Below are 57068 nucleotides of genomic sequence, written 5' to 3'. Positions count from 1 at the left end.
GTGATCAGAGCGGGAGGGCGTGTGGCCACCATCAGCGACGTCGCGGCGAGGGCCGGCGTCTCCACCGCGACCGTGTCGCGCGCGCTCAACGGCAAGTCCACTGTGGACCCGACGCTCGCCGCGCGGGTTCAGGAGGCCGCCGCCGAGCTGGGGTATCACCCGAACGGGCTGGCCCGGAACCTGCGCCGGCAGGAGACCGCGGTGCTCGCGCTGATCATCTCCGACGTCGAAAACCCGTTCTTCACCGCCATCGCGCGCGGCGTCGAGGACCTCGCACAGCGGTCCGGGTACTCGGTGGTGCTCTGCAACTCCGACGAAAACGAGGAGAAGGAGCGGCGCTACATCGAAGTCGCGCTGCAGGAGCGGGTCGCCGGGGTGGTGCTGTCCCCCACCGGCCGGTCGACGAACGTCGAGGGCCTGCGACGCCAGGGCACGCCGCTGGTGGCGGTCGACCGGCCGCTGCCGGCCGCGGCGGGCGACCAGGTGCTGGTCGACACGCGGCACGCCGCCGCCGAAGCCACGCGGCACCTGCTCGCCGGCGGCTACCGGCGCGTCGGCTGCCTGACCGGCCCCGCCGGCGTCCGCACGGCCGACAACCGCCTCGCCGGGTACGCCGACGTCGTCGGCGAAGCGAACGTCCTGTTCCGGCGGGCGGAATACCGCGCGGAGGGCGCGCGGCTGGCCGCGCTGGAGCTGCTGGACGAGCCGTCGCCGCCGGACGCGCTCCTGGTCGCGAACAGCACGATGGCGATCGGGGTCCTGGAGGCCCTGTCGGCGCGCGGCCTGCGCTCGGGCCGCGACGTCGGCATCGTCTCGTTCGACGACGCACCGTGGACGACGCTGATCGACCCACCCCTGACGGTGGTCGCGCAGCCGGCGTACGAGGTCGGCCGCGTGGCGGCGCAGCTCCTGCTGGCCCGCATCACGGACAGCAGCCGCGACGCCACCACGACGACGCTCGAAGCCCGCCTGATCGAGCGGAAAAGCTCCCGCCGCTGACGCCGGTGCGCCTGGAAGGCCGGCTCACGTACCTGGAAAGTCGGCGCGCGGCCGAGAACCGAGAGCCGGGGGAACGACGTACCTGGGGGGCCGGCTCGTGCCAGGCCCCCCAGGCACGCCCCACCCCCTGTGTCCCCCATGGCCGGCGCCAACCCGCCGGATCCTGTGAGCACGGAGCGGAAATCGTTTACTCACACGGAACGTAAAGCCCGGATGCCGGAGTGTCAAGCCTGGACAAGCTCGTCCGATGCGGGGAAACTTACCGAAAGTTGCCTACTCAACGTGTTGCGGAATGTGCGGTAAGTGTCGATCTCTGGTGAATTCGCCCACAGATAGGGCAAGAAACCGCACGAACCCGCACACGCGCGCTGTTTCGGGTTAACCTGAGCCAATGTCTGTAGCGCTGGAGAACATCCTCGCCAAGGCGGGCCTGAAGGTCGACGCGAACGAGTTCCTCACGCTCGTCGAAGACGCGGCGCGCAGACTGTCCCCACCGAACCCCGATCCGTCGCACTACTTCTCCGCCGATCAGCGGGCCGCGCTCACCGACGTCGGCCTGGATCTGTCACCGCGGCGCGAGGAAGAACCGGACTTCCGGGCCCGCACCGTCGCCGCCCACGCGGTGCTCGCCGAAGGCGCGATGAGCGTCAACGAGGCGGCGAAAGCGCTCGGCGTCGACGACAGCCGGATCCGTCACCGCCTCAAGGAGGGCAGGTTGACCGGCTGGAAAGACGGCGGCTGGCGGCTCCCGGCGTGGCAGTTCGCCGGCTCGGGCGTGCTGCCCGGCCTCGAAACCGTGCTCAAAGCCCTCCCCGAAGACCAGCCCGCGCTCGTCGTCGCCGCGTTCATGAGCACCCCGCAGCCCGACCTGGTGATCAACGAGCAGCCGGCGACACCCCGCCAGTGGCTCCTGTCCGGTGGTGACCCGGACCACGTCGCCCGCCTCATCGCCACGCTCGGCTCGCCGTTCTAGGCTGGACCTTCCCGAGCAAGATCACCGACAAGGACGGACCACCCCCGACCCATGGCCCGGCTCCCGCTGCCGCCCGCCCGATCCGTCCTGGTCCGGCAGCTGAACCGCGCCCAGGACGTGGTGACGGTCCAGCCCGCGACCAGGCTGGTGCGGATCTTCACCGCGCACGGCAACCACCCCCAGCAGTGGAACTCGTTCCGCTACACCGGCCCGCTCCCGCACGGCCGGTTCGACCAGCAGTCGCCCGGCCGCGGCGGCGCGCCGGTCACCGACCCCGCGAACGGGGTCCTCTACTTCGGCCTCACGGTGCGCACCTCGGTCGCCGAGGTGTTCCAGACCAGCTCGACGGTGGACCGCCGCACGCGCGGTCCGCGGCTGGTCGTCGTCCGCCCGACGCGAACGCTGCGCCTGCTCGACCTGACCGGCCTCTGGCCGACCCGCGTCGGCGCGTCGCAGGAGATCTCGAGCGGGCCGAAGAAGCTCACGCAGGCCTGGGCCCGGGCGATCCGCGGCGCGTTCAGCGACCTCGACGGGCTCTGGTACCGCTCCTCGATGGACTCCGGCGACCCGGCGATCTGCCTGTGGGACCCGCCGGCGGGCGCCGCGCTGCCGATCGCGCCGGACGTGCTGCTGCCGCTGGACCACCCGGGCCTGGACGTCCCGCTGGGCCGCGTCTGCGAAGAGCTGAACTACACGCTGCTGAACTGAGCCTCCAGCAGCGGCACGATCGCCCGCAGGTCCCCGGCGTCGACGACGTGCGTGGCGGCCGCCCGGGCCGCGGGATCGGCGTTGAAGGCGATGCTCGTCCCGACCTCGGCGAACAACGGCAGGTCCGACCGGCTGTCCCCGACCGCGACGCACCGCTCCGGCGCGACGCCGTGCTCGCGCGCCTGGGCCAGCGCGAAGTCCCGCTTGCCGTACTCGTCCAGGTGCCCGGCGACGTCGCCGGTGTAGCGCCCGCCGTCGACCCCGGGCACCGTCCCGCAGTAGGCGGTGAACCCGAACCGGGCGGCGAGCATCCGGCCGACCGGGACCCACGCGAGCGTGGACAGGACCGGACGCAGGCCCCGCGCGAGGCACCACGCGACCGTCTCGGCGATCCCCTCGACCAGCGGCAGCGCGTCGAGGTGCCGCTGGATCTCCGCCTCGGTGCGCCCGGCCCAGCCCCGGGCGTCGATGGTCGCGACCTCCTGGTTCGTGCTCCGCCCTGCGGCGTAGGAGACCTCGGCGGCGAGGAGTGCGTCCGCGCACCCGAGCCGCTCCGCCACCCACGCCGACGAGCTCGTGCCGGGCACGAGCGTGCCGTCGACGTCGAAGCAGACCAGCCCCTCAGCCAAGACTGCCCCGCGGGCAGACGAAGCCGACGATCTCCGAAGCGATCAACCCGGCCTGCACGGCCGGATCGGCGGCCAGGATCGCGCGGGTCTCCTCCTCCGACGTCCGGAAGAACGCCACCCCGGTCACCGGCAACGCGGCCGACGGCGCCGGCACCGTCCCGGCGAACACGAGCGTCCCCGCCGCCTGCTGCTGACGGGCCGCCGACAGGTGACGGGCTCGCAGCTCGCGGGCCATCTCGTCGGAGATCTCGCCGGCGCGGGGGCCCGCCCGGAACAGCACCATCCGCCAGGTCTCGAGCTCGAAATCCACCTCGGGCACCGTCATGGTCACCGACATTCGCAGGCGACGGCGGCCCGGGCAAGGGTCACAGGTGCCGCGCCCACCAGTCGAGGACCGCTTCGAAGCGCTGGACGCGGTGCCGCGGCCGGCCGGAGCGGGACAGCTCGTGGCCTTCGCCGGGGAACAGCAGGAACTCCGCGTCCGCCCCCGCGCGGCGCAGGGCCACGAACATCCGCTGCGCCTGCTCCAGCGGGCAGCGCCAGTCCTGCTCCGAATGCACCACCGCGAACGGGATCCGGATCTGCGCCGCGTAGGTGAGCGGGCTGCGGTCGCGCTGCACCTCGGGGTCGCTGCCGATGTAGTGGTCGACGAACGTGTAGCCGATGTCGGAGCTGCCGAGCATCGAGTCCCACGCGTTGACCGCGCGCTCGCTCCACGCCGCCCGGAAGCGCTCGCCGTGGTGGGCCGCCAGCCAGCTCGTCATGAACCCGCCGTAGGAACCGCCCATGATGCCGACGCGCGAGGCGTCCAGGTCGGGGCGTTCCAGCGCGGCGTCGAGCAGGGCGAGGACGTCGTCGACGTCGACCGTGCCGTAGCCGTGCGTGATCGCGCGGCCGTGTGCCCGCCCGTAGCCCGCGGAACCGCGCGGGTTGCCGAGCACGACCGCGTACCCGGCGGACGCGTACACCTGCGCCTCGTCGAACAGGGCCCAGTCCTGCTGGGTGAACGGGCCGCCGTGCACCACGCGCAGCACCGGGTGCGGCCCGTCGCCTTCGGGCAGCACCAGCCAGCCGTGCACCGGGTAGCCGTCCGGCGCGGTGGCCTCCAGCTCGATCATCGGCCGGATGCCCTTGTCCCGCACCGGCTTCGCGTAGTCGGTCAGCACCCGCGGGTCGCCGTCGCCGAGCAGCACGACCTCACCCGAGGTCGACGGCGTCGCGAGCACCGCCGCGATCACCGCGCCGTCGAGGGTGAACGACCGGAGCGTGGTGCGGTCCGCGTAGACCACCGGCAGGTCGGCCAGCGGGGCGTCCGTGGCGTCGGCCGGGACCGCGCGCAGCTCGACCGCGCCGCGGTTGCGGACGGCCACGAGCACGTCGCCGCCGCGGGGCGCCGGCGGGCCGGCCGAGGTCTCGCAGTCCACCGTTTCGACGTCGGTGAGCCGGCGGGCCTTCACCGGGCCGGCGCCGAACTCGGGCACCGCCGCGTAGACCCCGGTCGGCACGGCTTCGTGGTGACCGTCCTCGAAGGACTGTCCGAAGTAGAACAACGTGCCGTCGGGGCCGAACACCGGCCGCTCCGAGTAACCCTCGCCGCGCACGACGACCTCGGGTTCGCCGCCTTCGGCGGGGATCGCGCAGATGTCGCGGTAGTCGCTCTCGGCCGCACCCCAGTCCGGCGGCGCGGTGAAGACGACGCGGGCGCCGTCCGGCGTCCACACCGGGTGGGTCGCGTCGAACCCGTCCCCGGTCAGCGGCTCGGGCTCCGCGGGTTCGTCCTCCGCGAGCGCGTCGACGACGAACAGCCGCTGCACGCGGTCGCGCACGAAGCCGACGTCGTCGAGCCGGTAGTCCAGGCGGGTGATCCGGCGCGGGGCCTCGGCGGCCGGTTCCGGGGTCTCGCCGCCGTCGTCCTCGGTGCCGTAGCGGCCGGCCTGGGGCACGCGGGCGGTGAAGGCGATCCGCCGCGAGTCCGGCGCCCACGCCGGCTCCCCGGCGCCGAGGTGCAGGGCCGTGATCCGCCGCGCCTCACCGCCGCCGGCGGGCATGACGTGCAGCTGCGCGCTGCCGTCCGCGCCCTGGCCCTCCCCCGCGCGGAGGAACGCCACCCAGCGCCCGTCCGGGGAGATCGACGGCGCCGAGTCGCGTGGACCGTGCGTCCACGCGGCCTCGCCGCCGTCGAGCGACACGCGCCGCAACGCGCTGTGCGCGGCGTTCGTCTTCAGATCGGGCTTCTTCAGCGCGGTCAGCAGCAGGTTCCCGCGCAGCGCGGGACGGCCGGGGACGACGAGGTCTTCGATGTCGGCAGGACGCACGCCCTCGACCGTACCCGAAATCCTTAGCTGTGCGAACGACTTTCGGCGGGACTCACGCGGCGACCTGCTTCCGCTCGTCGCGCCGGGCCTTCGCCAGGCTGGTCACCGTCGTCACGGCGAGCACGACGACGATCACCCCGAGGGAGATCCAGTTGTTGATGTCCAGCCAGTCCGGCACGACGTGGTACTCGTGCAGCGCGTGCAGGAACAGCTTCGCGCCGATGAAGGCGAGGATCACGGCCAAGCCGTAGGTCAGGTAGACCAGCTTCGTCACCAGCCCGCCGAGCAGGAAGTAGAGCTGCCGCAGGCCCATCAGCGCGAACGCGTTGGCGGTGAAGACGAGGAACGCCTCCTGCGTGATGCCGAAGATCGCCGGGATCGAGTCGACCGCGAACAGCAGGTCCGCCGAGCCGATCGCCACGATCACCAGCAGCATGGGGGTGATCATCCGCTTGCCGTCGATCTTCACCGTGTACTTGTGGCCGTGGTAGTCGTCGGTCACCGGGGCGAACCTGCGGACCTGCCGGGTGACGGCGTTCTCGTGGTACTCCTCGTCCTCGCCCTTGTTGCGCAGCATGCTGACCGCGGTCCAGACGAGGATCGCGCCGAACAGGAAGAACACCCAGACGAACTGCGCGATCAGCGCGGCCCCGATGGCGATGAAGACGCTGCGCATGGCGAGCGCGAGCAGGATGCCGACCAGCAGCACGCGGTGCTGGTGGATCGCGGGCACCTTGAACGACCCCATGATGATCATGAAGATGAACAGGTTGTCGACGCTCAGCGAGTACTCGGTGATGTAGCCGGTGAAGAACTCGACGCCGGGGTCGTGCCCGGCGAAGATCCACACGCCGATCCCGAAGAGGATCGCGCACGAGACGTAGAAGATCACCCAGCGCGCGGCTTCCCCCGTGGTCACTTCGTGCGGCTTGCGATCGACGATGACCAGGTCCAGCGCGATCAGCGCGAGCAGGCCACCGATCGTGGCGATCCACAGCCACAGGGGGACAGTCATGAAACCCAAACCTCCGGATAGTGCGCAGCAGCAACTAACCGGAGGTCTCTTCCGCCGGTGAACGACCGGCCGACGGTGCCGGGGGACGCGAGGCCACCGTGCTGACGACACCGCCGCGAAGGAATACTCCCCTCACAGCGGCTCCAGTCTGCCGGTACCCCCGCCCGAACGCCAGCCGGGATTGCGCACGTCACCGGGTTGGTCCTGTAATTTCGGTCACTTCGGTCCATCAGGCGGTCGGAATCCGTGTGATCGACGTGAGCCCGTGAGGACACTCTCAGGAAACTTCACCTACGGTCACGTCGTGCCCCGACTCCCGCTCCCGCGCACCCGCGGAGCCCGCCTCACCGCGCTCGCCGCCGTCGTCGTGGTCCTGGCCGCCGGCGCGGTCTTCTGGATCACGCGGCCCGCGGCGCCCCCGCCGGTGCCCACGCAGGACGCGTTGCTCGACATGCCCGCCGCGCCCGGCTCGGCCGAGCAGGTCAAGATCGACACGACCACGTACCTCCCCACGACCGTGCCCGCGCCCGCGGTGCTGCTCGCGCACGGCTTCGGCGGGGACAAGAACAGCGTCGCCGACGACGCGCGCGAACTCGCCCGGAAGGGCTTCGTCGTGATGACGTGGTCCGCGCGCGGGTTCGGCAAGAGCACCGGCAAGATCGGGCTGAACGACCCGGACGGCGAGGTCGCCGACGCGAGCCGCCTGATCGACCGGCTCGTCGCGCAGCACCAGGTGACGCTCGACGCGAAGGGCGATCCGAAGATCGCCGTCACCGGCGCCTCCTACGGCGGGGCGCTCTCGCTGCTGCTGGCCGGCACGGACAAGCGCGTCGACGCGATCGCCCCGGTGATCACCTACAACGACCTCGCGCAGGGCCTGGTCCCGAACGCCGCCTCCCCCGCGGTCCCGGCGACGGGCACCCCGGCCGCCGGCGCGTTCGCCACCGACGGCGTGTTCAAGAAGAGCTGGGCCGGCATCTTCTTCTCGGCGGGCTCCGGTGCCGCCGCGAGCGGTTCGCCGTCGGCCGAAGCGCCCGAAGCCGGGCAGGAGACCGCCGACACGGGGTCGACCGGTGCCGCCGGGACCGCCGCCGGTGCGGCGGCCGCCGTCCCCGCCGTGCCACCGGGCGGCGGGCCGAGGAGCGGGCCGGCCGACCCGTGCGGCCGGTTCACCGCCGCGGTCTGCCGCGCCTACACCGAACTCGGCACCACCGGCCGGGCGAGCCAGGCGAGCGTCGACCTGCTGCGGCGGGTGTCCCCCGCCTCCGTGACGGACCAGATCACCGTGCCGACGCTGCTGGTGCAGGGCGAGAGCGACACCCTCTTCGGCCTCGACCAGTCCGACGCGACCGCCCGGCAGATCACCGCGGCGGGCGGCAAGGTCAAGACGATCTGGTACACCGGCGGCCACGACGGCGGCAAGCCGGGACCGCAGCTGCGCGCCAAGATCGCCGACTTCCTGCAGACGGCGGTCGACGGCGGCGACCCGGGCACCGGCTTCAGCTACGACGTCCAGGGCACCCTGCGCGCCAACGGAACGCCGTCGGTCCGCACGGTCAACGCGGACACCTACCCCGGCCTGACCGGCCCGGCCACGCAGCGCCGGCTGCTGCCGATGACCGGCCCGGCGCAGCCGGTGGTGCGCCCGGCCGGGGCGAACCCCTCGGCGGTGAGCGGGATCCCCGGGCTGAACGGGATCGCCGGCAGCACGTCCCGGCTGGGCGCGCTGTTCAGCAACGACCCGCCCGGCCAGGCCGCGCAGTTCACCACCGCCCCGGTGGACGGCCAGGTTGTCGTCAGCGGCGCGTCGACCGTGCGGCTGCAGGTCGCCGCGGACCCGGCGCACCCGCAATCCGACGCGGTGCTGTTCGCGAAGCTCTACGACGTCGGCCAGGACGGCTCCCGAGTGCTGCCGGCCAACGCGATCGCGCCGTTCCGGGTCAGCGGGCTGCCCGCCGACGGCACGCCCGTCGACGTCACCGTGACACTGCCCGGCATCGTCCGGCCGATCGAGGGCGGCCACTCGCTGCGGCTCGTCGTCGGCACCACCGACCAGGCGTTCGCCGCGCCGGCCGCGCCCGCGGTGTTCCGGATCGGGCTCGCCGGGGGCACGGCACTGGCCGTGCCGGTCGTGCCCGGCACCTCCGTCGGCTCCCCGGCCCCGGTCGGGCAGCTCGTCGGCATCGGCGTGACGCTGGCGATCGGCGTGGCCGCCGTCCTCTTCGCCGCGCTGCGCCGCCGCCGGGCCACCGACGTCGACCCGGAGCTCGCCACCACCCCGCTGGTCATCGAGGGGCTGCGCAAGGAGTACCCGGGCGGGTTCGTCGCCGTGAAGGACCTGTCCTTCCGCGTCGAGCCGGGCCAGGTGCTCGGCCTGCTCGGGCCGAACGGCGCGGGCAAGACGACGACGTTGCGGATGCTGATGGGCCTGATCACGCCGACGCAGGGCCACATCCGGGTCTTCGGGCACAAGATCACCGCGGGCGCTCCGGTGCTCTCGCGCATCGGGTCGTTCGTGGAGGGTTCCGGCTTCCTGCCGCACCTGTCCGGCCGGGCGAACCTCGAGCTGTACTGGGCTTCGACCGGGCGTCCGGCCGAGAAGGCGCACTTCGCCGAGGCGCTGGAGATCGCCGGGCTCGGCACGGCGGTCGAGCGCCGGGTGCGGACCTACAGCCAGGGCATGCGGCAGCGGCTGGCGATCGCGCAGGCGATGCTCGGCCTGCCGGAGCTGATGGTGCTCGACGAACCGACCAACGGGCTCGACCCGCCCCAGATCCACCAGATGCGCGAGGTGCTGAAGCGGTACGCCGCGACCGGCCGCACCGTGGTGGTGTCCAGCCACCTGCTGGCCGAGGTCGAGCAGACCTGCACGCACGTCGTGGTCATGCACCGCGGTTCCCTGGTCGCCTCGGGCGAGGTCGGCGAGCTGGCCGCGGCCGGCGGCGAGGCGACGTTCCGGGTCGACGACCCGGCCGCGGCCGCGGCGGCGCTGAAGGCGGTCGGCGGGGTCACCTCGGTCGACGTCGACGGCGACCTCGTGCACGCGGACCTCGACGGGCTGCCGCGCGCCGAGGCGGTCGCGGCGCTGGTCCGCGCCGGCGTCGCGGTGGAGCAGGCCGGGCCCCGGCGCCGGCTGGAAGACGCGTTCCTGCAACTGGTCGGAGAAGACTCGTGAGCACTCCGGATTCGGGCGTCCACACCGACCCGCACGCGCTGGACGAGCTGAGCGACCTCGCGTCGCAGGAGCACGCCGGCGTCGGAGCGGACGGCGCCGTCGAGGGCTACAGCGCCCGGCGGACGCTGCGGCTCGGCGTCGAGCTGCGGCGCCAGCTCAAGCGGCGGCGCACGCAGTTCCTGCTCGGCTTCGTCGCGCTCCTGCCGTTCATCCTGGTGCTCGCGTTCGAGGCCGGGCAGTCGAACCCGAACCGGCGCAGCGGCGGGTTCGTCGACCTGGCCACGGCGTCCGCGCCGAACTTCGTCGTGCTGGCGCTGTTCGTGTCCGGGACGTTCCTGCTGCCGATGATCGTCGCCCTGTTCTACGGCGACACCATCGCGAGCGAGGCGTCGTGGTCGAGCCTGAAGTACCTGCTGGCCGTCCCGGTGCCGCGGCAGCGGGTGCTGCGGCAGAAGGCGATCGTGTCCGGGCTGCTGTCGGCGGCGGCGCTGGTGCTGCTGCCGCTGGTCTCGCTCGGGGTCGGGGTGCTCTGGTACGGCGCGGGCGACGCGATCAGCCCGACCGGCGACGCGGTGTCCTTCTCCGACAGCCTGCTCGCCATCGCCCTGTCCACTGTGTACATCATCCTGCAGCTGGCCTGGGTGGCCGGGCTCGCGCTCGCGCTGAGCGTGTCGACCGACGCCCCGCTCGGCGCGGTCGGCGGCGCGGTGCTGGTGGCGATCCTGTCGCAGATCCTCGACCAGATCACGGCGCTGGAAGGCCTGCGCAACTACCTGCCGACGCACTACGCGTTCGCCTGGATGGACCTGATCTCCACCGACGTCGACTGGACGAACCTGGCCGGCGGCATGCTCTCGTCGGTGATCTACGGGACGGTGTTCTTCCTCTACGCCGGGCGGCGGTTCGCTCAAAAAGACATCACCAGCTGAGCCGGGCGACCGGCGTACGCTCCGGAAATGACCACCGTGGTGGAATGGCACCAGCCGCCCGCGCCGCTGGTGAAGACGCTCAACGTGGTGCTGCGGGCGCTGCTGCCGAGCCCGCTCGGCCGCGGGGTCCGGGAGTTCATGCTCCTGGCCTTCCGCGGCCGGCGGACCGGGCAGCCCTACCGCGTGCCGGTGACCGCGCACCGCGACGCCGACGGCCTGTTCGTGCTGACGCCGGCGGGCTGGAAGGTCAACTTCCGGGGCGGCGCGGACGTCGACGTGACGTTCGCCGGCCGGACGACGCCGATGCGCGGCGTGCTCGTCGAGGACGAAGCCGTCGTCGCCCGGACGTACCTGACCCGGATGACCGAGCTCGGGATGCGCGGCGCCGCCCGGCAGATCGGCTTGAAGTTCCCCCTCGGCCGGCTGCCGACCCTGCCGGAGGTCACCGAGCTCGCCCGGCGCGAGCGCTTCGGCGTCGTCCGGTTGAGCGGTAAAACCTGAGCGGCCCGCCCGGGCGGGGTACGGTCGGGCGCGTGCCGATCAAGCTGGACGACCACGACGACGTCGCCGTACTCCGGATCGACCACGGCAAGGGCAACACGCTCGACGTGGATTCGTGCCGCGAGCTGGTGCTCCGGCTGGAGGAGGCCGAGCAGGCCCGCGCCGTGGTGCTCACCGGCACCGGCGGCATCTTCTGCGCGGGCGTCGACCTCAAGCGGATCCACGAGGGCGGCGCGGCCTACGTGTCGGAGTTCCTGCCGCTGCTGTCCGACGCGCTGCTGGCCGTGTTCGGCTGCCCGCGTCCGGTCGTCGCGGCGCTGAACGGGCACGCCATCGCCGGCGGCGCGGTGCTCGCGGCGGCCTGCGACCACCGCGTGCTCACCACCGGGCCGGGCCGGCTCGGGGTGACCGAGCTGCTGGTCGGGCTGCCGTTCCCGCTGGCCGCGCTGGAGATCCTCCGCTTCGCGTACGGGACGACGCCGCTGCCCGCGCTCACCTACACGGGCACGACGGTGGGGGGCGAGGACGCTCTGGCCCGCGGGCTGGCCGACGAGCTGGCACCGCCGGAGGAGGTCCACGAGCGCGCGCTGGCCGTCGCGACCCGGCTCGGCGCCCTGCCCGCCGAGCCGTTCGCCCACACCAAGGCCCAGATCCGCCAGCCGTTCCACGAGCGGATCGCCGAGTACCGCCACTCCGACGACCCGAGGGTGGAGCAGCTGTGGCGGTCGCCCGAAGCGCTCGCCGCCGTCAAGTCCTACGTGGACGAGGTGCTCGGCGGCCGCGGCTAGCCCGCGTGCACACCGGTCTCGGCCAGTGCCTTGATGCCTTCGACCGTCTTGCGCATGTTGTCCTGCAGCTCGCCCAGGCGCATCGCGACGATCTCGTGCTCGTGCTCGGGCATCGAGCCGATGATCTCCGTCAGGTTGGACGGGCCGGGGCCGATCTGGGCCCACTGGCGCAGGAGCGTGCCGTCGCCGTCCGGGACGAGCTCGAACTTCCACGACGCGGCCGGGTTGGTCACGTCCATGACGACCCAGGCGAACAGCCGTCCGGGTTCGTAGCCGGTGACGGTCGAGACCGTCTCCCACTCCCCCGCGACGGGGTGGGAGTTGCGGCCGCGGAACTGGGCGCCGAGGCCGGGCTCGGCGCCCTCGACCCAGCCGCCGCCCTGGAACTCGGTGGAGAACCGGGCGGGCAGGTCGACGTCCAGCAGCCAGGTCCAGACATCGGCCGGCCGCGCGTCGATGCGGACCTCGACCTGAGTCGTGGGACAGTCGGAAACCTTCATGGCGGACCCCTCGCTCTATGACGGTGTCTACGGATTCGGACCGTAACGTGGCGCTGATCACCCGGACAACTCGCACGATGCGCGCGATCGAGCACGGCGGAGGACGCCGTCCCCGGCCCCGGGCACCCGCCGAAAGTCGGGTTCCGGCCGATTCTGTGCCCGGTCAGCCGATTGCCGACCCCGGCCGGTTCTGTGAAGGTCCCACCGAAGGTTCCGAAGCCGGGGAGGGTGCTCGATGCGCAGACTGTTCACCGCTTGTGCGGTCCTGCTCGCGATGGCGGGCCTGGCGCCCGCGGCCGCGGCCGCGCCGGACATCAAGGCCGCCCTGCAGCGGATCCCCGGGCTGACGATCGTGTCGGAGGACCCGGCGCCGGCCGGCTACCGGTTCTTCAAGCTGACCTACACGCAGCCCGCCGACCACCGGCACCCCGGCGCGGGCACGTTCGAGCAGCGGTTCACCTTGCTGCACCGCGACTTCGCCGCCCCGACGGTCGCCTTCACCAGCGGCTACAACGTCAGCGAGTCGCCGAACCGGTCGGAGCCGACCCAGATCGTCGACGGCAACCAGCTGTCGATGGAGTACCGCTACTTCGCGCCTTCGCGGCCACAGCCCGAGAACTGGGCGAAGCAGCTGACGATCTGGCAGGCCGCCGCGGACGAGCACCGCGCGGTGCAGGCGTTCAAGGCGCTCTACCCGGGCAAGTGGCTCGCCACGGGCGCCAGCAAGGGCGGCATGACCGCGACGTACTTCCGGCGCTTCTTCCCGAACGACGTCGACGCGACGATCCCGTACGTCGCGCCCAACGACGTCATCGACTCCGTCGACGTCTACAACCGGTTCCTTTCCCGCGTCGGCAACGATCCGGCGTGCCGCGATGCGCTGAAGGCAATCCAGCGTGACGCGCTGAAGCGGCGTGACGAGCTGGGCGCGATCGCCGCGGCGGACGCGGCGAAGCGCGGCCTGACGTTTTCGATCGTCGGCTCGGTCGACGAGTCCCTCGAGATCTCGGTGATCGACTCGTACTTCGCCTTCTGGCAGTACCAGACGCAGGCGGACTGCGCGACGGTGCCGAAGGCCGGCGCGCCCGCCGCCGACGTCTACGCGTGGTACGAGAAGGTGGAGAGCCTCAACACCTACTCCGACCAGGACCTCGCGCCCTACATCCCGTACTACTACCAGGCGACGGTCCAGCTCGGCTCGCCCCAGGTGTACGACAGCTACCTCCGCGACCTGCTCCGCTACCCCGGCGCCGATCAGCCGCGGACGTTCGTGCCGAAGTCGATCAGCATGCCGCGCTTCGACCACCTGGCGATGCCCGACATCGACTTCTGGGTGAAGTCCCACGGCAACCGGCTGCTGTTCGTGTACGGCGCGAACGACCCGTGGGGCGCCGAGCCGTTCGAACTCGGCTTCGGCAGCCGGGATTCGTACCGGTACTTCGTCCAGGGCGGCAACCACGGCTCGAAGATCGCGCAACTGGCCCCGGCCGAGGCCGCCGCGGCGACCGCGACGGTCCGGCGCTGGGCGGGCCTGCCCCCGGTCGCCGCTTTGACCGCGCGCAGCGCCCCGGCCGGGTTCCCGGACTTCGACACCGATCTCACGGTGGCGGCCCGTCCCCCGCTGTGACCTCCCGGAACCGGGCCGGCAGGCGTAGTCTCGCCACACCTGTCGGCCCGGCCCGAGGAGGCGAGCATGCCTCGTCCCGTCCACTTCGAGATCCACGCGGGTGACCCCGAGCGCGCGGTGGCGTTCTACACCACGGTGTTCGGCTGGAAGTTCGAACGCTGGGGTGAAGCGCCCTACTGGGTGATCACGACCGGCGACGGCGACGGCATCGACGGCGGGCTCCTCCCCCGCCAGGGCCCCGCCCCCGAGGCGTCCGCCCCGGTCCACGGCTTCGTCAACACGATCGACGTCACCGACCTCGACCACGCCCTCGGCGAGGTCAACCGCGCCGGCGGGACACTGGCGTACCCGAAGAACCCGGTGCCGGGCGTCGGGTGGCTCGCCTACTGCACCGACACCGAAGGCAACATCTTCGGCCTGCTGCAGCCGGACGAGAACGCGCCCGCCCCCGAGTGAGTCAGGGCCGCTTCGCCTTCGGCAGCCTCGCGACGACCGACTCGTAGGAAGCGTCGATCAGCTCTTCGAGCTCGGCATCCGGCACGCCAAGGCCGAGCTCGACGCGGTTCCAGCCGTAGCGGCCGAGGTAGGCCATCACCGAGACGGCACCGGGATACCGCTCGCGCGCCTCGGCCGCTTCTTCTTCGGTGGCCCCGCATTTGACGGCGACGCTGCCGGGCTTGTCCTGCCCGATGAAGGCGAAGCCCTTGCCACCGACCTTCGCGACCAGCACGTGGTCACCGAAGGGGTAGGTCTCCTGCGCACCCGGCTTGGCAAGGCAGTACGCGACGACGGCTTCGAGGTTCACGGCTTGATCGGGCCGGAGTCGTTCCCGCGGCACGGCAAGGGTTTCACCGCGACCGGGCCGGGGCTTGGGCTTGGGCCTGGGCCGCGACCGGGGCTGGGGGCCGTGGGCGCGACCAGGGCCGGGGCCGGGCCAGCAGCCGAGCCAGAGGCCGCGCCCGCGGCCGCAACCCGAGCCGGGGCCGCGCCAGCAGCCGAGCCAGAGGCCGCAACCCGAGCCGGGGCCGGGCCAGCAGCCGAGCCAGAGGCCGCGCCCGCGGCCGCAACCTGAGCCGGGGCCGTGACCACCGGGGCCGAGCCCGAGGCCGAGGCCGCGCCCGGGGCCGTAGGCGCAACCCGAGCCGGGGCCGGGGCCGGGGCACCGCGGAAACCGGCCGAGCCGTCGATGACCACACGCACTCCGATCCGAACCGATCCGGCACCCGCCGCCTACTTGATGCCCGCGGCGTCCATACCCCTCAGCTCCTTCTTCAGGTCCGAGATCTCGTCGCGCAGGCGGGCCGCCAGCTCGAACTGGAGGTCGCGCGCCGCCTGCATCATCTGGTCCGTCATCTGCTGGATGAGGTCCGCGAGCTGGGCCCGCGGCATGGCCGAGACGTTCTTGTCCACCAGCATCCCCGAACTGCGCACCCGGTCGCCCTGCTCGGGCTTCTTGCCGCGGGAGGAGTTGCGGCCCGAGCCGCCCACCGAGACCTGTTCCGTGTCCTCGGCCTCGCTGTACACGCGGTCGAGGATGTCGGCGATCTTCTTCCGCAGCGGCTGCGGATCGACGCCCCGCTCCTTGTTGTACGCGACCTGCTTCTCGCGGCGGCGGTCCGTCTCGTCGATCGCGTGCTGCATCGACTCGGTGATCTTGTCCGCGTACATGTGGACCTCGCCCGAGACGTTCCGCGCCGCGCGGCCGATCGTCTGGATCAGCGAAGTCCCGCTCCGGAGGAAGCCTTCCTTGTCCGCGTCGAGGATCGCCACCAGCGACACCTCGGGCAGGTCGAGCCCCTCCCGCAGCAGGTTGATGCCGACCAGCACGTCGAAGTCGCCCGCCCGCAGCTGCCGCAGCAGCTCCACCCGGCGCAGCGTGTCGACCTCCGAGTGCAGGTACCGCACCCGGATGCCCAGCTCCAGCAGGTAGTCCGTCAGGTCTTCGGACATCTTCTTCGTCAGCGTCGTGACCAGGACGCGCTCGTCCCGGTCCGCCCGCTCCCGGATCTCGTGCACCAGGTCGTCGATCTGGCCCTCGGTCGGCTTGACGACCACCTTCGGGTCGACCAGGCCGGTCGGGCGGATGACCTGCTCGACGAACTCGCCGCCCGCCTGGCCCATCTCGTACGGCCCCGGCGTCGCCGACAGGTACACCGTCTGCCCGATCCGGTCGGAGAACTCCTCCCAGGTCAGCGGCCGGTTGTCGACCGCGCTCGGCAGCCGGAAGCCGTACTCCACCAGGTTCCGCTTCCGCGACATGTCGCCTTCGTACATGCCGCCGATCTGCGGGACCGTCTGGTGCGACTCGTCGATCACCAGCAGGAAGTCGTCCGGGAAGTAGTCGATCAACGTCGCCGGCGCCGTGCCGGGGCCGCGGCCGTCGATGTGCCGCGAGTAGTTCTCGATGCCGGAGCAGAACCCGACCTGGCGCATCATCTCGATGTCGTAGGCCGTGCGCATCCGCAGCCGCTGGGCCTCCAGCAGCTTGCCCTGCTTCTCCAGCTCCGCGAGCCGATCCTCCAGCTCCTTCTCGATGCCCTGGATCGCCTTTTCCATCCGCTCCGGACCGGCGACGTAGTGGGTCGCCGGGAAGATCCGGACCTCGTCGACCTCCTTGACGATGTCCCCGGTCAGCGGGTGCAGGTAGTACAGCTTCTCGACCTCGTCGCCGAAGAACTCGACCCGGATCGCCAGCTCCTCGTACGCCGGGATGATCTCGACCGTGTCACCGCGCGCGCGGAACGTGCCGCGCGCGAAGGCGATGTCGTTGCGCGTGTACTGCACATCGACCAGCGCCCGCAGGAAGACGTCCCGGTCGAGCTGCATGCCGACCGCGAGCTTCGAGGACCGGTCCAGGTACGACTGCGGCGTGCCCAGGCCGTAGATGCACGACACGCTCGCGACCACGATGACGTCGCGCCGCGACAGCAGGTTCATCGTCGCGGAGTGCCGCAGCCGCTCCACGTCGTCGTTGATCGACGAGTCCTTCTCGATGTACGTGTCCGTCTGCGCGATGTACGCCTCGGGCTGGTAGTAGTCGTAGTAGCTGACGAAGTATTCGACCGCGTTGTGCGGGAACAGCTCACGCAGCTCGTTCGCCAGCTGCGCCGCCAGGGTCTTGTTCGGCGCCATCACCAGCGTCGGCCGCTGGACGCGCTCGATCAGCCACGCCGTCGTCGCCGACTTGCCGGTACCGGTGGCGCCCAGGAGCACGACGTCCTTCTCGCCCGCCCGGATCCGGCGTTCGAGCTCGTCGATGGCCGCCGGCTGGTCACCGGCGGGCTGGTAATCACTGACCACCTCGAACCGGCCGCCGGTCCGGGGGATCTCCGAGACCGGGCGGAAGTCGGACTGGGCGAGCACGGGGTGTTCGGTTGCGAAAGCCACGTCAACCAGAGTAAGCCGCCCCACCGACAGTTTTCACCGCGCGCGCTCCCCCGGCGCCGCCACCAGCGGGTGATTCAGGCCCTGACCTGCGGTTTCCCGACCGGTCCCGGTCAGCGCGGACGGTACACCGTGACCGACGTGACCTCGGCCTCCGACACCGTGCAGTGCAGGACCGCGCCGGGCTCCGGGCCGTCGGCGAAGCACGAGACCAGGACGCGGTCGGGCCCCACCGCCTGGACCTCGGTGCGCGGGAACTCGCCGAGCACTTCGGCCACCTCGGCCGCCGGCTCCGCGAGGTGCGCCAGGACCACCTCCCGCGCCGCGGGGGGCGGCGGGATCGGGAGGTCGTGGCCTTCGAAGAGGCGGTTCAGCTGGTCCGCCGCCGAAACCGCGCGCGGGAAGCCCGCGAACGCCGCCGTCTGGACCACCACTTCGCAGACCTCCGCCGGCGACAGCCCCGAAGCCAGGCCCGTCCGCAGGTGGACGCTCAACGGCGGGCCCACCATCCCCGCCGCGACGATCGCCGCGAGCGTCGCGGCTTCCCGCATCCGGTTGTCCAGCGCCGGGCGTTCGTGCAGGTGGCCGTAGACGGTGCCGACCGCCAGTTCGCCCAGCGCCGGGACGGTGGCGAACAACGCGTCGAGCCGCTTCGCGCCGCCTTCGACGAGCTCGGCGAAGTTCTCCCGGCCACGGGCGTGCAGCTGGTCCATCGGCTCGGTCACGGCGTTCCCCTCTCAGCAGCTGCAGTCGCAACAGGAGCAACAGTCGCAACAGCCTTCACAGCCGCAGTCGCAGCCGCCGGCCGTGTGCGGTTTCCCGCTCCACGGCCCGGGAAAGGGATCCCGGCAGCAGAACTGGCACGTGCAGCACATGTACGGCGCGATCGCGCAGCCGACGAAGAAGTTACGCTTCTTCGGCGGGACGGCGAACTTCGGGTACCAGAGGCCGCCGCCCTTGCCGTCGAGCGACTCCGGGTCGCCGGAATCACCCGGCCCACCAGGGCCTCCCGGACCTCCCGGTCCTCCAGGCCCCCCGGGGCCACCGGGCCCACCAGGGCCATTGGGACCATTGGGCCCGCCCGGGCCACCAGGTCCACCGGGGCCTCGGCCGCCGGGCCCACCCGGACCTCCGGGCCCACCCGGGCCACCGGGCCCGCCCGGGCCACCGGGCCCGCCCGGGCCACCGGGCCCGCCCGGACCTCGGCCCCCAGGCCCGCCCGGGCCGGGAGCACCGCGCGGCGGGACCGGCCCCGGCGGCGGAAAGCCGTGCTGCGGCGCCGGTCCCACGCCGGGACGGCCCGGCTGGTGCGGGTGCCGCTGCGGGGTCGGCCCGGGCCCGATCCAGCCCGGCGGCACCTGGTGCGGGTGCTGCTGCGGCGTCGGCCCCGGCCCGATCCACCCGGGCGGCGGCTGCTGCCCGTGCCCGAACGCGCGCCGCACCGCCTGCCGCAGCTCGTGCACGAGCAACGCGTGCACCAAAGCCGGCTCGGCGAACTCGGCTTCCCGCAGCGCGAGTTCGACGCCCAGCACGGCGTCGTCGCACAACCGGCGGGCCTCCGCCAACCCGGTTCCGGTGGCCAGCAACGGGTTCCAGGCGCCCGCCGCCGCGTCGGCCGCGTGGTCCTCGACCGCGTCCAGCAGGTGCGCGACCCGGCCGAACAACCGGCCCGCCTCGGCCAGCGGGGCCACGTTGCCCGGCCGTCCGGCCAGCTCGGCCGTCCGCGCGAACGCTGCGGCCGTCGCCAGTTCGGCGGGCTCGGTCGCGAGCAGCGCCGAGTCGCCGAGCCGCACGGCCCGCTCCAGCTCGGCCTGCCGGTCGACGGCTTCGGTGAGCACCGCCGTGTCGAACCCGACCCGGCCGCCGGTGCGGCCGCCCTGCGCGGCCCAGCGGGCCGCGACCCGGCGCGCGGCCGCGGCCACCGGACGCCGTCCGAAGGCGCCGTCGCGGTCCTCGACGTGGTCGCCGACCTTGGCCGCGGCCAGCACCAGCGACACCGCGGCGGCGAGCTGGGCGCCTTCGCCCCGCGCCACCGATGCCGTCCGCATGCCCCGCAGCGGGCACGGGCCCGCGTCCCGGCGCCGGTCCGCGCCCGGCGTCTGCGCCTCGACCAGCGCCGAGATGATCAGCCCGTCGTAGTTGGTGACGACGCGCGCCAGCTGGCCGTGCTCGTCGCGCAGGGTGAGGCAGAGCCCGCACAGGTGCGCCAGCCAATCGGCGTGCAGGCGGCCGGACAGCCGGTGCCGGCACGGCCTGATGATCCCGAACATCCCCAGTCCCCCTCGAACTCCCGGACAGTCGGCGCACCTTAGCCCGAACGTGTGGCGCGCGCGGCGGGTGTGCGGGATTCGTGACCGGCCCGGCAGGATGAGCGGCATGGCCGAACTGCATCCGCCGAAGGTGGAGATCTTCGACCCCGCCGCGCGCGCGAACACCGACCCGAAGGGCATCCTGCGGGCGGTCGACGAGTTCCGCGAAGAACCGTTCGGCCTGTACCTCGCCCGCCCGACCCCGGGCCGCGCGCAGTTCCACTACCTCGAGTCGTGGCTGGTGCCCGGGCTCGGCCTGCGGCTCACCGACTTCTGGTTCTCCCCCGGTCACGAACGCGACCAGGACTTCTACCTCGACGTCGTCCGGGTCCGCCGCGACGGCCCGCGCTGGGTCGCCACCGACCTCTACGTCGACCTGGTGCTCAAGGACAAGCTGTCGCTCCGGGTGATCGACACCGACGAGCTCCTGGCCGCCCTCGCCGCCGGGCTGGTCACCCCCGAAGACGCCGAGTACGCGCTGAAAACGACCTACGCCGCGGTGGAAGGGCTGGCCGCGCACGGCTACGACCTCGCCGCCTGGCTGTCCACGAAGGACATCGCACTCACCTGGCGCCGCCACCCCTAGCCGCTCCGTACCCCGTCTGCGTATTCCTGCGGACGTGCGCGCGGCCGGGTCGCGCGACCGTACCCGGCATGGAACAGGTGACTGTCACCGAACGACGCCGGCTCACCGCGATCCGCGCCGCCTGGCTGTTCGACGGCGTCGGCTCGCGGTTGCTCGCCGACCCGCTCGTGGTGTTCGACGGGCCGGTGATCCGCTCGGTCGAAGCCGGCGGGGAGCCGCCGGAGGGTGCGCTCGTCGTCGACCTCGGAGCCGCGACGCTGCTGCCCGGGCTGATCGACACCCACGTCCACCTGGCCTTCGACGCCGGCGCCGACCCGGTGGGCAGCCTCGGGGCGCGCTCGGCCGAGGAGGCGCTGGCGGCGATGGCGGACGCGGGCCGGGCCTCGTTGCGGGCGGGGGTCACGACCGTCCGCGACCTCGGCGACCGCGGCTACCTCTCGCTCGTGCTGCGCGGGCGGGCGGACCTGCCCGCGATCGTCGCGGCCGGCCCGCCGATCACCAGCCCGCTCGGGCACTGCCACTTCCTCGGCGGCGTGGCCGAGCCGACGGAAGCCGGCGTGCGCCGCGCGGTTCGCGAGCACGTCGACCGCGGGGTGGACGTCGTCAAGATCATGGCCAGCGGCGGGACGATGACCCCGGGCACCTTCCAGGAGCGCGCGCAGTTCGACGTGGCGGTGCTGCGGGCGGCGGTGGACGAGGCCCACCGCCACGGCCTGCCGGTCACCGCGCACGCGCACGGCACGCCAGCGATCGCCGGCGCGCTGGCCGCGGGGGTCGACGGCATGGAGCACGTGACGTTCTGGTCCGCCGACGGCGTCGACGTGCGGGAGGACCTGATGGGCGCCATCGCCGACCGGCGCGTCACCGTCGGGGCGACGGTCGGGACGGTTCCGGTGCCCGGTGTGGAGCCGCCGGAGCCGATCCGGCGCAGGCTGCCGTTGCTGCTGGGGAACCTGCGCCGGCTGCACGAGCTGGGCGCGCCGTTCGCCGCCGGCACCGATGCGGGCATCGCGCCGGTCAAGCCGCACGGCGTGCTCGCGAGCGCCCCGGCGATGCTGCGCGACATCGGTCTCGGGCCGGCCGAGACGCTGCGCACGATCACCTCGGTCGCGGCCGGGGTGTGCGGCCTCGGGCACCGCAAGGGACGTCTCGCCCCGGGGTTCGACGCGGACGTCCTCGCCGTCGACGGCGACCCGCTGGCCGACCCGGCCGCGCTGCGGCGGGTGGTCGCGGTGTTCGCGCGCGGCGTGGAGGTGGCCGGCGCGGCGGCGTGACCAGGGGCGTTCCGCCGGATCCGGACCTATCCTGCTGGTCATGAACGGTGAGTTCGTCGGACGCGTCCGCGAGTCCGCGCTGCTCACCGCCCGGCTCGAGGAAGCCCGCTCCGGGCGCGGCCAGGTCGTCCTGGTCGCCGGTGAGCCCGGGATCGGCAAAACCCGGCTCACGCAGGAGACCGCGGCACGAGCCGAGGCGCTCGGGGTCCCGGTCGCCCGGGGCCGGGCCACCGACGAAGAGGGCAGCCCGCCGTACTGGGTCTTCCGGCCGATCGCGCGGGCGCTGGGCGCGGCGCTGCCGGCCGGGGGCAGCACCGCGGGCGACTCGGCGACCGCCCGGTTCGAGGCGTTCGAAGCCTTCGCCGAACACGTGCGGGCCGCCGCCGAGCCGTCCGGGCTGCTCGTCGTGCTCGACAACCTGCAGTGGGCCGATGCCGCGTCGCTGGCCTTGCTGGTCCACACGGCACGGGGCCTGGCCCGGTCGCGGGTGCTGCTGGTGGCGACCTACCGGGACACCGAAACCGTCGGCCGTGCGGCGTTGACCGCCGCGCTGGCCGCGCTGGCCCCCGAGGCGGGGCAGACCCGCGTCCGCCTCGTCGGGCTGCCGGCCGCGGACGTGCGCCGCCGGCTGGAGCTGCTCACCGGCCAGGACGTCCCCCTCGAGGTCGCCGCCGTGGTCAGCCGCCGGACCGGCGGCAACCCGTTCTTCGTCAACGAGCTGGCCCCGTTGCTCGACAGCGGCGTGGACACCCTGCCGGACGGCGCGCTCGACACCGTCCGGGCGCGGCTGGCGCGGCTGACCGACCGCACCCGCGAGCTGGTCGCCACCGCCGCCGAGCTGGGGAGCGAGCCGGACCCGGCCGGGCTGGCCGCGGTGACCGGGCACCCGCCCGAGGCCGTGCTGTGCGCCCTCGACGAGGCCGCGGCCGCCGGCCTGGTCGTCCGCGGGACCGGCTGGTGCTTCCGCCACGACCTCATCCGGGACGCGGCGCGGGCCGACCTGCCGACGGCGGCCCGCGCCCGCGCGCACGCCCGGCTGGGCCACTGGCTGGCCGGGCGGCCCGACGCCGCCGAGCGGGCCACCGAAATCGCCCACCACCTGCTCGCCTCGTCGCCCGTCGGCGATCCGCGGCAGGCCGCCGAATGGGCCGAGCGCGCGGGTGACCAAGCGCTGGAGCGCCTGGCCTGGGAGCAGGCGGCCGGCCTCTACCGGCAGGCGCTGGACACCGGCGCCGGCGACCGGGCCCGGTTGCTGCGGCGGCACGCCACCGCGTTGCTCCGCAACGGCGACCTCCAGCCCGCCGACGCGGTCCTCGCCCAGGCAGCCGACGCCGCGCGCGACGCCGGCGACCCGGCCGCCCTCGGCGCGGTCGCCCTCACGCTGGAGGGGTTGTCCGATCCGTGGGGTGATTTCCGCGGGGACCGGCTCGCCGCCGAGGCGCTCGCCCAGCTGCCCGACGGCGACAGCCCGCTGCGCGCGCGGCTGCTGGCGTTGCGCGCGGGCGAGGCCGGGTTCGCCGGCGGCGAGGACCCCGACCGCGCTTCGGCCGAAGCGCTCGCGATGGCGGAGCGGCTCGGCGACACCCGGGTCCTCCGCTCGGCGCTGCGAGCCCGGCAGATGGCCCGTTCGGGTCCGGACGGGGTGCACGAGCGGCTCGAGCTGGCCGAGCGGATGTCCGCCCTCGGCCGGGCCGAACGGGACGACGACACGATGCTCTGGGGCCGGCTGTGGCGCTTCGACGCGTTCATGATGCTGGGCCGGCTGGACGAGGCGGAAGCGTCGCTGGCCCCGATGCGGCGGCTGGCCGACCGCCTGCGGCGGCCGCTGGCCCGGTGGCACCTCCTGCGGAGCCGGGCCGCCGTCGAAATCACCCGCGGCCGGTTCGACGAGGCGATCTCGACCGTGCGGGACTGCCTGGGGCTGGTCGAGGGACGCGCGAACGACTCGCTCGTGGGTGTCTCGGTCTTCGTGCTGCTCGCGATCGACGGGCTCACCGGCCGCGACGATCTCGTCTCCGCCGAGCAGTACGAGCTGTTCGAGCGCACCTCCCCGGGGTTCGTCCGGCCCGTGTACGGGCTTTACTGGGCCCAGCGCGGTGATCTCGAACGCGCCCGCCGGATCCTCCACCCCGCCACCGGCGAGGCACTCGCGCAGCCGGCGCTGCTGCCCACGCTGGCGACGAGGGCCGAGCTGGCCGCGTTGATGCGCGAGCCCGGCGTCGCGGCGGACGCGGCCGCCCGGCTGCGGCCCCACGCCGACCTGTTCGTCACGGGCGGGGCCGGCTCCGTCACGAACTTCGGCTCCGTGCACTCCTACCTCGCCGCCGCCGTCGCCACCGGGGGCCACCTCGACGAAGCCGTCCGCGAGTTCCGGCTCGGCATCGCCGCCAACGACGCCGCCGGCGCCCCGCCGTTCGCCGCCCTCGCCCGCTTCGAACTCGCCCGGGTGCTGGCCCGCCGCCGCCGTCCCGGCGACCTCGCCGAAGCCGCCGCCCTCTGCGCGACCGCCTCCGCGTCCGCGGCGCGCCTCGGCATGGCGCCCCTGCGGCGACGCGCCGACGAGCTCGCCGGCACGCTCCGCGGCGACACGCCCGGCGGGCTCACCCCGCGCGAGACGGAGGTCGCCGCGCACGTCGCGCAGGGCCTGACGAACAAGCAGATCGCCGCGCTGATGCACATCTCCGAACGCACCGCGGAAAGCCACGTCCAGCACATCCTCACCAAGCTCGGCCTGCCCAACCGCACCCGCATCGCCGCCTGGGCCGCACAGCGGGGCTGACCGCCGCATCCTCCGAAAGGTGGACCGGATCCGGACCGATCCGATGACGCGCCGGCCCCCGCCGGCACGCGATTCTCGATCCGTCGGAAACGGATCGAGAGGGGGACGGCGGCATGCCGGTCATCGAGGTCGAGCACCTCCACAAGCGGTACGGGGAGAAGGTCGCGGTCGAAGACGTGTCGTTCGACGTCGAGCGCGGCGAGATCTTCGGCATCCTGGGCCCGAACGGCGCGGGCAAGACCACGACCGTCGAGTGCCTGGAAGGGCTCCGGGTGCCCGACGGCGGGAGGCTGTCGGTGCTCGGGCTCGACCCGCGCCGCGACCGCGCCGAGCTGCGCCAGCGCGTCGGCGTGCAGCTCCAGGAGGGCAGGCTGCAGGACAAGCTGCGGGTCGGCGAGCTGCTCGAGCTCTACGCCGCGTTCTACCGCAGGCCGGCGAACCCGGCGCAGCTGCTGGACACGCTCGGCCTGACCGGGCACCGGAACACGACGTACAAGAAGCTCTCGGGCGGTCAGCAGCAACGGCTGTCCATCGCGCTCGCGCTGGTCGGCAGCCCGGAGGTCGCGGTGCTCGACGAGCTGACCACCGGGCTCGACCCGCAGGCCCGCCGCGACACGTGGGACCTGATCGAGGCCGTGCGCGCCCAGGGCGTGACCATCCTGCTGGTCACGCACTTCATGGCGGAGGCGGAGCGGCTCTGCGACCGGATCGCCGTGGTCGACGCCGGCCGCGTCGTCGCCGTCGACACGCCGGCCGGGCTGGTCGCCGGGGTGACCGACGAGCAGGTCGTGCGGTTCCGGCCGTCGGCGCCGCTCGACCCCGGCGCGCTGGAGGCGCTGCCCGAGGTCCGCCGCGTCGAGCGGCACGGCGGGCAGTTCGTCGTCAGCGGCCACGGCAACGTGCTCCACGCGGTGACGTCGCTGCTGGCCCGCCTGGAGGTGGTCGCCGGGGACCTGCGCGTCGAGCAGGCCGGCCTCGACGACGCGTTCGTGGCCCTGACCGGCCACCGGCCGGAATGAGGGGGAAACCATGACCGTCCTGACCAAGCTGACCACCGCCGAGGCGAAGGTGTTCCTGCGCGACCCGGGCGCCCCGGCCGTCGTCGTCGGCATCCCGCTGGCCCTGCTGCTGGTGTTCGGGCTGATGCCCGGCGCGAACGAGCCGGACCCGAAGTACGGCGGGCACAGCCCGCTGGCCACGGTGATCGCGCCGATGGCCGTGACGATCCTGCTGGCCATGCTCGCGCTGACCCAGTTCCCGAACGTCATGGGCACCTACCGCGAGAAGGGCCTGCTGAAGCGGCTTTCCGCGAGCCCGGTGCCGCCGAGCCGCCTGCTCGCCGCGCAGTTGCTGGTCAACCTGGCCGCCGCGGTCGTCGTGGTCCTGCTCATCGCGGGGGTGGGCAGGCTCGCGCTCGGGATCGCCCTGCCGGGCAACCCGGCCGGGTTCGGGGTGTCGATCGTGCTCGGCGCGCTGGCGCTGTTCTCGGTCGGCCTGCTGGTGGCGGCGCTCGCGCCGACCGGCCGCGCGGCGAGCGGCATCGGGGCCGCCCTGTTCTTCCCCATGCTGGCGCTCGGCGGCGTGTGGGTGCCCAAGGAACAGCTGCCGGTCGCCCTCCAGCACGTCGCCGACGTCCTGCCGCTCGGGGCGACGCTCAACGCGCTGCGCGCCACCTGGGCCGGGGACGCCCCGGAGGCGCTGCAGCTCGGCGCGATGGCGGCCTTCGCCGTCGTCTGCACCACGATCGCGGCGCGGGTGTTCCGATGGGAGTGACGACCGCGCCCGCGCCCGCCCGGATCCGGCCGGTCGCGCCCGTCGCCACGCGCCCGGTGGCCGTCCTGGCCGCGCTCATGGCGGTTCCCCTGCTGCTGACGGCGAACCGGTACGGCTACTTCGGCGACGAGCTCTACTTCCTGGCCGCCGGGCGGCACCTCGCCTGGGGCTACGTCGACCAGCCACCGCTGCTGCCGCTGCTCGCCAGGACGATGGACGCGCTCGGGCACTCGCCGTTCGTGCTGCGGATCCCCGCGATGCTGGCGATGCTCGGCGGCATCGCGCTGACCGCGCTGATCGCCCGCGAACTGGGCGGCGGGGCGAAGGCGCAGACCCTGGCCGCCGCGACCTTCGGCGTGTCGACGCAGTTCCTGGCGGGCGGGCACTACCTCGCGACGTCCACAGTGGACCCGTTCCTCTGGGCCGTGCTGCTGTGGCTGCTGGTCCGCTGGCTGCGCACCCGCGCCGACGGCCTGCTCGTGTGGGCGGGCGTGGTGACGGCGGTCGCGCTCTACACGAAGTTCCTCGTCGGCGGCTTCTGGCTCGCCGCCGGGGTCGCGATCCTCGTCTGCGGGCCGCGCGAGCTGCTGCGCCGGCCCGCGTTGTGGGTGGGCGCCGCGATCGCCGTGGCCGCGTTGGTGCCGACGCTCGTCTGGCAGGCCGCCCACGGCTGGCCGCAGCTCGGCATGGGCGCGGCGATTTCCCAGGAGGTCGGCGACACCTGGGGCGGACGGCTGGTGTTCGTGCCGACGGCGCTGCTCACCGCCGGGCTCCCGGTGGGCGCCGTCCTGCTGCTCTACGGCTTGGGGAGATTGCTGCGCGATCGGGAGCTCCGCTTCCTCGGCTGGACGACGCTGCTGCTGACCGTCGTGTTCGTGGCGGTGAACGGCCGGTTCTACTACCTCGCCGGGATGTACCCGGTGTGCTGGGCGATGGCCGCGGTGGCGCTCGAACGCCGGGAGCCGTCCCGGTGGTGGAGGTGGCTGGCGACCTGGCCGTGCTACGCGCTGGCCGTGCTGCTCGTGCTGCCGGTCGCGCTGCCGGTCTGGCCGCGGGCGTGGCTGACCGAGCACCCGTCGCTGCCGTCGCCGGTGTTCGCCTTCGCCGAGATCGGCTGGCCGGAGGGGACCCGTTCGGTGGCCGACGCGTTCGCGAAGCTGCCCGGCCGGGAGCGCACGGCGGTGGTGACCGAGACGTACTGGGAAGCCAGTGCGCTCGACCGCTACGGCCGCGACCTCGGCCTGCCGGAGCCGGCCAGCGGCAACCGCGGGTACGCGACACTGGTCGTGCCGTCCGAGGCGACGACGGACGTGCTGTTCGTCGGCGCCGACCCACGGCCGCTGCTCGGGCACTTCGCCGACCTGCGGCCGATCGGGCAGGTGGCCACCGGAAGCGCGAAGCCGAGCTACTTCGACGGGGTGCCGCTGTGGCTGGCGAGCGGCCGGACCGAGCCGTGGTCCGCCCTGTGGCCGAAGCTGGTGAACACCCACACGTGAGCCCCGTCCCCGGCGTCACCATCCGCACGGTGACGCCGGGGCGGGGCACGTAGGGTGCGGGAAGGACCGGGCGCCGACGAGGACAGGAGCACGATGGACGCCGTAGCCACGGCCCCCGACCAGGCGAAGGCCGAGCTCGCGCCGTTCGCCCGGCTGCCGGTCGCTCTCCTCGCGCTGGGAACGGCCGCGGCCCTGCTGCTCACCGCCGGCCGCTACGGCTACTTCGGGGACGAGCTGTACTTCCTCGCCGCCGGCAAGCACCTGGCCTGGGGGTACGCCGACCAGCCGCCGCTCGTGCCGGCCCTGGCCTGGCTGATGAACACCCTCGCCCCCGGATCGCTGGTCGTCTTCCGGCTGCCGGCGATCGCCGCGACCGCGGCCGGGGTCGTCGTCACCGCGCTGATCGCGCGGGAACTCGGCGGGCGGCGCAAGGCGCAGGCGCGCGCGGCGGCCGCGTACGCGATCTGCGGGCAGTTCGTCGGCAGCGGCCACTACCTGGCGACGTCGACGATCGACCCGCTGCTGTGGACGCTCGTGCTGTGGCTGGTGGTCCGCTGGGTCCGCAGCCGCGATGACGCCCTGCTGGTGTGGCTCGGTGTCGTGACGGCGGTGGCGCTCAACGGCAAGCTGCTCATCGCCGCGTTCTGGGCGGTGGCCGGGCTCGCGGTGCTCGTGTTCGGGCCGCGGGAGCTGCTGCGCCGCCCGAAGCTCTGGCTGGGCGCGCTGATCGCCGCCGTCTCGCTGGTGCCCACGCTCCTGTGGCAGCGCGCGAACGGCTGGCCGCAGCTCGGCATGGGCGACGCGGTCGGCGCCGAGGTCGACGCGGCGGGCGGCCGCGAGAGCTTCGTCCCGAACCTGCTCGCCGGCGCCGGCTGGGTGATCGGCGCGCTCGGCGTGCTCTACGGCGTCGCCGTGCTGCTCGGGAGCAGGCAGCTGCGGCCGTACCGGTTCCTCGGCTGGACCGCGCTGGGTGTCGTCGCGGTGTTCCTCGTCGCGAACGGCCGGTACTACTACGCGGCCGGGATGTTCGGTGTTCTGTGGGCGGCCGCGGCCGTGCACCTCGAAGACCGCGAACCGGCGTTGTGGTGGCGGTGGGTGCCGACCTGGCCGGTGTTCGTGCTGTCCGCCGTGTTCAGCCTGCCGTTCACGCTGCCGCTCTGGCCCGCGCACTGGCTCGTCGACCACCCGGGCGCGCCGCGCCCCGCCTACGCCGCCGAGGAGATCGGCTGGCCGGACCTCGCCGACGACGTCGCCGCGCTGTACCGGACCGCCCCGCCCGGGACGGCCGTCGTCACCGGGGGCTACTGGCAGGCGGGCGCGCTCGGCCGGCACGGGCCCGAGCGCGGGCTGCCCGAGGCGTACAGCCCGAGCCGGGGGTTCTGGTACTTCGGCAGGCCGGCCGACAACGCCGGCAGCGTGCTCTTCGTCGGCTACGACCCCTCGAAACTCACTAAGGACTTCCGCGACGCGCGGATCGTCGGGCAGGTCGGCAACCGGCTCGGCGTCCGCAACGCGAGCGAGCACATGCCGGTCTGGCTGCTCACCAGCCGGACCGCGAGCTGGACCGAGATCTGGCCGCGGCTCAAGGACATGAGAGCGTGAGCCTCGACATCGACTGGAACCGGTCGTTGTGGCCGCCGCTGTCCGCGCGGGCCCCGGGCGGCTGGCAGCCGTGGCTGAACCGGGTCGAGCGGTTCCTGCCCGGCGCGCTGCTCGCCGTCGCGACCGCGGCCAGCCTCGGCTTCGGCGGCCACGACGGCCGCTGGTGGGCGACCACCGGTGCCGTGGTCGGCGCGACCGCGCTCTGGCTGCTCGGCACCGTCGTGCTCCCGCCGACGCGGCTGCGCGAGCGCCCCACCTTCGCCCTGTTCACGTTCCTCGGCGTGCTCGGGCTGGGCAGCGTCCTCGAAGTCCGGGACGTCACGTTCGTGATCTTCATGATCTTCGCGTTCCTGGCCGCCATGCGGCTGCGGCCGACGTGGCTCGCCTTCGCCGCGCTGGCGGTGACCTCGCTGCTCATCAACACCCTGGGCAACGGCGGCCCCGTCCACGCCCTGCGGGAACGGCCGGGCGTCTGGATCCCGATCATCGTCGTGCAGACCGCGGCGATCGGCGGCGGCGGGCTGCTGTCGGCGGCCGTCGCCCGGCAGAACGAGGAACGCCGGCGCACGCTCGACGAACTGGCCGCGGCCCAGGCGGAGAACGAGGGCCTGCAACGGCAACTGCTCAGCCAAGCCCGCGAAGCCGGCATGCTCGACGAACGGCAGCGGCTCGCCCAGGAGATCCACGACACCCTGGCGCAGGGCTTCACCGGCATCATCACGCAACTCGAGGCGGCCGAGCTGGCCAAGGACGAGCCGGCCGAGTGGCAGCGGCACCTGGCGTCCGCGACCGCGCTCGCGCGGGAGAACCTCACCGCCGCCCGGCGGTCGGTGCGCGCCCTGCACCCCGAGCCCCTCGACGCCGCCACGCTGCCCGAGGCGCTCGCCGGCGTCGCGGCGCGGTGGAGCGAACGGACCGGCGTGCCCGCCACGGTCACCGCCACCGGCGAACCCCGGCGGCTGCACCCGGAGATCGAGGCGACACTGCTGCGGGTGACCCAGGAAGCGCTGTCCAATGTGGATCGGCACGCGGCCGCGCACCGCGCCGGCCTGACGCTGTCCTACATGGACGGCGAGGTCACGCTCGACGTCCGCGACGACGGCGCCGGGTTCACCCCCGGGCCCGGGCCCGGCTTCGGGCTCCCCGGGATGCGGCGCCGCGTCGAGCGGCTCGCCGGCACGCTGCACGTCGAGTCCGAACCCGGCGGCGGCACCGCGATCTCGGCCGTCCTGCCCGCCGTCCCGCCGCCACCGGAGGACCCCGCATGACGATCACCGTGCTCATCGCCGACGACCACCCGATCGTCCGCGACGGGCTGCGCGGCATCTTCACCGGCCGCGGCTTCGAGGTCGTCGGCGAGGCGGCGCACGGCGCTGAAGCCGTGGCGCTGGCCGAGCGGCTGCGCCCCGACGTCGTCCTGATGGACCTGCGGATGCCGGGCACCGACGGCGTCGCGGCGATCACCGAGCTGGCCCGGCTGGGCAACCCGGCGCGGGTCCTGGTGCTCACGACGTACGACACGGACTCGGACGTCCTGCCGGCCATCGAAGCCGGCGCGACCGGCTACCTGCTCAAGGACGCCCCGCGCGAAGACCTGTACCGCGCGGTGGAGGCCGCCGCCCGCGGCGAGGCCGTGCTGTCCCCCGCGGTCGCCAGCCGGCTGATGGGCCGGATGCGCGAGCCGGCGCGGGAACCGCTGTCCCAGCGGGAGCTCGAGGTGCTCACCCTGGTCGCCCGCGGATCGACGAACAAAGAAGCGGCGAAGAAGCTGTTCATCAGCGAAGCGACGGTCAAGACGCACCTGATCCACGTCTACGCGAAGCTCGGCGTGAAGGACCGCGCGGCGGCCGTCGCGGTCGCGTTCGAACGCGGCCTGCTGGGCTCCTAGGGCGTCCAGCCGGTGGCGGCCGCCCACTTCTCCGCGCGGCCGAACACGCCGTTGACCCACTCCTGCTTCTCGTCCGCGTAGGCCTCGACCGTGCCGTCGTCGGCGTGCGCTTCGGCCAGCCGCAGCTTCACGTCGCGGTAGTCGTCGCGTTCGCCGGGGTTCGCGCGCAGGTAGTCGCGGAAGAGCAGCGCGAGCCGCCACGCGGGCGTCTCCACGGACCGGACGTGCAGGTTCACCGGCCGCTTCGGGTCGGCGCCGACGTGCAGGCGCTTGGGCCACGTCCCGTCGCCGTCCAGGGCGTCGTCGACCCACTCGCCCGCCAGCCGGGGGAACCCGGCGTCGGAAAGCAGCTCCTGCAGGGTGTCCGCGTCGTCCAGAGCGGACACGGTGAGCTGGAGGTCGAGGACGTCCTTCGCGGGGAGGCCGGGGACGGCGGTCGAGCCGATGTGATCGGCGCGGCGGGCCAGCTCCCCCGCCGCGGCGCGAACCCGGGCGAGCACCCGCTCGGCCTGGGCCGGCCAGGTGAGGTCGTACCCGGCGATCCTCGGGGACATCGGCGGCCGCGGCCGGCGGAGGCGGACGTTCGCTTCGAACGGCACCAGCCGGTCGGCCCACAACGCGTCGACGTCGGCGAGCACGGCGTCTTCGGCGCCGCCGTTGTCCAGCCAGACGTCCGCGACGGCGCGGCGCTGCTCGGTGCCGGCCTGCGCCCGGATCCGCGCCCGCGCGTCCTCCTCGGCCATCCCGCGCGCGGTCACCAGCCGCCGGACCCGCACCTCGACCGGCGCGTCGACGACGACGACCAGGTGGTAGGCCGTCGCAAGGCCGTTCTCGACCAGCAGCGGGATGTCGTGGACGATCACCGCGTCCGGCGCGGCGGCGGCCATGAGCTCCCCGGTGCGGGCGCCGACCAGCGGGTGCACGATCGCGTTCAGCCGGCGCCGCGATTCGTCGTCGGCGAAGGCCTTGGCGGCGAGCACGGGCCGGTCGAGCGAGCCGTCCGCGGCCAGGATCTCTTCCCCGAACTCTTCGACGAGCCGGGCGAGGCCCTCGGTGCCGGGCTCGACGACCTCACGGGCGATCCGGTCGGAGTCCACCAGCACGGCACCGTGTTCGGCGAGCCGGTTCGCCACGGTCGATTTCCCGGCGCCGATCCCACCCGTCAACCCCACACGCAACATGCTGATCACCCTAGTCAGGCTCCTCGCGGCCACCGCGCCGGCGTCGTGGGCCATTCGTGTGACATCAACCAAGAGGCCGTAACAGCGGTAATCGTTTTCCCGAAGGCTGGTCAGGGGGGAACGATGAGGATGACAAAGCTCGGCCGGGCGGCCGTCGTGCTGCTGGGGGCAGGCACGCTCGCCGTGACGGTGCCCGAGGTGACGACGGCGAGGCCGGCCAAGCAGTGCCTGTCCGGGGTCTACCGGGTGCAGGTCCAGCAGTTCCGCGCGGCGTACGCGGTGAAGAGCACCTGGATCCCGTTCGCCACGATGTGCCCGGAGGACGAGGTGACCACCCCACCGGCCTGACGGGCACACGAACGGGTGATGCGCAAGGCGATCGTGACGCGTGACTCAACCGATATCCGGACACGCCGCGTTGATTACCCACCTTCACGGGGCCGGTTGCGTACCGTGCGCGCGACAGGGTCGCCCACACGGAGGAACGATGGCGGACAGCAAGCACGTCGGGAGGCACCGGCTCGGCACGCCGGGGCTGGTGCACTGCGTTCTCCATCGCACGGTGGCCGACGCGCTGGCGGACTACCGGCGGACGTGGCTCAGCGCCCTGCTGGTCCCGGCCAAGCACAGCTTCGCCGGGCTCCGCCGCAAGGCCCGCGCCGCCGCCCTCGAGCGCATCTGGGTCCCGGCGGTCACGTCGACCACCCGCCCGGCGACGGCTCGCGCCGCCTGACCGGCGACACCCAGCCACCGGTCCCGCGCCGCCCTGCCACCTCGGCCCAGCCCAGCGCCCGGCTCCATCGGCACCGCCCGACCGGCGACACCCAGCCACCGGTCTCGCGCCGCTCAGCGCCCGCGATCCTCGCCGAGCCGTCGGCCGGCCACCGTCGACCCCGCTCAGCGGCCCGTCTCGTGGGTCTTGATCTCGATCTCCGACGACAGCGTGCGGTGCACCGGGCACTTGTCGGCGATCAGCATGAGCCGTGCTCGCTGGTCGTCGTCGAGGTCGCCTTCGAGCTCGATCTCGCGCGTGATCCGGCTCAGCATGCCGCGCTCGGTCTCGCACTTCTCGCAGTCCTCGGCGTGGATGCGGTCGTGGCGGAGCCGGATCGTCGCCCTCGTCAGGGGGATGCCCTTGCGGTCCGCGTAGATCCGCAGCGTGATCGCCGTGCACGAACCCAGGGACGCGAGCAGCAGCTCGTACGGGTTCGGGCCGGCGTCGGCGCCCCCGACCGCGACCGGTTCGTCGACGAGCAGCTCGTGGGTCGCCGTCGTGACCTGCTGCGTGTAGGTGCCGTCGCCGCTCGCGGTGACGACGACCGTGCCGGGCTCGGGGTGATCCATCCGCGTCAGTCCTCCCAGGGTGATTCTTCGATCGTGGTGACGAAGTCCTGCCGCACGAAGCCTGGCACGAACCGGGCGAGAACATCGGCCTTGACGTTCCCGAAAGTCGTGTCGGGCCGGTCACGGATGCCCTCGGTGAACGCGGCGAGGATGCGCCGCTTGAAGTCCGGCCGCGGGTGCGCGGCCACGACCGCGGCCCGGGCCTCGGCCGGGAGGTCGTGGTAGCCGATGCCCAGCACGTCGTACTCGACGCCCGCGGTGACCAGCGCGATCTCGGGTTCCATGTGCTCGGGGATGCCCGGCGTGGTGTGCAACGCGATGGCCGTCCAGGCGATCCGGGCGCGGTCCGCGTCGACGCCGTGGCCGAGCAGGAAGCGCCGGGCCTCGTCCGCGCCGTCGAGCTCGAAGCGGCGGTCGGTGCGGTGGCCGGCGACGAGCCCCAGGTCGTGGAACAGCGCCGCCACGTAGAGCAGCTCGGCGTCGAAGTCGAGGCCGCGCCGACGGCCTTGGAGCGCGCCGAACAGGTAGACGCGCGAAGAGTGGTCGTACAGCAGCGGGCCGGCGGTGTCCCGGACGAGCTCGGCGGCTTCGCGGGCGAGCGCGGTGTCGGGGACGGTGATGTCGGCAACGGAGGTGGTCATCGGAAAACCCTTTCGTCGGGGATTCCGACGTTGCCAGGCCCCGGGGCTGCCGGACCGGTGCCCGCGGGACGGGAATGCCGCAGATCCGGACATCCGGCGCATTCCCAAGACGGAGTGGATATCGTATCTTCTGGTGCGGGTGGGTCACCCGGACGCCGCCTGCGCCCGGCTGCTGCGAAGGGGGTGCGCCGTGGCCACCAGGCACTTGTCGATGCGCCCCGCCGAGCAGGGCAACCGCGAGCGCTTCCTCGACGCGGCGTTGTCGGTACTGTTCGACCGCGGTGTCCCGGGCCTGACCGTGCGCGGGGTGGCCGAGGCCGCCGGCGCGTCGACGATCTCGGTGTACGCCCGCTTCGGCGGTCGCGCCGGCCTGCTCGACGCGCTGTACGAGCGCACGTTCGACTCGCTGCGGGAACTGCTGGAGGGACTGCCGCCCTCGAGCCCGGACGGCATCGCGGACCTGCTGCACCTCGCGCTCGAGTACCGGCTCTTCGCCCGGGAGAGCCCGATCCGCTACTCGCTGATGTTCGAGCGCCCGGTACCCGGGTTCGACCCCGACCCGGCGCTGCGCTCGGCGGTGCTGCGGACGACGTTCACCCTGTTCATCGCCAGGGTCCAGCGGGTGTGCCCGCCCGGAGCGGACGCCCGCGCGGCGGCGTTCCAGCTGTGGACGACCATGCACGGCCTGGTGGGCGCGGAGCTGATGCTGGCTTCGCGGACGCCGCTGCCGGACTGGTTCATCCCGCCGACCGAAGAGGCGAACGAACAGATGTACCGCCGCGGGGTCACCGCGATGATGGCGGGCCTCGGCCTCCGCAACCCCTGACCGCGCCCGGCGCGCACAGCCGGAGAGACACCACGAACCCCCGGTCCGATGTGGACCGGGGGTTCGTGGTTCAGCTCAGAGAGCTAGTGCTCACGCACCGCCGGAGAGCTTCTCGCGGAGCGCCGCGAGCTGCTCGTCGGAGGCGAGGGTGCCACCGCTGCTCTTCGTGTCGGCCGGGGCCGAGCCCGAGGTGTAGCTTTCCGCGCCACCCTCGATGCCGGTCGCCGCGTCGGCAGCCGCTTCCGCGTCGGCCTCGACGGCCTTCTGGACCTGCTTCATGTGGGCCTCGTAACGAGTGTGCGCCTCGGCGTACTGGCGCTCCCACTCCTCACGCTGCTTGTCGAAGCCTTCCTGCCACTCCTGCGTGTCCGGGTCGAAGCCTTCGGGGTAGATGTAGTTGCCCTCGGCGTCGTACTCGGCGGCCATGCCGTACTGGGTCGGGTCGAACTCGGTGTCCGGCGTGACACCCTCGTTCGCCTGCTTCAGCGACAGCGAGATGCGACGGCGCTCGAGGTCGATGTCGATGACCTTGACCATGACGTCGCCGTTGACCTGGACGACCTGCTCCGGGATCTCGACGTGGCGCTCGGCCAGCTCCGAGATGTGGACCAGGCCCTCGATGCCCTCTTCGACGCGCACGAACGCACCGAACGGGACGAGCTTGGTGACCTTGCCCGGCACGATCTGGCCGATCGCGTGGGTGCGGGCGAACTGGCGCCACGGGTCTTCCTGGGTCGCCTTCAGCGACAGCGAGACGCGCTCGCGGTCCATGTCGACGTCCAGAACCTCGACCGTGACCTCCTGGCCGACCTCGACGACCTCGGACGGGTGGTCGATGTGCTTCCAGGACAGCTCCGAGACGTGCACCAGGCCGTCGACGCCACCCAGGTCCACGAAGGCACCGAAGTTGACGATGGACGACACGACGCCCTTGCGGACCTGGCCCTTGGCGAGCGCGTTGAGGAACTCGCTGCGCACCTCGGACTGGGTCTGCTCCAGGTAGGCACGGCGGGACAGGACCACGTTGTTGCGGTTCTTGTCCAGCTCGATGATCTTCGCCTCGAGCTCGCGGCCCACGTACGGCTGCAGGTCGCGCACACGGCGCATCTCGACCAGGGACGCGGGGAGGAAGCCGCGCAGGCCGATGTCCAGGATGAGGCCGCCCTTGACGACCTCGATGACGGTGCCCTTGACGGGCTCGTCCTTCTCCTTGAGCTCCTCGATCGTGCCCCAGGCGCGCTCGTACTGCGCGCGCTTCTTGGACAGGATCAGACGGCCTTCCTTGTCCTCCTTCTGGAGAACGAGGGCTTCGACCTCATCGCCGACGGTGACAACCTCAGCCGGGTCGACATCGTGCTTGATGGAGAGCTCACGCGAGGGGATGACACCCTCGGTCTTGTAGCCGATGTCGAGCAGGACCTCGTCGCGGTCGACCTTGACGATCGTGCCTTCGACGATGTCGCCATCGTTGAAGTACTTGATCGTCTTGTCGATAGCCGCGAGGAAGTCTTCCTCCGACCCGATGTCGTTGATGGCGACCTGCGGGGCCCCAACGGGGGCGGTCGGGGCGGTGGCGGTGTCGGTGGTCATTAGGCGGGTTGCTCCGGTGGATGGGAATCGAGGGTTGGCAGTTGTCGGCGCGATGGGGTGTAGGAGCATGCGACGACCCTGCGAGCAAACGTCCACCAGTGAACGACCGCGGCATGACCCGCATACGGTGCGCGACCCGAGTCCCAACCAGAAGCTGAGCGGAAGGCAGCGCGAACCCACTGCGCTAACACTTATCCTACGCGGCAGCCGCTAGGCGGCACAATCAGGGTCCCCCCGCGATCGCTAAGGTCCTCGCGAAGGCAAACCGCACGCAGGAGGACGCAGGTGGAGCAGGCACCGCCCACCGGGACCGGAGACACCATCATGCCACCGGAGGAGCCGCCCGCGCCGGGGCGCCACGACGCGGCCGAGCACCGCCTGGGCACGACGGCGGTCGCCTACCGCGCGGTCGGCGGGGCGGAAGCCGCGGCCGCGAACCTCGCCTGGTGGGACGCCGACGCCGACGACTACCAGGCCGAACACGGCGGATTCCTGGGCGACGCCGACTTCGTCTGGTGCCCGGAGGGCGTCCGGGAGGCGGACGCGCGGCTGCTCGGCGACGTCCGCGGCCGGCGCGTGCTGGAGATCGGCTGCGGGCAGGCCGCCTGCTCGCGCTGGCTGGCCGCGGAGGGCGCCGACGCCGTCGCGACCGACCTGTCCGCCGGCATGCTGCGCCACGCCCGCGACGGCAACGAGCGCACCGGCGTCGCCGTGCCGCTGGTGCAGGCGAACGCCGAGCACCTGCCGCTGGCGTCCGGCAGCTTCGACGCGGCCTGCTCGGCCTTCGGCGCGATCCCGTTCGTCGCGTCGGTGGACGCGGTCTTCGCCGAGGTGCACCGGGTGCTGCGGCCGGGGGCGCCGTGGGTCTTCTCGGTGACTCACCCGATGCGGTGGATCTTCCCCGACGACCCGGGCCCGCAGGGGCTCACCGTCACCCAGCCGTACTTCGACCGCACCCCGTACGTCGAGGTCGACGACGAGGGCACTGCCACCTACGTCGAGTACCACCACACCCTCGGCGACTACGTCCGCGCGCTGGCCACCGCCGGGTTCACCCTCACCGACCTGGTCGAGCCGGAGTGGCCGGCGGGGCACACGCGGGTCTGGGGCCAGTGGAGCCCGCTGCGCGGCCGGCTCTTCCCGGGCACCGCGATCTTCCGCACGCACCGCTCGTGAACCCCCTGGAGGCGGAGCAGAACGCGCGGTTCGCCGCGCTCGACCCGCTGCTCCCGCCGATCGCGCCCCCGCCGGCGGCGAACGAACCCCTGCTGGTCACGGTCGGCGGCCGCAAGGCGGGCGGCCTGCTGACGCACGTCGTGCACGCCCCGGGCTCGTGGCCCGCGCTGTGGGGTCCGCTGGAGATCTGGGACCTGACCCCGGTGCCGGGCGACAGCGGCGCCGCGGGCCTCGCCGCGCTGCTGGACGCGTGGCGCGACCGGATGCGCGGGCGACGGCCCGACCCCGACTCGGGCTGCACGCTGGCCTGGCCGAGCCGCGACGCCGAGGCGTCGGCGGTCCTGCTGGCGCACGGGTTCGCGCCGATGACCTGCCTGGCGGTCCGGGCGCCGGACCCGCCCGGCGACCCGGGACCGGCGCGGGTGACCGTCCGCCGCGCCTCGGACGGCGACGTCGAGGCCCTCACCGGGCTGCGGATGGCGGAGTGGCGGTACACCTCGCTGGTCGGCACCGCGGTGCACCGGCCGGGCGGCCGGGCGCTGCTGCGCGCGGAGGTCGTCCGCTCGCTGCGCTTCAGCGGCCTGGTCTGGCTCGCGGAGGACGACGGCGTGCCGGCCGGGCTGGCCGCCTGCGCGCTGGCCTCCCCCGCGCCGGGCGACAGCATCCACGGCCGGCTGCTCCCCGGCCGCTGGGGCTACGTCGACACGCTGTCGGTCGCACCCGCGGCGCGCGGCGGCGGGGTGGGGCGGGCGCTGATGGCGGTGGCCCATCGCGAGCTGCTGCGGCCGGGCGTGCGCGGTACGTTCCTCTTCTACCACCCGGCGAACCCGCTCTCGCCGGTGTTCTGGCACCGGCAGGGTTATCGTCCACTGTGGACCATGTGGATCCGGCGCCCCGCCTGGTCCTGACCGCGCACCCCAGGGGGCCTCATGGACATCGCCGAGCCGCTGCTGGCCGCCCACCGGGCGCGCTTCGCCGCGGTCGACGCGCTGCTGCCGCCCGCCGCGCCGCCGGCCGACGGCGAGCGGCTGGACGCGGCGACCGCGGACGGCACCCAGGTCACCGGGGTGCTGCAGCGGCACCGGTTCGCCCCCGGCGACGTCCCGATGCTGTGGTCGGCCGCCGACACCTGGCAGCTCTTCCCGTACTTCGGCGCCACCGGCACCGAAGGCGCGGACCTGCTGCTGCGGGCCCTGAAGGGCCGCCTGGACGCCGAAGAGACCGGCGACGACTCGGCGTGCGTGGTCGTCTGGCCGAGCCGGGACGCCGAGGCGATCCGCGCCTACCTCGACCACGGCCTCGTCCCGCTCGGCGCGCTCGGGGTGCGGACCGCTCCCCCGGCCGGGGGAGGCTTCGACGGCGCCGTCGTCCGCCGCGCCGGGCCCGGCGACTTCGCCGGGGCGCTGGCGCTGGCCGCGGCGACGTTCGACTACACCGGCCTCGTCGCCGCCCCGCGCCGCGGCAACACCGCGGAGCTGCTGGCCCCGGCCCTGCGGGAGGCCCTCGCCGAGGACGAGCCTGCCGTCTGGCTGGCCGAGGAGGACGGCGAAGTCCGCGCGCTCGCGCACTGCGCGTGGGTCGAGTCGACCCCGGGCAACGCGGCGGGCGAGCTGCTCCCGCCGGGCCGCTGGGGGTACGTCAACAACGTGGTGACCGCCCCGGGAGAGCGCGGCGGCGGCTTCGGCCGGGCGCTGATGGCCCACGTGCACCGGGAGCTCCACCGCGGCGGCGCCACCCGCACCTACCTCTACTACAACCCGACCAACCCGCTGTCCTCGGTGTTCTGGCACCGGCAGGGCTACCGTCCGCTGTGGACGTCCTGGGAGGTGCGCCCCGCGTCGGCGCTCCGGTGAGTCACCCACGGGTGTGACGTGCGTCCGGTGATCTTGCCGCCGCCTCCGGCGAGGGCTAGCTTTTGAACTGACCGGTCAGTTCAAAAAGTTCCCGACGCTGGAGTAACCGTGCAGGTCCGAGCCGATCGGGTGTCCCTCGAAGGGCACCACGGCACCTTGTTACCGCCCACCTCGCTGACCGTCGGCGAGGGCGACCTGGCGATCGTGCACGGCGAGCCCGGCGTCGGCGTCACCGCGTTCGGCCTGGCGCTGGCCGGGCGCCTGAAGCCGACCACCGGCACGGTGCACGCCGAGGGCGTCGACGCCGGCCTGTCCGAGCTCGTCGCGGTCGTCGACGCACCCGGCGTCAGCGAGCCCGACGACGCACTGGCCCTGCGCGTGGTCGCCGGCGAGGAGCTCGCGCTGGCCCACCGCCCGGCGGGCAAGGAGGACGTCGCCCGCTGGCTCGCCGCGCACGACGCCGCGCCCTTCGCGGGCACGCGGTTCGAGAACCTCGCCCCCGCCCTGCGCACGCGGCTGCTCACCGAGCTCGCCGCGGAGCGCAAGGGCGTGCGCGTGCTCGTGCTCGACACCCCCGACCGGCACACCAGCGACGTCGGCAGCTGGGCCGGCCTGGCGCGGGAGCTGGCCGGGCGTGGCCTGGCCGTCGTCGTCCTGACCGCGACGACGCCGCTGTCCGCCCTGCCCTTCGAGCCCGCGCGCCTCGGCTCGGCCGAGCAGCCCGAGCCGCAGCACCTCTCCCCCGAACCCGCCCCGACCGAAGAGCTCTCCGAGAGCACTGACGGAGTCCCCGAATGAACGCCTTCCGGATCGCGCGCAACGAGCTGCGCCGCCTCTCGACCGGCACGATGCCGAAGCTCGCGCTGGTCGCGCTCGTGCTGGTGCCGCTGCTCTACGCGTCCTTCTACCTCTACGCGAACTACGACCCGTACGGCCGGCTCGACAAGCTGCCCGCCGCGGTCTTCACCAGCGACACCGGCGCGAAGGACTCCGGCGGCCAGCAGCGCAACGTCGGCCGCGAAGTGACCGACGAGCTGGTCAAGTCCGGCACGTTCCAGTGGCACGAGGTGTCCGAGCAGGAGGCGCGCGACGGCGTCCGCGACGACAAGTACTCCTTCGCGATCGGCATCCCCAGCGGCTTCTCCGCCGCGCTGCTCTCGGTCGGCAACTTCCAGCCGCAGCAGGCGACCATCACGCTGACCACCAACGACGCCAACAACTACCTCTCCGGCACCATCGCGAAGCAGGTCGCCGAGCAGGTGCGCAAGACCATCGCGGAGAAGGTCGGCAGCGAGGCCGCGGACCGGTTCCTGGTCGGCTTCTCCACGATCTACGCCAAGATCCAGGAGGCCTCGACCGGCGCTTCCCAGCTCGCCGACGGCGCTTCGCAGCTCAAGTCGGGTCAGCAGCAGCTGGCCGACGGCGCCGCCAAGCTCGCGGACGGCTCGTCGACGCTGGCGACCGGCCTGGGCACGCTGAAGAGCAGCACCGCGGACCTGCCCTCGCAGACGCAGAAGCTGGCCGACGGCGCCTCGCAGGTGGCCGCCGGGAACCAGAAGGTCGCCGACGCGGCTTCGCTGGCCGCCACGGCGTCGTCCGACATCCAGGGCAAGCTCGACGGCTACCGCACCCAGCTCGTGACGGACCTGCGTGCCGCCGGCGTGCCGGAGGCCCAGGTGCAGACGATCGTCGCCAAGGCCGACCAGCTGCGCTCCCCCGTCGACCAGGCGAACGGCAAGATCCAGCAGGCCAACGGCGACCTCGCCAAGCTGGCCGACGGCGCCCGGCAGGTCTCCGACGGCGCGGCCAAGCTCGCCGCCGCGTCGCCGCAGCTGGCGAACGGCATCGCGCAGGCGTCCGACGGCGCGAACCAGCTCCGTGACGGCGCTTCGCAGCTCAGTGACGGCGAGAAGACCGCCGTCACCGGCACGAACCAGCTCGCGGACGGCGCTGTGAAGCTGCGTGACGGGCTCGCGGCCGGGCTCAAGCAGATCCCCAACCCGGACGACCCGACCCGCTCGGCGACGGCCACCACGATCGCCGACCCGGTGGCGGTGAACGCCAACGGCGAGGCGTCGGCGGGGACGTACGGTGCCGGCCTCGCGCCGTTCTTCATCTCGCTGGCCACCTGGATCGGCGCGTTCGTGCTGTTCCTGTTGCTGCGCCCGCTCTCGACGCGCGCGCTGACCGCGGGCGCGGCACCCTTCCGCGTCGCGGTCGGCGGCTGGCTGTCATCGGCGCTGCTCGGCATCGCTCAGGTGGTCGTCCTGTTCGGCGCGGTGACGTGGCTGGTCGGCATCCACATCGCGCACCCGCTCGCCGCGATCGGGTTCGCCGTGCTGGTGTCGCTGACGTTCACCGCGGTGGTGCACGCGCTCAACGCGTTCTTCGGCGCGGTCGGCAAGTTCCTCGGCCTGGTGCTGCTGGTGCTGCAGCTGGTCAGCGCGGGCGGCACGTTCCCGTGGCAGACGATCCCGGACGCGCTGTACCCGCTGCACGTGGTGCTGCCGATGGGCTACGCGATCGACGGCTTCCGCCACCTGTTCTACAGCGGGGCGACCGTGCAGATCCTCGGCGACATCGGGGTGCTGCTGGCCTACCTGGCCGGCGGGATCCTGGTGTCGACCCTGGCCGCGCGCAAGCGTCGCGTTTGGACGGTGTCCGCGCTCAAGCCCGAGCTGAGCCTGTGAGCGGCGGGACGAAGCAGAAGCTCTTCGAGGCCACCCTGGAGCTCTCGAAGAGCCGGGGCCTCGTGGGGCTGACGGTCGACGACATCGCCGCCGCGGCGGGCGTCGCCAAGGGCACCGTCTACTACAACTTCGGGTCGAAGGACGGGCTGGTCGACGCGCTGCTGCGGTACGGCGTCGACATGCTCGCGCTTCGGCTGCGCGATGCGGTTTCGGATGCGGATCCGCTCGACGTGATCGAGGCCCAGGTCGACACGACGCTGGAGTTCATCGCGGCTTACCCGGGGTTTTCGCAGATCCTGGTGAGCGAGCTGTGGCGGACGCCCGGCCAGTGGCACGGCACCCTTTCGTTGCTGCGCGAGGAGATCATCTCGATCGTGAAGCAGCAGCTGTCGCGGCTGGAGTCGGAGGGGCGGCTCCCGGAGGGAGTGGAGATCCCGACGGCGGCGGCCGGGCTGTTCGGCACGATGCTGGTGGTGGCCCTGGACTGGCAGGTGTTCGGGCCGCAGCGGACACGGGCGGAGGTCCGGGACGCGGTGATGGTCCTGATCCGCGGTTTGGGCCGCCGCTAGCCGGGCTGCTCCCGGGGCCGCGGCTGCTCCCGGGGGCCGCGGGGGCGCCCCCGTTTTCCACGTTACCGGCAGGCACCGACAATTCCGGCGCGAAGAGCGCTCACGATGGCCGGCAGTGCCGGGACCCGCGGGGCGCCCCCCGTCTTCCACTCTACCGGCGGCCACCGACAGTTTCGGCGCCGAAAGCCGAGGTCAGGCGCGGTCTTCGATGCGGGCCCGGACCGCCGCCGCGTAGGTGTCGACCGCCGTTGCCGCCGCGGTCAGCTCGCAGGGTCCGTCGATCAGCAGGCGCTTTGCCGGGGCGTACACCTGCTCGATCTCCGGGTCGCCGGCCAGGCCGTGTTCGCGGGCCAGTTCGTGGTCGCCGGCCAGGCGGGCGCGCAGCTCCTCGCGGCGGGCGACCAGGCCGTCGAGCACCGCGCGCTGGCGGCGGCCGTCCTCGACCGCCGGGGCTACCGCGTGCTCGTGGCCGCCGATGTGGCGCTCGACCCACTCCGCGTCGCCGTCGACCTCCGCCGAGCGGAGCTGCTTGAGCGCGCCGCGGAGGCGGTGGGCCCGGGCCGGCAGCATCGCGACGCCGGTGAAGAGCGTCGCCACGCGCAGCTGGTAGGCCTCGATCTCGGCGAGCTCCTCGACGGACTGGGTGAGCACGTCGAGCCGGCCGGCGAGGTCGTCCGGCGCCGGGCGGGCGCCGACCGTGCTGGCCCGCACCGCGGCCACGCCGGGCGAGGACTCCTCCCGGAACCCGAGCAGCAGGCGGATCCCGAGCTCCGCCGCGCGGCCGGCGAGCGGGGCGAGCACTTCGCCGACGAGCCGGTCGGGCTCGGCCGAGTCGTCGATCGCGTCGACGACGAGCGTGCGGCCGGCGACGCCGGTGGTGAGCCGGTCGGCGATCCGGTGCCGGACGGCGTCGGCGGTGCGGCCGGTGGCGTCGACGGCGAGGTCGACGCTGCCCGCCGGCGGCATCTGGCCGAGCGCGGGCGGCAGGCCCGGCACGCCGAGGGACCGTTCGCGGTCGGCGAGGACGATGCCGAACCGCAGCGCCGCGGCGACCGGCGAACCGGCCTCGCCGGTGTCGACCACCCAGACCGTGCCGGGTTCCGCTTTGGCGAACCAGTCGGCGACGCGCTGCACGAAGGAGACGTCGACGGCTTCGCCCACGGGACGGGAGAAGCCGGCGTCGACGGCCGGGCTGCCCGAAGTCCAGATGCTGAGCTGGGGCAGGTGCCCGAGCATCGTCTCGACGGGGAGCATCCAGGTGCCGGTGTCCTTGCCGACGACCATGCCGACGACGTGACCGGTCGCCTCGTCGAGCACGGCCGTGCCGCCGAAGCCGGGGCCGAGCGGCTGGGCTTCGGCGGTGCGGAAGAGGCGGACCCACTCGCCGCCGGGCCCGCCGGGGTGTTCGGGGCCGCCGAGCCGCGCGTGGGTCCAGCGACCGACCGAGCCGGGCGGGAAGCCGAACGCGCGGACGAGCTGGTGCTCGCCGAGCGGCATGCGGTGCAGCGGGGCGCGGAACACGCGGGATTCGGGGCGTTCCAGGCGCAGCAGGGCGAGATCGCCGCGGCCACCGCCGTCGGAGGGAACCCAGCAGCCTTCGACGACGGACGCGGCGCCGGGCATCGCCTCGGCCAGGCCGACGAAGTCGACGCTCAGCGCGGATCGCGGACCACCGGCGGTCTCGACGACGTGCGCGCTCGTGAGCACGTGGTACTCGTCGAGCACCGTGCCCGCACCGCACACCCGGCCGAGTTCGTCGTGCAGCCGGACCCGCCAGCGTCGTCGCTCACGCTCGAACCCCATTCGGCGGACCCTACGCCGTGATCGCCGCGTCCCGCCGCCGACCTCCCTACCCAGTGGTAATCGCTCACCCGAACGGAGTCCTTCGTTCGTCGCAACGCGGGTTCAGACGCGGCCGAACACCCAGCTGCCGGGAGCCGCCGGGTCGTCGCCGGCCCAGAACTCGAACCAGTGCCCGGTGAACTCGGCGCGGGAGAGCCGGCCGTCGCCGTCGAGGTCGAGGTGCGCGAAGACTTCGTCGGTGGGGGTGTCGACGCCGTTCCAGGCTTCGATGAGCCGGCGGTATTCGCCGGCGGAGATGGCGCCGTCGCCGTTTTCGTCGACGGCTTCGAACATGGCGTCGGCGGTGCCGGTGACGGCGCCCGGCATCCGGGGCAGTGCGTCGACGACGTCGAGGACCTCGTCGAGGGTGACCTTGCCGTCGCCGTCACGGTCGGCGTCGAGGAGGGTGCCCCACCAGCCCATCATGATGGCGGCGAGGTGCTGCCCCTCGGGCGAATCGCTCTCGGTGCCGCGGAGGTCGAGCCATCTTCTCGTGAGCGCCCGGAAATCGGCTTCGGTGAGGTAGCCGTCGCGGTCGGCGTCCATGGCGCCGAAGACGCCGGAGATCTTGCACCGCTGGAACTCGCTGGCCATGTGCTGGTCCTTCCGGCCGGGCCCGGTGGGCTGTTCGGGCCACCCAGCTTCGTCCGGCCGCCCGGAACGCGGCGCCGTCCGCCCGAGTAGTCCCGCGCCACGACCCGGTGATTCGCGCGGCGACGCTCAGTAGGCGGACGCGAACGAACCCGCGCCGGGCGGCGCGGGTTCGTCAGCGTGCGGCCGGCGTCAGTGGGCGGCTTCGTTCCAGGACCGGCCGTAGCCGACCGAAACCTCGAGCGGCACCGCCAGTTCGTAGGCCGAGCCCATGCCCAGGCGCACCAGCTTCTCGAGCTCCTCGCGCTCGCCTTCGGCGACCTCGAGCACCAGTTCGTCGTGGACCTGCAGGAGAATCCGGCTCCGCAGCTTCGCCTCGACCAGCGCGCGGTGGACGTTCAGCATCGCGACCTTGATGATGTCGGCCGCGCTGCCCTGGATCGGGGCGTTCAGGGCCATGCGCTCGGCCATCTCGCGGCGCTGCCGGTTGTCGCTGTTGAGGTCCGGCAGGTAGCGGCGGCGCCCGAAGATCGTCTCCGTGTACCCGCACTTGGCCGCTTCGCCGACCACCGAGTGGAGGTAGTCGCGGACGCCGCCGAAGCGGGCGAAGTACGCCTCCATCTGGGACTTGGCGTCCTCGGTCGAAATCCGCAGCTGCTGCGAAAGCCCGTACGCCGACAGCCCGTACGCGAGGCCGTACGACATCGCCTTGACGCGGTAGCGCAGCTCCGGCGTGATCTCCTCCGGCGGCAGCGAAAACGCCCGCGACGCCACGAACGTGTGCAGGTCCTCGCCGCTGTTGAACGCCTCGATGAGGCCCTCGTCCTGGGAGAGGTGCGCCATGATCCGCATTTCGATCTGGCTGTAGTCCGCGGTCATCAGTTCCGTGTAGCCGGCACCGACCACGAAGGCGTCGCGGATGCGGCGGCCTTCCTCGGTGCGGACCGGGATGTTCTGCAGGTTCGGCTCGGTCGAGGACAGCCGCCCGGTGGCCGCGATGGTCTGCAGCAGCGTCGTGTGGATGCGCCCGTCGTCGGCGACGGACTTGATCAGCCCCTCGACCGTGGTGCGCAGCTTCGTCGCGTCCCGGTGCTCCAGCATGTGCTGCAGGAACGGGTGCTCGGTCTTCTCGAACAGGCCCTGCAGCGCCTCGGCGTCGGTGGTGTAGCCGGTCTTGGTGCGCTTGGTCTTCGGCATGCCGAGCTCGTCGAACAGCACGACCTGCAGCTGCTTCGGCGAACCGAGGTTGATCTGCTTGCCGATCACCGCGTACGCCTCTTCGGCAGCCTGGGTGACGCGCGAAAGGTAGTGCGCTTCGAGCGTGGTCAGCTGCTCGAGGTCGACGGCGACCCCGGCGATCTCCAGCTCGGTGATCACTTCCAGGAGCGGCAGCTCGAGCTCCGCGAGCAGCTTCGCGCCGCCGATCTGCTCGAGTTCCTTCTCCAGGGCGCCGGCCAGCTCGAAGATCGCGCGGGCCTTGACCAGCTCCTCGTCGATCTCCTTCTGCTCCAGGCCTTCCGCGCCGCCGTCGAGCAGGGACAGCTGCCCGTCGCCGCCGTCGGTCTCCGAACGCAGCTCGCGGTGCAGGTAGCGCAGCGCGAGGTCGTCCAGCTCGAAGGTGCGCTGCCCGGGCCGCACGAGGTACGCGGCCAGCGCGGTGTCCATGGCCAGCCCGGCCAGCGCCCAGCCGCGGGCGCGGATCGCGTGCAGCGGGACCTTCAGGTCGTGGCCGGTCTTGCGGATCTTCGGGTCGGCGAACCAGGCGGCCAGCGCCGCGTCGTCGGCCTGGTCCATCGCCGTCACGTCGACGTACGCGCCTTCGCCGTCGACCGCCGCGAAGGCGACCGCGCGCAGGTCGGACCGGACCGACGTGCCCACCGTGCGGAAGGACAGCGCCACCGGCTCGCCCTCGCCCGCGTGGGCTTCGAGCCACGCGCCCAGCGCGCCGGGCGCGAGCGCGGAACCCGAGACCTCGAAGCCTTCGTCGGCCTCCGGTTCGGCGCTCTGCAGCGTCGCGAACAGCCTGTCCCGCAGGACGCGGAACTCCAGCTCGTCGAACAGCGCGTGCACCGCTTCGCGGTCCCACGGGCGCAGCTCCAGCCCGGACGGCGCGATCTCCAGCTCGACGTCGCGGATCAGCTCGGTCAGCTGGCGGTTGAGCTGGACGGAGGACAGGTGTGCCCGCAGCGCGTCCCCGACCTTGCCCTTGACCTCGTCGACCCGGTCGATCAGGTCGTCGAGCGAGCCGAACTGCCGGATCCACTTCGCCGCCGTCTTCTCGCCGACGCCGGGGATGCTCGGCAGGTTGTCCGAGGGGTCGCCGCGCAGGGCCGCGAAGTCCGGGTACTGCCGCGGGGTGAGCCCGTACTTCTCCTCGACGGCGTCCGGGGTGAACCGGGTCATCTCCGAGACGCCGCGCTTCGGGTACAGCACGGTGACCTGGTCGGTGACCAGCTGCAGCGCGTCGCGGTCGCCGGTACAGATGAGGACGTCGAAGCCGTCCGTCGTCGCCTGGGTCGTGAGCGTGGCGATGATGTCGTCGGCCTCGAAGTTCTCCTTCACCAGCGAGGGGATGCCGAGGACGTCGAGCACCTCCTTGACCAGGTCGACCTGGCCGCGGAACTCGTCCGGCGTCGTGCTGCGGTTGGCCTTGTAATCGGCGTACGTCTCCGAGCGGAACGTCTTGCGCGAGAGGTCGAACGCCACCGCGAGGTGGGTCGGCGCTTCGTCGCGGAGCAGGTTGATGAGCATCGAGGTGAACCCGAAGACCGCGTTCGTGACCTGCCCGGTCTTGGTCTTGAAGTTCTCGGCGGGCAAGGCGAAGAACGCGCGGTAGGCCATCGAATGGCCGTCGATCAGCAGCAGCTTCGGCCGCTCCGCGGTGGCGGTGGTTCCTGTGGCGTTGGCAACGGTCGTCTTCTCACTCGGGCTCACGGGGCCGAGTCTAGGCTGAGGGTCCGACACTCTTACGTGTCGCATAGGAAGAGGAGCGTTGCGTGACGGACGGTGCCGCCCACATCGACGTGGACCGGCTGGCGGGCATCGACCCGGCGGCAGCGGACCAGCAGCTGAACGACAAGGTCGGCATGCAGCTGATCGAAGCGACGGCCGAACGGGTTGTCGGCACGATCCCGGTCGAGGGCAACCTCCAGCCGTACGGCCTGCTGCACGGCGGCGCGAACGCCGTGCTCGCCGAGGCGCTCGGCTCCACGGTCGCCGCGCTCAACGCCGGCCCGGGCCGGGCGGCGATGGGGCTGGAGCTGTCCTGCACCCACCACCGGGCCGTCCGCACGGGCAAGGTGACCGGGGTGGCGACGCCGCTGCACGTCGGCCGCGGCACGATCACCGCGGAGATCGTGCTGACCGACGACGAGGGCCACCGCACCTGCACGGCCCGGCTCACCTGCGTCGTCCGGGACCGCCCGCCGGGCGCCTGAGCCGGTGGACCTCGACGTCGCCCAGGTGCGGGCGTTCGTGGTGACCGCCCGGGAGCGGCACTTCGGGCGGGCCGCCCAGGCGCTGTTCCTCACCCAGCAGGCGCTGTCGAAGCGGATCCGGAAGCTCGAAGACGCCCTGGCGACGCCGTTGTTCCTGCGCACCAACCGTTCCGTCGAGCTCACCGCCGACGGCGAGCGCTTCCTCCCGCACGCGCGCGAGCTGCTGCGGGTGGCCGACGCCGCGGTCGCGGCCATGGGCGCCGACGACCGGCCGCTGCGCCTCGACGTCGTGGACTTCCGGCTCGCCCCCATGTTCCTGCTCCGCCGGCTCGCCGTGCGGGAGCCGGCGCTGCGGATCGACCGGGTCGCCGGCGGCGGGTTCGCCGTCGCGGTCGAACGGCTGCTGACCGGCGAGCTCGACGCCGCCATCGGCCGGGTGACCGGGTTCGGCGCTCCCCTGCCCGAGGAGCTGGAGCACCGCACGATCCGGCTCGAGCCGCTGGTCGCGTTGCTCGCCCCGGAGCACCCGCTGGCCGGCGCGGACGTCCTGCGGTTCGAGGACCTGAGGGCCGAGGGCATCTGGCTGCCGTCCCTGCGCGGCCCCGAGGAGTGGCTGTCCTACCTGCGGGAGCTGTGCGCCCGCTTCGCCGTGCCGATCGACGACTCCGGCGTCAGCTACGACCTGCGGCACACCCTGGAGCAGACGCGGTACGGCAAGCAGCGCGTCACCTTGGCCGGCGCGGACATGGAGCTGGCGCCCGACCTGAACCTGAAGGTGCTGCCGTTCGAGCCGTCGCCGCTGTTCCCGTGGTCGCTGGTCTGGCGGCGCGGGAAGCCGCACCCGGCCCTGCGGCGCCTGCTGGCGGTGGCCGGGCGCACCAGCCGTGAAGAGGACTGGTGCGCCTACGACCCGGACCACGCCTGGCTGCCGGCCGGCGACCTCAGCCTCGCAACCGCCGCGCGAACCACTCGCTGAAGGCGGCGTCGACGCGGGCCGCTTCGGGAGAGCCCGGCGCGAACTCGTGCGCCATCGCCTCGACTTCCACCAGCTCCGCCTCGGGCTTCTCGCGCAGCAGCGCCCCGGCCGGCTCCCGCACGGCGACGTCGTCGTCCGCCCCGGCGACCAGCAGCAGCGGCGCGGTCAGCTCGGCCGCCCGGCGCACGTAGTCGTAGTGCGCCGCGACCGCACGGGAACGTTCGGTCCACGGGTAGGTCACCCCGAAGCGCCGCTCGTTGGCGGTGATCACCGGCGCGAGCTGGACGACCGGGCTGACCACCGCCGCGGCCGCGATCCCGGCGTCCCCGCGCGCCAGCACCTCCAGGGCCACGATCGAGCCGGCCGAGCCGCCGAACACCCCGAGCGGCCCGGTCGCGCCCGGCAACCGGTCGCGGAGCTCGGCCAGCGCGGCCGGGAACTCGTCCGCCGCCTGCTCGGTGACCGGCTCGAAGATGTTGAGGACGGCGTCCTCGCTCGCCCGGCGGAAGACCTCGTCGTAACCGCCTTCGGGCAGCCGTGCCCCGCTGAGCGGGAGTCCGAAGTACACGCGCCACGCCTGGAGGCCCTTCATCGGCAGAGCCGCGGCCATCGCCTGCTCGCTGGCGGGCACGTCCATCAGGTGCCAGCCCGTCACCAGCGCCGCCGGCGCGGCCGGGTCCACCGGCGGGGCCGCCACGAACGGCACCCCCGCCGCGACACCCTCGACCATCTCGACCATCTCAGCCATCCCGCTCTCCTCGTCTTCCGGCTGGCTCCAGCCAACCGCCGCGGACCCGGGCGGGTCCAACAGCCGTTCCGGCGCCGACGACAACCGTTGGTTGTGACAGGAGGCCCGCGGGGGTGCCCGAACGGGCAGAGGTGCGCCGACCCGCCCAGCTGGGGGTGGTCCGTCCGGCGGGGCGAACCGGACGTAAGGTGCATCCCTACAGCGGTGCCCCGCCGGGCACGACCGCGTCAGGGTGAACAGCGGGTCACCGGGAAACCGGCCACGCACCGGCCGGGGAAATGGGCGATGACATACCGCGGAAACACGGCTGTCACCCATTCGCAGAACGAGCGCGGATACTTAGCATCGCTGCGTGACCAGCACGGGCGTCCGATGAAACATCGTTCGCCTTTTCGTGCAATTCGTGTCGGTTGCGATCGTCACGATGTGGACACAGAGTAGTGAGGCCGCCTGTGCACAAGACGGGCGAGAGGGATATCTTCCTGCCCTAACCTAGCCCCTGTGTCGGGGGCAACGCCTACCGGCGGTGGTTGGTCATGGGAGGTAGTCGGTGTCAGGAGTGCGTTTTGGACGGGTTCTCGCCCTCGCAGCGGCGACGTCGCTCGCGCTGGCGGGCTGCGCCGGTGGCGGCTCGTCGAGCAGTGGTGACAGCAGCACGCTGAAGATCGGGTTCATGGGCGACCTGACCGGGGAGAACTCCGGGATCGTGATCCCGCCCAACAACGGCGCCAAGCTCGCCATCGACGAGTACAACGCCACGAACCCCAGCGTGAAGCTCGAGCTGAAGAACTACGACAGCCAGGGCAAGCCGGAGCAGGCCACCTCGCTGGTGCAGACCGCGGTCGGGACGGACAAGATCACCGCCCTCATCGGCCCCGCGTTCTCCGGTGAATCGAAGGCCATCGGCGGTGTCCTCGAGCAGGGCAAGATCCCGAGCGTGTCGCCGTCGGCGACCAACCCGGGCCTGGCCGCGAACGGCTGGAAGTACTGGCACCGCGTCGTCGCGAACGACAACGACCAGGGCCCCGCGATCGCGAACTTCCTCATCACGGCGAAGTCGCCGAAGAACGCGTACGTCATCTCGGACGACCAGGAGTACAGCGTCGGCCTCGCGGACGCGTTCGAGAAGACCTTCAAGGACAAGGGCATCACGACCGAGCGCGACAAGTTCGCCAAGGACGCGTCGGACTACTCCTCGACCGTCTCGAAGGTCAAGGCCGCCAACCCGGACGTCATCACCTTCGGTGGTTACTACGCCCAGGCCGGCCGGCTGCTCAAGCAGCTCCGCGACGGTGGTGTGAAGGCCATCTTCGCCACCGGTGACGGCTCGCTCGACCCGCAGCTGGTCTCCGGCGCGGGTGCCGCGGCCGCCGAGGGTGCCGTCGTCGGCTGCCCGTGCAACATCCCGGACGCCAGCAACCCGAGCGAGTTCGCGACCAAGTACAAGCAGAAGTTCAACGTCGACCCGGCGATCTACGCCACCGAGGGCTACGACGCCGCGACCGCCATCATCAACGCGGTCAAGGCCGGCAACACCACCGGTGAGAAGATCAACGAGTTCCTGAAGACCGAGGACTTCAAGGGCGTGTCCAAGCAGATCAAGTTCAAGGACAACGGCGAGCCCCAGACGAACGCGATCTACGTCTACCAGGTCGTCGGCGGGGTCATCAAGAACCTCGGCGCCTCGACCGAGGCCAAGATCACCGGCTGACGGAGCAGAAGAACACGTAACGGGAGCGGGGGCGCTGTGACCAACCACAGCACCCCCGCTCCCCGCCAATGTGGCGACCACTCTCGCCCCGTCAGGTAAGGCAACTACGTCATGTTCCAAGATCTGCAGAGCCAGTTTCTGGGCAGCACCATCGGTGGCCTGGTAGCCGGCTCCATCTACGCCCTCATCGCCCTCGGCTACACGATGGTCTACGGCGTCCTGCGGCTGATCAACTTCGCCCACTCCGAAATCTTCATGATCGGGACGATGACGTCCCTGTTCATCCTCGTGACGATCGCGCCGACGGCGCCGTTCACCATCTTCTCGATGATCGGCATCCTGCTGCTGCTGATCGTCGCTTCCGCGCTGGTCTCGGGTGGCTCGGCGATCGTGCTGGAGCAGCTCGCCTACCGGCCGCTGCGCAAGAAGGGCGCGACCCGCCTCGCCGCGCTGATCTCGGCGATCGGCGCGTCGCTGTTCCTGCAGGAGGCCTTCGGCCTGAAGATCATCCCGTGGCTCTTCGACAAGCCGGGCCGCGTCCAGCAGTCCGCGCCGCGGTTCATCCCGCACGAAGAGCTCTTCCACATCGGCAACGGCGTCGTCCGCACGGACCACGTGTTCGTCATCATCGGCGCCGTGATCGTGATGGTGGTCCTGGACCAGCTGGTCAGCCGCACCCGGATCGGCCGCGGTATCCGCGCCACGGCGCAGGACCCCGAAGCCGCCGTCTTGATGGGCGTGAGCATCGACCGCATCGTGCGGATCACCTTCCTCCTCGGCGGTGCGATGGCCGGCGTCGCCGCCGCGCTGTTCGTGATGGAGTACGAGAACACGGACTACCGCATCGGCTTCCTGCTCGGGATCAAGGCGTTCACCGCGGCCGTCCTCGGCGGTATCGGCAACCTGCGCGGCGCCCTGATGGGCGGGATCGTGCTGGGCCTGGTGGAGAACTGGAGCTCGATCTTCCTCGGCTCGGCCTGGAAGGACGTCACCGCCTTCGTCGTCCTGGTGCTGGTCCTGATGTTCCGGCCCACCGGCATCCTCGGTGAATCGCTGCAGCGGGCACGCGCATGAAGGGCGAAGAAGTGGCTCCCAGCAACGGAAAGCCCGCGCGCAGCGGGTTTCACCCCATCGACGGGATGCGGGACTGGTGGGGCGAAGCTCCCCAGTGGCAGCGTTACGGCGTCTACCTCGCCCTGATAGCGTTCGCGCTGATCCTGCCCGCTCCCTGGATCGGGTCGTTCATGTCCCCGGACTCGGACTGGACGACCGTGCTGATCTTCCCGGTCGGCACCTACATCCTGCTGGCCATCGGCCTCAACATCGTGGTCGGCCACGCGGGCATGCTCGACCTCGGCTACGTCGCGTTCTTCGCGATCGGCGCCTACACGTGGGCCACGATCGGCACGCAGTTCGGCTGGTCGTTCTGGCCGACGGTGGTGCTCGGCATCTTCCTGGCGTCGGTCTCCGGGGTCATCCTCGGCGCACCGACCCTCCGGCTGCGCGGTGACTACCTGGCCATCGTGACACTCGGCTTCGGTGAGATCGTCCGGATCACCGCGAACAACACCGACTCGATCGGTGGCGCCCGCGGTATCACGAACGTCCCGCACCCGGAGCCGATCTTCGGCGTCGAGTTCTTCCTCGACCCGGCGCCGTACTACTACCTGATGCTGTTCGCGATCGTGCTCGTCGTCGTCTTTTCGGTGCGGCTCAACAAGAGCCGGGTCGGACGGGCGTGGGCGGCGATCCGCGAGGACGAGGACGCCGCCGAACTGATGGGCGTGCCGACGTTCAAGTTCAAGCTGCTCGCCTTCGCGATCGGCGCGATGATCGGTGGCTTCGCCGGCACGATCTACGCCAGCAAGGCCGTGTTCGTCGAGCCGAACAACTTCCCGTTCATCCTGTCCGCGACCATCCTGGCCGCGGTGGTGCTCGGTGGTGCGGGCAACCTGCCCGGCGTCATCCTCGGCGCGTTCGTCATCGCCTGGCTGCCCGAGCGGTTCCGGTTCCTGTCCGAGTACCGCATCCTCATCTTCGGGTTCGTGCTGGTGCTGATGATGGCGCTGCGGCCGGAGGGCCTGCTGCCGTCCCGGCAACGCAAGGCCGAACTACGGGAAGGAACCGGCGGCATGGGCGCGATGGGTGCCGAAGTGGCCGGCCCCGACACCGAGGCTTCGGCGGAGGTCACCAAGTGAACACCTTGCTGGAGTTCGACAACGTGACCATGCGCTTCGGCGGCGTGACCGCCCTGCGCGAGGTCAACATCAGCATCAACCAGGGCGAGATCTTCGCGCTCATCGGGCCGAACGGCGCCGGCAAGACCACGGTGTTCAACGTGGTCACCGGCGTCTACCAGCCGACCGAGGGCGAAGTCCGCTTCGACGGCGACCGCGTCGACGGGATGAAGCGGTTCCGCGTCACCAAGCGCGGCATCGCCCGGACGTTCCAGAACATCCGGCTGTTCCACAACATGACGGCGCTGGAGAACGTCATGGTGGGCGCGGACGCGCACCACACGACCGGCGCGATCGGCGCGGTGCTCGGCCTGCCGCGGCACCGCAAGGAAGAGAAGCAGGGCCGGGAACGGGCCCGGGAGCTGCTCGACTTCGTCGGCATCGGCCGGGTCGAGCACAACGTCGCGAAGAACCTCTCCTACGGCGACCAGCGCCGGCTGGAGATCGCACGGGCCCTGGCCACCGACCCGAAGCTGCTGCTGCTCGACGAGCCGGCCGCGGGCATGAACCCGGCGGAGAAGAACGCCCTGCAGGCGCTGATCCGCAAGATCCGGGACGACGGCCGCACCGTGCTGCTGATCGAGCACGACATGGGCCTGGTCATGCACATCAGCGACCGGCTGGCGGTGCTCGACTTCGGGCAGAAGATCGCAGAAGGGCTGCCGCACGAAGTGCAGAACAACCAGAAGGTGATCGAGGCGTATCTGGGGGTGTCCGAAGATGCTTCTTGAGGTCCAGGACATCAACGTCCACTACGGGAAGATCGCCGCCCTCAAGGGCATGAGCATCCAGGTCGACGAGGGTGAGATCGTCTCCCTCATCGGGGCCAACGGCGCCGGCAAGACCACGACGCTCAAGACGATCTCCGGGCTGCGGCCGCTCACCAGCGGCCGGATCGTGTTCAACGGCCAGGACATCTCGAAGACCCCGGGGCACAAGCGCGTGCTGCTCGGGATCGGCCAGTCGCCGGAAGGCCGGGGCGTGTTCCCCGGCATGACGGTGCAGGAGAACCTCCTGATGGGTGCCTACACCCGCAAGGACGACCTCCAGGCCGACCTCGATGAGGTCTACGAGCTGTTCCCCCGGCTCGCCGAGCGCAAGACGCAGTTCGGCGGCACGATGTCGGGCGGCGAACAGCAGATGATCGCCATCGGCCGCGCGCTGATGACGAAGCCGAAGGTGCTGCTGCTCGACGAGCCGTCGATGGGCCTGGCGCCGATGCTGATCGCGCAGATCTTCGACATCATCCGGGAGATCAACAAGCGCGGCACCACGGTGCTGCTGGTGGAGCAGAACGCCCAGCAGGCGCTGAAGCTGTCGGACCGGGCGTACGTGCTCGAAACCGGCCGCGTCGTCCAGAGCGCCCGCGGGGCCGACCTGCTCAACGACCCGAAGGTGCGGGCCGCCTACCTCGGTGGCGACCTCGGGGTCTGATGGTTTTAAAGGGGGGCCCGGCGTTGTCGCCGGGCCCCCCTTTCACAGCTTGATGTCGGTGCCGTTCAGGTTCTTCATGTCGGTGATGGTGGGCCCGCCGAAGGCTCGCATCGTGACCGGTTTCCGGTCCTTGGGGATGTCCCAGTAGAGGTCGAACTCGACGCGGACGTTGTGCCCGAGGTCGAACTGGCCGGGCTGGCGCTTGATCAGCATCGCCTGCTCTTCCGGCGGGTGCGCGGTGCCCTGGTCGTCGACCAGCAGCTGCTTCTTCGTGTCGAACAGGACGCTCGAGGTGCCGGTGTTGGTGACGACGAGCCGCAGCCGCACGAACTGGCCCTTGGCGGGGAACTCGGTGTGGCTGCCGGTGATGCTGGGCAGCCCGGCGGCGAGGCCGAGCAGGGTGAACTCGGTGTCGCCGTTCTTCGCGGGCGGCAGCTTCAGGGCGGTCTCGTCGGGCCGGACCTGCCGCGGCGGCAGTTCGTAGGTCGTCGGCGCGGGCGTGCTCGGGGCGGCTTCGCACCCGGTCAGCAGCATGAGGGCGACGACGGCCGGCAGCAGTTTCACGCTGGTGATTCTGCCCGCCGGCCGCCGGTCCGGGCTAGCTCCCGATGCTTTCCACCACGGCTTCGGCCACGGCCTTCATCGTGGTCCGGCGGTCCATGGCGGTGCGCTGGATCCAGCGGAAGGCGTCGGGCTCGGTGAGCCCCTGCCGGCTCATGAGCAGGCCCTTGGCGCGGTCGATGACCTTCCGCGTCTCGAGCCGGTCGGTGAGCCCGGCGACCTCGGCCTCGAGGGCCTGCAGCTCGGAGAACCGGCTGACGGCCAGCTCGATCGCCGGCACGAGGTCACGCTTCGCGAAGGGCTTGACGAGGTAGGCCATGGTGCCGGCGTCCCGCGCGCGTTCCACGAGGTCACGCTGGCTGAAAGCGGTCAAGATCACGACGGGCGCGATCCGGTCCCCCGTGATCTTCG

Annotated in this window: 53 protein-coding genes (1 of these 53 cut by a window edge); 34 read left to right on the top strand and 19 right to left on the bottom strand. The window is 72.5% G+C overall.

Translation table 11 applies throughout. The annotated features are described in order from the left end of the window. The first annotated feature begins 21 nt into the window (after positions 1–21). The 3 genes from ACH54P_RS45565 to ACH54P_RS45555 all read left to right on the top strand — a co-directional run bounded on the left by ACH54P_RS45565 (position 22) and on the right by ACH54P_RS45555 (position 2680). Positions 22–999: a LacI family DNA-binding transcriptional regulator gene (locus ACH54P_RS45565; protein ID WP_489909520.1), complete on the top strand. Its 978-nt coding sequence runs from the start codon at positions 22–24 to the stop codon at positions 997–999. Positions 1000–1390: 391 nt separating this feature from the next. After that, on the top strand, positions 1391–1972 hold the full coding sequence (locus ACH54P_RS45560) for a MerR family transcriptional regulator (RefSeq protein ID WP_489909519.1): 582 nt from the start codon (positions 1391–1393) through the stop codon (positions 1970–1972). A 51-nt stretch (positions 1973–2023) separates the two neighbouring features. Further along, entirely contained in the window at positions 2024–2680 is a 657-nt protein-coding gene (locus tag ACH54P_RS45555; RefSeq protein WP_489909518.1) for an RES family NAD+ phosphorylase, read from the top strand. Here the strand turns inward: ACH54P_RS45555 and ACH54P_RS45550 are convergent. From ACH54P_RS45550 to ACH54P_RS45535, 4 genes are read right to left on the bottom strand one after another with little or no spacing between them, the layout of a single operon-like run. Then, the gene (locus tag ACH54P_RS45550; RefSeq protein WP_489909517.1) at positions 2662–3309 is read right to left on the bottom strand and encodes an HAD family hydrolase; all 648 of its coding nucleotides are present in this window, start codon (positions 3307–3309) and stop codon (positions 2662–2664) included. The genes ACH54P_RS45555 and ACH54P_RS45550 overlap by 19 nt on opposite strands. Continuing rightward, positions 3302–3634 (bottom strand): YciI family protein, encoded by a 333-nt coding sequence (locus ACH54P_RS45545; protein WP_489909516.1) that lies wholly within the window; start codon positions 3632–3634, stop codon positions 3302–3304. The genes ACH54P_RS45550 and ACH54P_RS45545 overlap by 8 nt, the downstream gene beginning before the upstream one ends. Positions 3635–3674: 40 nt before the next feature. Further along, the gene (locus ACH54P_RS45540; RefSeq protein ID WP_489909515.1) at positions 3675–5624 is read right to left on the bottom strand and encodes a S9 family peptidase; all 1950 of its coding nucleotides are present in this window, start codon (positions 5622–5624) and stop codon (positions 3675–3677) included. A 52-nt stretch (positions 5625–5676) separates the two neighbouring features. Then, the gene (locus ACH54P_RS45535; RefSeq protein WP_489909514.1) at positions 5677–6639 is read right to left on the bottom strand and encodes a TerC family protein; all 963 of its coding nucleotides are present in this window, start codon (positions 6637–6639) and stop codon (positions 5677–5679) included. Between the two features lie 304 nt (positions 6640–6943). Here ACH54P_RS45535 and ACH54P_RS45530 point away from each other — a divergent pair, with 304 nt between their 5' ends. The 4 genes from ACH54P_RS45530 to ACH54P_RS45515 are packed head-to-tail and all read left to right on the top strand — an operon-like array spanning position 6944 to position 12032. Further along, entirely contained in the window at positions 6944–9814 is a 2871-nt protein-coding gene (locus ACH54P_RS45530) for an alpha/beta fold hydrolase (RefSeq protein ID WP_489909513.1), read from the top strand. Further along, complete coding sequence (locus ACH54P_RS45525; protein WP_489909512.1) at positions 9811–10743, top strand: ABC transporter permease; 933 nt, start codon at positions 9811–9813, stop codon at positions 10741–10743. The genes ACH54P_RS45530 and ACH54P_RS45525 overlap by 4 nt, the downstream gene beginning before the upstream one ends. Positions 10744–10770: 27 nt before the next feature. Further along, the gene (locus ACH54P_RS45520) at positions 10771–11244 is read left to right on the top strand and encodes a PNPOx family protein (RefSeq protein ID WP_489909511.1); all 474 of its coding nucleotides are present in this window, start codon (positions 10771–10773) and stop codon (positions 11242–11244) included. Between the two features lie 32 nt (positions 11245–11276). Then, on the top strand, positions 11277–12032 hold the full coding sequence (locus ACH54P_RS45515) for an enoyl-CoA hydratase/isomerase family protein (RefSeq protein ID WP_489909510.1): 756 nt from the start codon (positions 11277–11279) through the stop codon (positions 12030–12032). Here ACH54P_RS45515 and ACH54P_RS45510 read toward each other — a convergent pair. Continuing rightward, complete coding sequence (locus tag ACH54P_RS45510; RefSeq protein ID WP_489909509.1) at positions 12029–12532, bottom strand: SRPBCC family protein; 504 nt, start codon at positions 12530–12532, stop codon at positions 12029–12031. The two genes, ACH54P_RS45515 and ACH54P_RS45510, sit on opposite strands and share 4 nt — an antisense overlap. Positions 12533–12767: 235 nt before the next feature. Between ACH54P_RS45510 and ACH54P_RS45505 the strand changes: the two genes are divergently transcribed. Together ACH54P_RS45505 and ACH54P_RS45500 are read left to right on the top strand one after the other, a co-directional pair. After that, a complete protein-coding gene (locus tag ACH54P_RS45505; RefSeq protein ID WP_489909508.1) occupies positions 12768–14159 on the top strand; it encodes a S28 family serine protease in 1392 nt (463 codons plus the stop codon). 66 nt (positions 14160–14225) lie between these two features. After that, on the top strand, positions 14226–14615 hold the full coding sequence (locus tag ACH54P_RS45500; protein ID WP_489909507.1) for a VOC family protein: 390 nt from the start codon (positions 14226–14228) through the stop codon (positions 14613–14615). A gap of 1 nt (position 14616) precedes the next feature. On the opposite strand, the gene ACH54P_RS45495 is transcribed toward ACH54P_RS45500, so the two are convergent. The 4 genes from ACH54P_RS45495 to ACH54P_RS45480 all read right to left on the bottom strand — a co-directional run bounded on the left by ACH54P_RS45495 (position 14617) and on the right by ACH54P_RS45480 (position 19813). Next, positions 14617–14964: an MmcQ/YjbR family DNA-binding protein gene (locus ACH54P_RS45495; RefSeq protein WP_489909506.1), complete on the bottom strand. Its 348-nt coding sequence runs from the start codon at positions 14962–14964 to the stop codon at positions 14617–14619. Between the two features lie 425 nt (positions 14965–15389). Beyond that, a complete protein-coding gene (gene uvrB, locus ACH54P_RS45490; RefSeq protein ID WP_489909504.1) occupies positions 15390–17546 on the bottom strand; it encodes an excinuclease ABC subunit UvrB in 2157 nt (718 codons plus the stop codon). A 110-nt stretch (positions 17547–17656) separates the two neighbouring features. Then, a complete protein-coding gene (locus ACH54P_RS45485) occupies positions 17657–18268 on the bottom strand; it encodes a carboxymuconolactone decarboxylase family protein (protein ID WP_489909503.1) in 612 nt (203 codons plus the stop codon). A 12-nt stretch (positions 18269–18280) separates the two neighbouring features. After that, entirely contained in the window at positions 18281–19813 is a 1533-nt protein-coding gene (locus ACH54P_RS45480) for a DUF5685 family protein (RefSeq protein ID WP_489909502.1), read from the bottom strand. 106 nt (positions 19814–19919) lie between these two features. Here ACH54P_RS45480 and ACH54P_RS45475 point away from each other — a divergent pair, with 106 nt between their 5' ends. The 9 genes from ACH54P_RS45475 (at position 19920) to ACH54P_RS45435 (ending at position 31250) form a co-directional block, all read left to right on the top strand. Beyond that, on the top strand, positions 19920–20438 hold the full coding sequence (locus tag ACH54P_RS45475; protein ID WP_489909501.1) for a ribonuclease FAU-1 family protein: 519 nt from the start codon (positions 19920–19922) through the stop codon (positions 20436–20438). A 68-nt stretch (positions 20439–20506) separates the two neighbouring features. Continuing rightward, positions 20507–21712 (top strand): amidohydrolase family protein, encoded by a 1206-nt coding sequence (locus tag ACH54P_RS45470; RefSeq protein WP_489909499.1) that lies wholly within the window; start codon positions 20507–20509, stop codon positions 21710–21712. Between the two features lie 40 nt (positions 21713–21752). Then, positions 21753–24491: an ATP-binding protein gene (locus ACH54P_RS45465; protein ID WP_489909498.1), complete on the top strand. Its 2739-nt coding sequence runs from the start codon at positions 21753–21755 to the stop codon at positions 24489–24491. Positions 24492–24604: 113 nt separating this feature from the next. Beyond that, on the top strand, positions 24605–25510 hold the full coding sequence (locus tag ACH54P_RS45460; protein WP_489909497.1) for an ABC transporter ATP-binding protein: 906 nt from the start codon (positions 24605–24607) through the stop codon (positions 25508–25510). A 10-nt stretch (positions 25511–25520) separates the two neighbouring features. Further along, entirely contained in the window at positions 25521–26264 is a 744-nt protein-coding gene (locus ACH54P_RS45455) for an ABC transporter permease (protein WP_489909496.1), read from the top strand. Beyond that, positions 26255–27760, top strand: coding sequence for an ArnT family glycosyltransferase (locus tag ACH54P_RS45450; RefSeq protein ID WP_489909495.1), 1506 nt, complete (start codon positions 26255–26257; stop codon positions 27758–27760). Before ACH54P_RS45455 ends, ACH54P_RS45450 begins: the two co-directional genes overlap by 10 nt. 93 nt (positions 27761–27853) lie before the next feature. Then, positions 27854–29362 (top strand): glycosyltransferase family 39 protein, encoded by a 1509-nt coding sequence (locus tag ACH54P_RS45445; RefSeq protein ID WP_489909494.1) that lies wholly within the window; start codon positions 27854–27856, stop codon positions 29360–29362. Further along, entirely contained in the window at positions 29359–30630 is a 1272-nt protein-coding gene (locus tag ACH54P_RS45440; RefSeq protein WP_489909493.1) for a sensor histidine kinase, read from the top strand. The genes ACH54P_RS45445 and ACH54P_RS45440 overlap by 4 nt, the downstream gene beginning before the upstream one ends. Beyond that, positions 30627–31250 (top strand): response regulator, encoded by a 624-nt coding sequence (locus ACH54P_RS45435; RefSeq protein ID WP_489909492.1) that lies wholly within the window; start codon positions 30627–30629, stop codon positions 31248–31250. Before ACH54P_RS45440 ends, ACH54P_RS45435 begins: the two co-directional genes overlap by 4 nt. Here ACH54P_RS45435 and coaE read toward each other — a convergent pair. Continuing rightward, entirely contained in the window at positions 31247–32431 is a 1185-nt protein-coding gene (gene coaE, locus ACH54P_RS45430) for a dephospho-CoA kinase (protein ID WP_489909491.1), read from the bottom strand. The genes ACH54P_RS45435 and coaE overlap by 4 nt on opposite strands. Positions 32432–32554: 123 nt before the next feature. Between coaE and ACH54P_RS45425 the strand changes: the two genes are divergently transcribed. Both ACH54P_RS45425 and ACH54P_RS45420 read left to right on the top strand, forming a co-directional pair. Continuing rightward, a complete protein-coding gene (locus ACH54P_RS45425; RefSeq protein WP_489909490.1) occupies positions 32555–32779 on the top strand; it encodes a hypothetical protein in 225 nt (74 codons plus the stop codon). Between the two features lie 139 nt (positions 32780–32918). Further along, positions 32919–33164 carry a hypothetical protein gene (locus ACH54P_RS45420; protein ID WP_489909489.1) on the top strand — a complete coding sequence of 82 codons (246 nt, stop codon included), beginning with the start codon at positions 32919–32921 and terminating at the stop codon, positions 33162–33164. A gap of 164 nt (positions 33165–33328) precedes the next feature. Here ACH54P_RS45420 and ACH54P_RS45415 read toward each other — a convergent pair whose 3' ends face one another. Next, on the bottom strand, positions 33329–33775 hold the full coding sequence (locus ACH54P_RS45415; RefSeq protein WP_489909488.1) for an OsmC family protein: 447 nt from the start codon (positions 33773–33775) through the stop codon (positions 33329–33331). A 5-nt stretch (positions 33776–33780) separates the two neighbouring features. Then, entirely contained in the window at positions 33781–34416 is a 636-nt protein-coding gene (locus ACH54P_RS45410; RefSeq protein ID WP_489909486.1) for an HD domain-containing protein, read from the bottom strand. A 211-nt stretch (positions 34417–34627) separates the two neighbouring features. Here ACH54P_RS45410 and ACH54P_RS45405 point away from each other — a divergent pair, with 211 nt between their 5' ends. Next, positions 34628–35242, top strand: coding sequence for a TetR/AcrR family transcriptional regulator (locus ACH54P_RS45405; RefSeq protein WP_489917014.1), 615 nt, complete (start codon positions 34628–34630; stop codon positions 35240–35242). A 90-nt stretch (positions 35243–35332) separates the two neighbouring features. Here the strand turns inward: ACH54P_RS45405 and rpsA are convergent, their stop codons facing one another. Further along, positions 35333–36832, bottom strand: coding sequence for a 30S ribosomal protein S1 (gene rpsA / locus ACH54P_RS45400; RefSeq protein ID WP_489909485.1), 1500 nt, complete (start codon positions 36830–36832; stop codon positions 35333–35335). 324 nt (positions 36833–37156) lie between these two features. On the opposite strand from rpsA, the gene ACH54P_RS45395 reads away from it, so the two are divergent. The 6 genes from ACH54P_RS45395 to ACH54P_RS45370 all read left to right on the top strand — a co-directional run bounded on the left by ACH54P_RS45395 (position 37157) and on the right by ACH54P_RS45370 (position 43120). Beyond that, positions 37157–38008, top strand: a complete 852-nt coding sequence (locus ACH54P_RS45395; RefSeq protein ID WP_489917013.1) for a class I SAM-dependent methyltransferase — start codon at positions 37157–37159, stop codon at positions 38006–38008. Next, positions 38005–38916, top strand: a complete 912-nt coding sequence (locus ACH54P_RS45390; protein ID WP_489909484.1) for a GNAT family N-acetyltransferase — start codon at positions 38005–38007, stop codon at positions 38914–38916. Before ACH54P_RS45395 ends, ACH54P_RS45390 begins: the two co-directional genes overlap by 4 nt. 21 nt (positions 38917–38937) lie before the next feature. After that, complete coding sequence (locus ACH54P_RS45385) at positions 38938–39861, top strand: GNAT family N-acetyltransferase (protein ID WP_489909483.1); 924 nt, start codon at positions 38938–38940, stop codon at positions 39859–39861. Between the two features lie 108 nt (positions 39862–39969). Then, positions 39970–40659 (top strand): ABC transporter ATP-binding protein, encoded by a 690-nt coding sequence (locus tag ACH54P_RS45380; protein ID WP_489909482.1) that lies wholly within the window; start codon positions 39970–39972, stop codon positions 40657–40659. After that, complete coding sequence (locus tag ACH54P_RS45375; RefSeq protein ID WP_489909481.1) at positions 40656–42551, top strand: YhgE/Pip family protein; 1896 nt, start codon at positions 40656–40658, stop codon at positions 42549–42551. The genes ACH54P_RS45380 and ACH54P_RS45375 overlap by 4 nt, the downstream gene beginning before the upstream one ends. Beyond that, positions 42548–43120: a TetR/AcrR family transcriptional regulator gene (locus ACH54P_RS45370; protein ID WP_489909480.1), complete on the top strand. Its 573-nt coding sequence runs from the start codon at positions 42548–42550 to the stop codon at positions 43118–43120. Before ACH54P_RS45375 ends, ACH54P_RS45370 begins: the two co-directional genes overlap by 4 nt. Before the next feature lie 192 nt (positions 43121–43312). Here the strand turns inward: ACH54P_RS45370 and ACH54P_RS45365 are convergent, their stop codons facing one another. From ACH54P_RS45365 to polA, 3 genes are all read right to left on the bottom strand, one after another. Continuing rightward, the gene (locus tag ACH54P_RS45365) at positions 43313–44923 is read right to left on the bottom strand and encodes a S1 family peptidase (protein WP_489909479.1); all 1611 of its coding nucleotides are present in this window, start codon (positions 44921–44923) and stop codon (positions 43313–43315) included. A 102-nt stretch (positions 44924–45025) separates the two neighbouring features. Further along, entirely contained in the window at positions 45026–45556 is a 531-nt protein-coding gene (locus tag ACH54P_RS45360; protein ID WP_489909478.1) for an EF-hand domain-containing protein, read from the bottom strand. Positions 45557–45745: 189 nt separating this feature from the next. Then, positions 45746–48487 carry a DNA polymerase I gene (gene polA / locus ACH54P_RS45355; RefSeq protein ID WP_489909477.1) on the bottom strand — a complete coding sequence of 914 codons (2742 nt, stop codon included), beginning with the start codon at positions 48485–48487 and terminating at the stop codon, positions 45746–45748. Between the two features lie 62 nt (positions 48488–48549). On the opposite strand from polA, the gene ACH54P_RS45350 reads away from it, so the two are divergent. Continuing rightward, complete coding sequence (locus ACH54P_RS45350; protein WP_489909475.1) at positions 48550–48990, top strand: PaaI family thioesterase; 441 nt, start codon at positions 48550–48552, stop codon at positions 48988–48990. Between the two features lie 4 nt (positions 48991–48994). After that, positions 48995–49966: a LysR family transcriptional regulator gene (locus tag ACH54P_RS45345; protein WP_489909474.1), complete on the top strand. Its 972-nt coding sequence runs from the start codon at positions 48995–48997 to the stop codon at positions 49964–49966. Here ACH54P_RS45345 and ACH54P_RS45340 read toward each other — a convergent pair. Then, a complete protein-coding gene (locus tag ACH54P_RS45340; protein WP_489917011.1) occupies positions 49932–50705 on the bottom strand; it encodes an alpha/beta hydrolase family protein in 774 nt (257 codons plus the stop codon). The genes ACH54P_RS45345 and ACH54P_RS45340 overlap by 35 nt on opposite strands. A gap of 568 nt (positions 50706–51273) precedes the next feature. Between ACH54P_RS45340 and ACH54P_RS45335 the strand changes: the two genes are divergently transcribed. The 5 genes from ACH54P_RS45335 (at position 51274) to ACH54P_RS45315 (ending at position 56096) form a co-directional block, all read left to right on the top strand. Continuing rightward, entirely contained in the window at positions 51274–52425 is a 1152-nt protein-coding gene (locus tag ACH54P_RS45335; RefSeq protein ID WP_489909473.1) for a branched-chain amino acid ABC transporter substrate-binding protein, read from the top strand. Between the two features lie 111 nt (positions 52426–52536). Beyond that, positions 52537–53499, top strand: coding sequence for a branched-chain amino acid ABC transporter permease (locus ACH54P_RS45330; RefSeq protein ID WP_489909472.1), 963 nt, complete (start codon positions 52537–52539; stop codon positions 53497–53499). Further along, entirely contained in the window at positions 53496–54623 is a 1128-nt protein-coding gene (locus ACH54P_RS45325) for a branched-chain amino acid ABC transporter permease (protein ID WP_489909471.1), read from the top strand. The genes ACH54P_RS45330 and ACH54P_RS45325 overlap by 4 nt, the downstream gene beginning before the upstream one ends. After that, positions 54620–55393, top strand: coding sequence for an ABC transporter ATP-binding protein (locus ACH54P_RS45320; protein WP_489909470.1), 774 nt, complete (start codon positions 54620–54622; stop codon positions 55391–55393). Before ACH54P_RS45325 ends, ACH54P_RS45320 begins: the two co-directional genes overlap by 4 nt. Beyond that, a complete protein-coding gene (locus ACH54P_RS45315; RefSeq protein ID WP_489909469.1) occupies positions 55383–56096 on the top strand; it encodes an ABC transporter ATP-binding protein in 714 nt (237 codons plus the stop codon). Before ACH54P_RS45320 ends, ACH54P_RS45315 begins: the two co-directional genes overlap by 11 nt. 42 nt (positions 56097–56138) lie before the next feature. Here the strand turns inward: ACH54P_RS45315 and ACH54P_RS45310 are convergent, their stop codons facing one another. Continuing rightward, a complete protein-coding gene (locus ACH54P_RS45310; protein ID WP_489909468.1) occupies positions 56139–56660 on the bottom strand; it encodes a DUF4352 domain-containing protein in 522 nt (173 codons plus the stop codon). Positions 56661–56694: 34 nt separating this feature from the next. Then, positions 56695–57068, bottom strand: the 3' portion of a protein-coding gene (locus ACH54P_RS45305) for an ANTAR domain-containing response regulator (RefSeq protein ID WP_020646628.1). The gene runs 241 nt beyond the window's last position; 374 of the gene's 615 nt are visible here — the last part of the coding sequence; its start codon lies beyond the right edge, outside the window; its stop codon occupies positions 56695–56697.

Source organism: Amycolatopsis sp. N2S4-7 (assembly GCF_058119595.1).
Note: the sequence above shows the minus strand (reverse complement) of the source record. Positions and strands in the feature narration are given on the sequence as shown.

Coding starts and splice junctions, on each gene's coding strand:
- ACH54P_RS45445 (WP_489909494.1), top strand. CDS start 27,854: ATGGACGCCGTAGCCACGGCCCCCGACCAGGCGAAGGCCGAGCTCGCG.
- ACH54P_RS45470 (WP_489909499.1), top strand. CDS start 20,507: ATGGAACAGGTGACTGTCACCGAACGACGCCGGCTCACCGCGATCCGC.
- ACH54P_RS45460 (WP_489909497.1), top strand. CDS start 24,605: ATGCCGGTCATCGAGGTCGAGCACCTCCACAAGCGGTACGGGGAGAAG.
- ACH54P_RS45415 (WP_489909488.1), bottom strand. CDS start 33,775: ATGGATCACCCCGAGCCCGGCACGGTCGTCGTCACCGCGAGCGGCGAC.
- ACH54P_RS45385 (WP_489909483.1), top strand. CDS start 38,938: ATGGACATCGCCGAGCCGCTGCTGGCCGCCCACCGGGCGCGCTTCGCC.
- ACH54P_RS45545 (WP_489909516.1), bottom strand. CDS start 3,634: ATGACGGTGCCCGAGGTGGATTTCGAGCTCGAGACCTGGCGGATGGTG.
- ACH54P_RS45450 (WP_489909495.1), top strand. CDS start 26,255: ATGGGAGTGACGACCGCGCCCGCGCCCGCCCGGATCCGGCCGGTCGCG.
- ACH54P_RS45420 (WP_489909489.1), top strand. CDS start 32,919: ATGGCGGACAGCAAGCACGTCGGGAGGCACCGGCTCGGCACGCCGGGG.
- ACH54P_RS45425 (WP_489909490.1), top strand. CDS start 32,555: ATGAGGATGACAAAGCTCGGCCGGGCGGCCGTCGTGCTGCTGGGGGCA.
- ACH54P_RS45405 (WP_489917014.1), top strand. CDS start 34,628: ATGCGCCCCGCCGAGCAGGGCAACCGCGAGCGCTTCCTCGACGCGGCG.
- ACH54P_RS45475 (WP_489909501.1), top strand. CDS start 19,920: ATGGCCGAACTGCATCCGCCGAAGGTGGAGATCTTCGACCCCGCCGCG.
- ACH54P_RS45410 (WP_489909486.1), bottom strand. CDS start 34,416: ATGACCACCTCCGTTGCCGACATCACCGTCCCCGACACCGCGCTCGCC.
- ACH54P_RS45325 (WP_489909471.1), top strand. CDS start 53,496: ATGAAGGGCGAAGAAGTGGCTCCCAGCAACGGAAAGCCCGCGCGCAGC.
- ACH54P_RS45505 (WP_489909508.1), top strand. CDS start 12,768: ATGCGCAGACTGTTCACCGCTTGTGCGGTCCTGCTCGCGATGGCGGGC.
- ACH54P_RS45510 (WP_489909509.1), bottom strand. CDS start 12,532: ATGAAGGTTTCCGACTGTCCCACGACTCAGGTCGAGGTCCGCATCGAC.
- coaE (WP_489909491.1), bottom strand. CDS start 32,431: ATGTTGCGTGTGGGGTTGACGGGTGGGATCGGCGCCGGGAAATCGACC.
- ACH54P_RS45500 (WP_489909507.1), top strand. CDS start 14,226: ATGCCTCGTCCCGTCCACTTCGAGATCCACGCGGGTGACCCCGAGCGC.
- ACH54P_RS45555 (WP_489909518.1), top strand. CDS start 2,024: ATGGCCCGGCTCCCGCTGCCGCCCGCCCGATCCGTCCTGGTCCGGCAG.
- ACH54P_RS45435 (WP_489909492.1), top strand. CDS start 30,627: ATGACGATCACCGTGCTCATCGCCGACGACCACCCGATCGTCCGCGAC.
- ACH54P_RS45330 (WP_489909472.1), top strand. CDS start 52,537: ATGTTCCAAGATCTGCAGAGCCAGTTTCTGGGCAGCACCATCGGTGGC.
- ACH54P_RS45535 (WP_489909514.1), bottom strand. CDS start 6,639: ATGACTGTCCCCCTGTGGCTGTGGATCGCCACGATCGGTGGCCTGCTC.
- ACH54P_RS45315 (WP_489909469.1), top strand. CDS start 55,383: ATGCTTCTTGAGGTCCAGGACATCAACGTCCACTACGGGAAGATCGCC.
- ACH54P_RS45480 (WP_489909502.1), bottom strand. CDS start 19,813: ATGTTCGGGATCATCAGGCCGTGCCGGCACCGGCTGTCCGGCCGCCTG.
- ACH54P_RS45375 (WP_489909481.1), top strand. CDS start 40,656: ATGAACGCCTTCCGGATCGCGCGCAACGAGCTGCGCCGCCTCTCGACC.
- ACH54P_RS45520 (WP_489909511.1), top strand. CDS start 10,771: ATGACCACCGTGGTGGAATGGCACCAGCCGCCCGCGCCGCTGGTGAAG.
- ACH54P_RS45360 (WP_489909478.1), bottom strand. CDS start 45,556: ATGGCCAGCGAGTTCCAGCGGTGCAAGATCTCCGGCGTCTTCGGCGCC.
- ACH54P_RS45365 (WP_489909479.1), bottom strand. CDS start 44,923: ATGGGGTTCGAGCGTGAGCGACGACGCTGGCGGGTCCGGCTGCACGAC.
- ACH54P_RS45560 (WP_489909519.1), top strand. CDS start 1,391: ATGTCTGTAGCGCTGGAGAACATCCTCGCCAAGGCGGGCCTGAAGGTC.
- ACH54P_RS45465 (WP_489909498.1), top strand. CDS start 21,753: ATGAACGGTGAGTTCGTCGGACGCGTCCGCGAGTCCGCGCTGCTCACC.
- ACH54P_RS45395 (WP_489917013.1), top strand. CDS start 37,157: ATGCCACCGGAGGAGCCGCCCGCGCCGGGGCGCCACGACGCGGCCGAG.
- ACH54P_RS45455 (WP_489909496.1), top strand. CDS start 25,521: ATGACCGTCCTGACCAAGCTGACCACCGCCGAGGCGAAGGTGTTCCTG.
- rpsA (WP_489909485.1), bottom strand. CDS start 36,832: ATGACCACCGACACCGCCACCGCCCCGACCGCCCCCGTTGGGGCCCCG.
- ACH54P_RS45340 (WP_489917011.1), bottom strand. CDS start 50,705: ATGGTCGAGATGGTCGAGGGTGTCGCGGCGGGGGTGCCGTTCGTGGCG.